Source organism: Mycobacterium sp. D16R24 (assembly GCF_002013385.1).
In the GTDB taxonomy this organism is placed as follows: Bacteria; Actinomycetota; Actinomycetes; order Mycobacteriales; family Mycobacteriaceae; genus Mycobacterium.
In genome coordinates, this window is sequence record NZ_MAEV01000014.1 from 52,627 (window position 1) to 108,351 (window position 55,725).

Sequence of the window (55,725 nt, forward strand, 5' to 3'; positions counted from 1 at the left end):
TCCGTATCGTCTCGTCCAATATCAATGTTGGAAGTCCGGCAACGGCGGAATCCTCATGGACCTGTTCGCTGTAGAACACCCAAGGCGCACAGGGCGTATGGCCTATCGTTATCGTCCATGCCCAATCGCCTTGCGGACGAATCGGTCCGATGAATAGCGAGCCCTCGCACACCTTGGGCGAATCGTCGGTGTCTACGCGGTAGTTCTCAGCCCAGCCGGTGCGGTGTCTCATTTCCAAGATCCGCTCAGTGAGCGCGATTCCGTGAAAGTCCCTGTCGCAGTGTGGGCATTTCGGGAAGTCGGGGTCGTTGTAGTCGTATCCGCCGACCGGTTCGCCGTCTGCCATCTGCTCGTCAACGAGCTGGTCGATTTCGTCGATGATGTCGCTCACTTCGGTCATGCCGTTGCCCCCGTGAGTTCGTAGACCGCCTCGGCGATGATTCGTTGATCTGGTGATCCTGGGAAGTACAACCGTTGCGTGAATTGCCCCGGCAGCTTGCGCATTTCGTCCGACCAATCGATCTTGTCGAGGTCAACGTCGTTGTAGAACATGCTGAACCACGGGGTCGGATCGAATGGGTCGTCTGGCACGTGACCCCAGTCAAGTGCGGGCCAACACTTGAGTACCCCGTCCCAATCGCTCATTGCGGCCATGCTGCTGCCTCCAATCGCTCCAATTTCTCTGTCGTATAGGCGTATAGAGCGGTTATGCACGGCCAGCGGACAACTGGGCGGCACGATGTGCAGACGGTGCGTCCGTCCTTGCCGGTTGCTGGCTGGTGAATCTTCCTCATCGACTCCAAGCGTTCGCGAACCGTCGGCGGCATGGGCGCCCCGAACCGGACCGAGCCCATGAGTCCGAGGACCGTGGCGTCGGCGATGTCGTGGTTGAGCACCTTGACCCCCGGGAGCCACTCGCGGACGTTGGACAGAACCTCGCCCTTTTGCGCTCTGCCGCTGCCCGTAGCCCACTTCGCGCGGGTCTGCGGGGGAACTACCGCAACGGGCACCTTCTTGGCGTCCAGCGCGCCGTACAACCCGTGCCATAGGCCGCTGCGATCGAACGTCGAGGGCAGGAATTGGCCATAGGCGGGCCCCTCGATGACGGCGAGATCCGGTGGGCCGTCGCGTAGCGCCCATTCGATGACGGACCGGCACACGGCGCGCACTCTGCGGCTGCGGGTGGCGTACGAATCGCCGTCGTGCCCGCCGTATCCGATCGAGTGCAGCGCGACGGGCACGCCGTCACGCAGCACGGCTAGTCCGGTGTTGCGCAAGCTCGGATCGATACCAAGGACGACGGTCATTACAGCTCCTCGCTCGTGAAGATCAGGGGTGCGAGCTCGTCCCACGCTTGTCCAAGGTCACGGCGCAAGAGCTCTATAGACCACTTGGCCGACCAATCCCGTATCGGTTCCAAAGCCTCACGGGCGGCCTCTTCCATTGCATCCCGGGTCGTGCTCCAGTAGATCGGTTCGGCGTCGCCATCCAGGTCTGCCCGTTGTGCAGCTTCGATTGCGGGGTCGTTCATCGCGCACCAACTTTCGAGCCGCGGGTGAGGCACGGCGCGATTGCGTCGGTGCCGTGTGGGGTCTTGCACCAGCCGTTTGGCTCGGCCCCGCAGTTCTCGCACGGGTGGTCGATTTTGTCGGCGTAGGCGGTGATGACGGGGCCGCGTGCAGCGCTCGGGCGCGGGCGGCGGGGAACGTACGGGCGGGGGTGCTCGCTCATTCTGTGGCCTGCATTTCCTCGGAGGTGACGTAGCGCCATGGTCCGTAGGTGACCGTGCGCGTGATGATCAGTGCGCCTTCGCGGTAGTTGGACACTTCCTCGATCGCGCTCATGAGCTCGTCGGTGTGGAACCGCGCGCAGTCGCCGGGGCTCGGCTCGATGCCGTACTCGACCTCGGTAGTGGGCATCCCCTGATCGCCGCCGATACACCAGCCCCAATCGGCGGGCCATCGGGCGTACAGGTTCTCGTGGTAGCCCGCGTGTCCGTTCGGCAGGCTGCATTCGCCGTCGGGGTGGGTGCTAGCGCAGTAGACCTCGGCGTCAACGATGTCGCGGTCACTCATCGAATCGCCCCGAACGTGCTGGCGAATTGGGTGATCGCGGCGAGCGCCGGCCGCGCGTCGAGCCGTTCCTCTCGTGCCTCGCGCAGCTCACGGGACTCGCGTTCGCAGCGTTCGCGCCGGATGGCTCGGGCCGCGTCGGTGATGTCCTTGGGCAGCGGCCGGTAGCCCGATCCGTGCTCGCTGTAGACCTTCGTGACGGCCTTGGTCAGGTCGTCGAGATCGAGGCCGTAGAGCTCGAATTGCTCAGCCCAGGCGAGGCATGTTTCCTTGGTCGGGTCGGTCAAATATGGGTCGTAGGCTGCGCATTTCGTGAGCACGAGGGCGGCAATCTGGGGATAGTTCTTGGTGGTCATCAGGCCTCCAATGCGGGTTGTTCGGGTGGGGTTGCGAACTGTTTGGCCAGGTCGAGGCCGATGCCGACCTTGCGTGTTGCGGGCGCTACCCGGGTCGATTCGACGGGCTGCCCAGCCGGGCGATTTCGGCCGTTGATCAGCTCGGATACCAAGCTGGGCAACGTCTTCGGATGCAAGTTCTTGGTGGTCCAGAGCTGCAACGCCTCGGCGACGAGGGCCTCGGGTTGACCGTCCTTGAGCAGCGCGGACGCCTGCAATCGCAGCTCGGTCTTGATGGACGCCGGGTGTCGGGCCGGGATGTGCTCGCTGACTAAGCGATTGGCTGCTGGCATGACCGGGGCGCTGCGCGGCTCGCGCTCGGTCGAGTCTGGAGTAGCACTCTCAACGTAAGTACTGTTCTTCTCTCCTCTACTCTCCTCTGGGGGCGTGACATCACGTGACGAATCACGTGACGCATCACGTGACATGTCACGTGACTGCTTGCGACTCTCACGTAGTCGAGATTGCCGGTCCCGGTCGGCCTTTCGGCGCTCTAGCAGGGATTCCCCACCGGATTGCCATACGCTCCATGAGCGGAAATACCACCGGCCGTCCGGTTGTGGCTCCAAAATTTCCTGTTGCACAAGTTCCTGCACAAGCCGCTGCGGGTTGGGTAAACCCAACAGTTTTATGGCTGATTTCGAGAGAAATCCGCTCGATTCTGCGTTCCCGCAGTACGCAATTGCGCGCAGCATGAACCGCTCGGCGGTGGGGCTCAGGTTCTCCACCGCCTCGTCGAGGTAGTAGGTCGACGAGAGCCAAACGGCCTTCATGAGTCCTCTTTCCGTGGAGCGTTTGCGATTTGGAGCAGAACGTCGGCATGGCACGGTTGGTCGAGGGGGCACCAGCACACGAGGTCATGTCCGCTTAGTGGCGCGACGAATTCGGCTAGATCCGCGGCCGCCATGAACGCCATATCGAGCGACCGGTACAGAGCAACGCACCGACCGATCGCATTCGCCTTGCCCCCGAACCCGTCGTACTGGACGCCGTTGTCATCCTCCACGAGCCATTCGCCAGCCACGAGGATCGGCCGGAACGGGTTGCCCCACAGGCTCGGCCGCCCGACGTAGATGGCCCCGTCGGGCATGCGCCAGCCCGCGGTGCGCTTGCGCTGGATTCGCTCAGGCATGGTCAGTGCTCCGCAGGTAGGGGTAGGTCAGTGAACGCGCCGTCCATGAACCGTTGACTACGTTGAGCGCTGCCCACTCGTGGGCCTCCGTTCGGTCCTTGAACGGACCCACTAGACGTGGGAGATTGGGGCGGTCTTCCCAATCAATTTCAAGAATGAAGCTCTCGGCCATCAGCGCACCTCTTCGGCACGCTTCGCGGCAGCGGCGAATATCTCCGCGAGGGCACGCAAGTCGGCTGCGGCGAAGCTGATTCGGTCGTCAATGATCAGGTCGCCGTTGAATTCTTGCTCGATGTAGTGCGGATGGTGAGACCAGACGGTGTTATCAACGCCGTTGATCCCGCATGGTTCCAGCTGCTCTATCACTGCGTAGCCACGCGATTCGAGCAGCTGTGCCGCCGCGAATAGCGGATCGGTTGCCATCACTCGCCCCTTCTGAATTTCGTATGGCACTTCTCGCACCGTGGCCGACCGGGGCTGTGAGGCTCGGTCAGGCAGTCGACGCACAGTCCGGCGCGGTAGGCCGCTGTGCGCGCGTCGTCACGGATCATCAGCAGGCCCCGTCACACTGGCAGCCGCCGCAGGTCCCGCAGCAGCCGTCGTTGTCAGTGCCGAATCGGCCCGCAGCGCAATCGGTTGTCGACACCCCATCCGGCTCAACGCCGCCGTCGCACTCGTCACAAGTTCGTCGCTCAGCCATCACGACACCCCAATCACGGCGTCCCACTGGGCACGGGTCCAGAGCACATCTCCCATTGCGGTGTGGCGGTCGAACATCTCCGGGTCCACCCCGACGGCTGCCGACATCTGGTCCGACTTCCATGGCGGCGGAAACAACTCACCCCGGCCAGCCAGGTACCCCGCCACCACGTTTTCAACGTCGATCAGGTGGTAGTGCCACGGGTTCTCGATACCGGCGGGACGTAGCAGCTGGTGGCTGATCCGCTCGGTGTCGAAACTCGGCACGGCGCCGATGATGTGCGGGCGGCCGGTAAGAAAGGCGGAGATGAATGTGGCCGCATTCTCGGGCTGTGTGATCCGCGATGCTTCGCGCGCCTTCGTAAATCGCTGGCGGTAGTCAGCCGCGAACTGTTCGGGGAGGTCAGATAACCACGCGCCCGGATCGTGATTGATGAACAGGTGCATCCGGGCGTCATCCTTGCCCGTCTCCCCATTGCGCCGGATGGCGGCGAATTCCCATATCGGGGCGTCGATGTCGAGGCCGAGGGTCTCTGTGTCCATGAATACGATGTCGCTCATTGCCGCTCGTCTCTCGCGTCGTCTCGGTCGCCGCACATGCCGAGGTGTGCGTGCGGATGTCTTGGGGCCCGGCCCATCTCGGTCAAGGCGTTGCGGGCGGCACGTGCTTCGTCGAGCTCGGCGATGTAGGGGTCATTCATGCACTGACTCCAAACAGTTCCAGTTGCCCGACCGGCAATGCGCGATGGCATTCACATGGGCAGCGGTATCGGTGAGATGGCTTGACCACCTGCACAGTTCGCCCGTCTTCGTAGTGGGCGGCGTGCATGTCTCGGTAGTCCTTGCGGGTGCCCGGAAACGTGACGGTGCACTCGTTAAGCACGATGCCGTCCCGCAAGCTCCCGCCGGGCCGGTACGGGCATTCGCCGTGACGGCCATGTAGGCAGTAGCCGGTGACACCCATCTGACACGGCGGACGGCGGTAGTAGTCATCGACCACCGTGGCGGGAGCAGAATCGCCGCGGTGGTCGATGACCGGTTGGGTGGTCACTACTCGGTGTCACCCTCGGTGTCGTCGGAGAACGCCGGACCGCCGGTGAACGACACGACGACGTTGCCGTCGTCCTGGCCGTCTCCCTGCCCGTCCTGGTGGTCGTCATCGGCGCCTTGCGGGTCGCCGTCGTCGTCGAACAAGGGCGATTGGCCATCGTCCTCGGGCACCTCGGCGCCGTTCTTGGACTTGGGCTTGGGCATCTGATCACCGAGCGGCCATGCCACGATGATCTTGGCCTGACGCACAGGCACTTTCGGGCTGTCGGGGGTGTTCTGATCGAAACCGGCGTGCTTGATGTACAGGCGCGCCGAGATGTCGATGTATTCACCCGCCTCGGGCGGATCGCTCAGCGACATGAGCAGTGCCTGGCCGAGCCGGATCTCGGTCGGTCCGGCGGCCATACCATCGTCAATCTTGTCCAGATCATTGGTACTTGCGAGATCGGCGGGCTTCTCGGTTACTTCGGCCATGATTTGTTACTTCCCTTCTGGTGGTGGGTATTTCAAACGGGGGATTACTGCGGCTCGTCGTTTTCCAGCACGTCGATGACCTTGATGGCCTCGTGCTTGGTGAGATCCCTCGATGAAGTGATCTCGCGTTTGGTGGCTGCGGTGAGCCAGTCCAAACCGGCCTGACGTTCGTTCAGGCCGTGCTTGCCGAACAACACGTGCAGCTTCTTGAGTTGGGCATCGGTGATACCCGGGCCGAGGACGCTCGGTTCGACGGTGCTGGATTCGTCGGGCTGTGCAGCTTCGGTTTCGACCTGCGCGACTTCGGGCTCCGGGTCGGGGTCTGACGCAGGGGCCGGAAACTCGTCGAGATCGGCAGTGGGAGCCGGTACCGGTGCAGACTCGGCTATCGCCTCGGCGGCCGGGCTGGCGCGTCGTGCCCGTGTGCGCCGTTGCAGCGCTGGCGCTCCGGTCGTCTCTGGTGCTGGCGAGTCGAGCCGTTCGGAATCCACCGAGATCATCCCGTCGAGCAGGTCCTCGACGATCAGCGAGCCTGATAGCACGTCGGGGAATGCCTGCTTGCACAACCGCGACGTGGCGCGTGCGACCAGCTTCTCGGCGGGGTAGGCCGCAATATCGATCTTGGCGCGCTTGGCCTGCTCGGCGGTAAACGTCGCGCGATGGGTCTCGCCGTTGTCACTGCGGGTGCCCTCGACGACGCACCGGTTGTCGGTGGACTCGGTGACCCGGAAAGTATGGCCCGCCTGAATGATCCGGCGCCGCATGAACTCCGCGTAGAACCCGACTCGGCCGTGCACGACGTAGATGGACGCCAGCGCGTCGAGCGGGTCGAGCCCGAGCTCCCAGCCCTTGAGCATCGATGCGGCGATCTCGGCGGGCTTGCCCATCATGTCCTTCGGGACGAACGATGTCTTGGCCAGCACTTCGGCGGCCTCGCGGCATTCCCTGAACAGTTGCAGCCATTCGCGCATGCGCTCGGCTTGCGTGGGCTGTACGGTGGCCGGGTGCCGCTCAATGGTCCCGTCCCATCGGGGATCCGGCGGCCACGCGTTGGGTCGGGTTGCGAGCTCGGTCATGCTTGGTCCTCCTGGTTGTCGTAGACGACGCGCGCGATCGGCGCATCGGGGTTATGGGGTTGCATCGCCGGGTAGATGAGATCCCTACCAGCGCTGACGAATTCGCCGACTTGCGCGGCGTACCAGAGCCAGCGCAACGACATCTCGTCACTCTGTGTCGGGATGAGCTGCGCGTCATCCGAGGTGATGTGAACGGCGCCGGTCCGGTCCACCGGAATCATCGGAACTTCTTTGCCGGTTGGGTCGATGTAGTACTCGGCGTAGCGGTACCCGGCGAGCTGGAGCGCGGTCTCGCCGTAGATGCCCTTCTCATTGGTCTTGAGGTCGAGAAGCCAGCGCTGACGGTTGCCCTCGTCGTCGGTCAGATCGGCGATCAGATCGAGTGTCCCCGCATAGCCGTATTTGTATGACACGACGGTGATCTCGACGGCGACAGGCTCGACCTCGAAACGGTCGAGGAACCGCACGTACGCCTCGCAGTGTCCGCGCAGCTCGTCGGGTACGTTCTTCACCTTCTCGCCCTTGACCAACCGCTCGCCGTACCCGTGAACCTCGGTGCCGCGCTTCTTGGCCTTGTCGGTGGCCTCGTAGCGTGCACCCTGTAGCGTCTTGAGCCGGGCGGCGACGGCCAGCTCGCCGAGTTCGTCCCAGTTGTCGATTGCATACTCGGCGGTGGAGTTGGCCGCCCAGTTGATCAACGCTGGCTTAGGGATGCCGTTGCCGAGGATCGTTGTAACACCGGGGATTCGGACGCTGTTGCCATCCACGTACCAGTGGTTCTTGCCACGGTCGACTCGCTTGATCGGTGGAATGAATTTGGTGCTCACGCGGCAATCGCCTCCAGTAGTTGGTGTGCATCGGATATGGCCTGGCGCAGGGTGATCCGTGACGGGATGGCGACCTTGAGCGCGATTGCGAACGGATGATTGGACGCGGGGCATTCGTCCACACCCGCACTGTCGGGGTGTGGCCAGATAACGTCATGCGTCCGGTTGCAGACGACGCGCTGCCAGCAGACTGGGCAGAAGTGCTTTCTCACCCTTGCCCCCCAGTGGATTTGATCTGGTTACGCAGACGCGTAGCCACCCCGCGTAGTGCGGCATTGGAGCGGCGTAGCCGTTCATTGCTGCGGCCCTGTCGTTCGTACTCGCGCTCGCGGCGGGCCTTGTCGGGATGTTCAAGGGAGAGAACGACGTACCCGGACCGGACCCCCGGCAGAGAAGCGTCATTGAGTACGTGCGTGATCTTCCATTCACGCCATGGGCGGTCCAGAAAGACGATAGAGTCGCCCGCCTGGTAGTCCGCGTCCGCAAGTCGGGGCAGCTGTGTCAACTTCCCATCCCACAACAACCAGTGCCAGTGGTCGGAGATCTCGAGGTGGTGCGTCGTCATTCCATGCCCCCCTTAGGCTTAAGGACAGCGGATGCGGGCATGGTCAGTGTGTGCGGGCGGCTTTCGATGCCCTGGAGGCGCTCTAAGACATTCCGGCGCACGGTTTCCATTGCGGCCGGATCATCACGCAGCCGCTTGGCGGAGAGGTCTCCCGCAACATCGGCATCCGCTTCATCGCCACCGTTGACGGTGAGGGCCAGACTGCTTACCCCGCTGATGAATCCGTCCATCCAGATATCGATTAGGACGCTGGAATCGAAACGCTCGATAATCACCTTGGGCGCGCTGTCGTCTTTGTGGGTTGTCACCAGCCCGCCTCCGATGCGCGAATTGCAGCGCTGGACTCGTCGCGGCTGTCACGGTCGGTGAAGAAGTCCACCAGCGCTAGTTCGATACCGTCGGCGTCCCGCCCCAGATCAAACCCGGCAGCCTTGGCGGTCGCGGTGAACGCGTCCATGACGGAGTCCGCCCTGTCAATAGTCTTGTTGAGCTGTAACACATTCCGCGACTCTGGGACGCGACGCCGCAACCCGAAGAGCTTCGTAAGATTCACGCGACCACCCACACCTGCGCGAAGACTCCGGCGACGACGATGGACACCGCGGCGATCAGCAGCAGCACCGCCGAGCGGTCGCGATACCGGCCGCGGCGGTGCACCCATAGATCGATGCAGGACGCGGCGAGTACCAGCGCCATGAGCACGGCGAACTGCGCGTACTGATGTGCGAAAAGCATGGTCAGCGCGCAGATCAGGGCGAGAAATGAGACTGTCCACGCTGCGTGTCGCATGACCGCGGTGCGGGCACCCCCGACGCGCCGCGCAGGGACTTGGATATGGTTCGACATGGCATTCCTCTCGTTAGAATGCTGGTAGGAACGGTGGCGAGTGAGTGATCCGGCAAGATGAATCACTCGCCACCGTCTGCTGTATTCAGTTGTCAGACATGAAGATTCAGTCGTTAGGCCGACTGCGTAGATCGCAGTCGAGTAGGTCGGCCAATAGGTCCGTGAATTCCCACAGTTCGTCGCGCTCCAGATGCGCAAGCCCATCGACTCCGTGTGCATCCAGATGGATGCCGCCAGCGCCGTCGCGCGCCAAGGCCACGGTGCGCTGGTCATCACACACAAACCCGGTGATCGTGCCGTCGTTTGGGATGGTGCCCGACGGCCGCGTGTTGGGCGCGGCGCGTCGGGTCACCGCCTTACGCTGCAACCACCGCCGCGCCGTAAGGTGCGCGCCGGCTACATAACGGGTAAGCGCCCGTGCAACGTAAGGAGATTTGTTGTGAGTGGAGATATCCCGAAAAGGGACCTCGTTATACCGCCGCACCTGGCGATCGCCGTCGAGGCCGCAGCACGCATGCGAAGCGGTAAGTGGATCACCAACGATGTCTTGATCGCCGGACTCGCCGACCTCGAATCGTTCGTACGCACCAACCCTGCCGACGCCCTCCTCATCGACGCCGGCCCGCTTGATCCGTTCCCGATCACCAAGCACGTGGTGGGCACCTTCGAGGATCTCGCGCAAGAGACCAACGGAAAGGTGCCCCTCGGCTACGCAGCGATCCAACGTGTCGGCGTCCTCGTCACCGCGGTCCGCGCGCTCGAGGAGAAGACCCAAGAGCTTGAGAGCCGACTCGCCAAACTCGAGGACAGTCACCCGGGCTGATCCAGGAGGCAGCGCGGCGGCCGCCTCGTGTGCTCTGGCCGTGATCAACACATCGCTGATCACCCTGTTGACACCCAGTGATGGGTTCGCGGCGCTCACGAGGCGACCGCCTTGGTGGCCTCGGCAAGCAGGGCTTCGATGGGAACGTCAAGAGCTTCGGCAATCCGTCCCAGCTCATCGACAGAGAGCGGAGCGTGGCCCGCCATACGACGAGAGAGTGCCTGTTGTCGCATGCCGACCTGATGGGCGAGGGCTGCCTGAGTGCGCTTGCCTCGGGCCATCTCGGCGCGGATATTCGCAGAAACTCTGTCAGCGAGTGCCGATCTCTTCATGGGGCATTCATACCTGCCCATGGAGATAATTACAAGTATGGGATTTGCGTGTCGCACCCTGCATAAGTCATTTGAACTCGCTTAGAGATTGCGGACTCCGCACAAGCGAGTAAAGTACGCGTTATGACAACTCTGATGGTCGTAGATGGCGAACGCGGGGAATCGCGTTCAAAGGCGGTGATCCGCCGCTTGCGGGCAGAGCTGGCCTACATGGGCACCACTGCCGCCGACGTAGCCAAGAAGATGGGGCTGGCGCAGCAGTATGTCTCGCGTCGAATGACGGGCGCTACCGACTGGAAAGTCGGGGAGCTGGACGACTTCTGCGCAGCGGCAGGAATCTCGTTCGGGTACGTCACGACCGGTGTCCGACCAATCCCAGGCAAAAACGACGGCCCGGACGGTGGCGGTGGTGTGGTGCGCCCGAAGGGATTCGAACCCCTAACCTTCTGATCCGTAGTCAGATGCTCTATCCGTTGAGCTACGGGCGCGTGCTATTCAATTGTTGCAGGTCAACAGGTTTGGCCTGCAGACCGACGCGGAGGCGAGAGGATTTGAACCTCCGGTCCCCCGTAAAGGGGACAACTCATTAGCAGTGAGTCCCATTCGGCCGCTCTGGCACGCCTCCTGAACTTCCCGAGCGGTACTCCGAACCCATAAATGGATTCGGAACCGCCGAGGGCACAGAGTACAGGCCCGCGCGGCCGGAAGGCAAAGCCGTTGGTCGTCATCGGGCCCAACATGCACCGATAGTCTGATGGCCGTGTCTGATCCTCGTCGCGCAAGCGGCTCATCGGTGCCCGCGCGACTACGCCCCGAGCTGACCGAACTGCCGGCGTACACGCCGGGCCGCACCGTCCCCGGCGCCATCAAGCTGGCCAGCAACGAGACCGTGCAGGGACCGCTGCCCAGCGTCCGCGCAGCCATCGTCGAGGCCACCGCACGGATCAACCGTTACCCCGACAACGGGTACGCCGAGCTGCGCTCGCACCTGGCCAAACACGTGGACATGCCGCCCGAGCACATTGCGGTGGGATGCGGATCGGTAAGCCTGTGCCAGCAGCTTGTGCAGATCACCGCGACGGTCGGCGACGAGGTGCTGTTCGGCTGGCGCTCCTTCGAGACGTACCCCCTGGTGGTGCGCGTCGCCGGCGCCACCCCAGTCCAGGTGCCGCTGACCGACTACACCTACGACCTTGATGCCATGGCCGCCGCCGTGACAGACGCCACGCGGCTGATCTTCGTCTGCAACCCGAACAACCCGACCGGCACCGTGGTGCCGCCCGCCGCTCTGCGACGGTTCATCGAGACGGTACCGGCTCATATCCTCGTCGCGATCGACGAGGCTTACATCGAGTACGTGCGCGAGGACTTCACCGATAGCATCGCGCTGGTTCGCGAACACCCCAATGTGCTTGTTTTGCGCACCTTCTCAAAGGCATACGGCCTGGCGGGCCTGCGAGTGGGCTATGCGGTGGGCGATCCTGATGTGATCACCACACTGGGGAAGGTGTACGTGCCGTTCAGCGCATCCAGCCTCGCCCAGGCGGCCGCCGTGGCCTCGCTCGGCGCCGCGGAAGAGCTCCTCACCCGGACCAATGATGTTGTCGCCGAGCGCATCCGGGTAACCAGCGCACTCCGGGAGGCAGGGTATGACGTGCCACCTTCGCAGGCGAACTTCGTATGGTTACCGCTGGCCGAACGCTCGACGGAATTCGCGCAAGCCTCCGCAGAGGCTCGAATCATCGTGCGCCCTTTCGGAACCGACGGCGTACGGGTAACCATTGGGGCACCTGAGGAGAACGACGCGTTCCTTGAGTTCGCGCGCGCCTGGCGCTAGCTCACCCGCGATAGTTGTGTGGCCTCGGCCCACTCGACAGTGAGTTCGACGACCTCCCGCGCCTCCGGGAGTACCAATGCCAGTGGGGTCAGCGGCCCCGCAGCCACCCCGGTGAGTACGCGGGCGCGCGCTACCGGGTCCACCACCGAGACCGTCACCGCCGCAACGCACTCCGCGGGACGCACATAGAAGCGCGTACCTGAGTCCACCGGTCCCGTGAGCTCGGCCCCGGAGATGTCCATCGCCTTGGCGCCCTCGGAGAGTGAAAGCAGAACTGGACGCTGCGAATCCACCACAAACGGACCCATCAGGCCCGCGGCCATGACCGCCTGCGAGTCATCGATCGCGGGGGAATGGTCCGCCTGGCCGGCGGCGATCAGCGACTGCTCCAATAGGTATTGGTATAGCTGCACGACACGGTCGGCGTTGCGGTGGTTGCGCGCGTCATACAGCCAGAACTCGACATCCTCGACGTCATCGGTGCCACCCTGCACATACAGGCGATAGAAGCGATAACCAAGATCCGGTGCGCCATGCTGAGTTTCGGCGACCGTTGCGCCCACGCCCAATGTCTTGACGTATCGCGCCTCGCCTTCGGCGAAGCTCAACTCCGAGGAGGACACCTCGCGCCATACGGCGCCATTGACAGATGCGTGCAGCCGAACGCTGGCCGGCTTCTGCCCCGCACCGGTACGCACTGTGAGGCCGCCCAGCTGCGGGCGTTCCTTGAATTCAAACTCAATGAAGGACGGTGACTTACGGGTGGCCGTGGGCACGTTGCGCGCCACGGTGTCCAGCTCTACCCCGTTGGTGAGGAACCAGATGGCCGCCTGGGTTCCCGCGATAGCTTCGTGATCCTTGATATTGGCCTCACTCAGGTATCCGGCCGCGCGCAACTGGCGGCTCAGCTGCGCCGTCGACAACGCCGGGAACGAGTTGGCCAAGATCCAGGCGACCTGCGATTCGCGGGTGCGAGCCTGCAGGTTCGCCACCGACAGCCAGTCCGCCACCGCGTAGCCCGACGGCAGGTTGGGTGCGATCCCCGCGATATCCAGCGAGTACGCCGCGATGGTGGGGTTGAGGCGAATTAAATCTGTGCGAGCCGAAGTGCCGTCAGTGAACATGACCTCGTCCACGGTGGACGAATAGGTGCCCCCGCAGTACCTAGTGAGGCGCTGCGGGAGTACCTCGGCGTTGTGGCTGTGACGCCTCCCAGTGATGCGGGCGGATGGCCATTCGACGAGCGATAGCAAAGAATGAGTGGTCATGGGTTAATTGATCCTTGTGCCGGCGGATTGCAGCCCAGAAGCTCGATAACGTCGCAGGACGTTCTGCTGGGATGCCAGGGGCGGGGTTAGGGAATCAACAACAACAGCAACATACGGCGGCGCTGCGCGCCCCGAGGGTGTCGGCGCGCAGCCCGCTGATCGCCCGAAGTCGGTGCGATGGTGCGACGTGCTGCATGCATCCAGTCTACGGACGTCCGACCACCGGCCGGATTTTTGCCGCCTCGTCATCGCACGGCGGGCACGTCCGAAACGAATCCGCCGCGATGCAGCGTGCCAGCGAAACGGCGGTAGCGGAGTTCGGCGCACGGGTATTCGTTACCTGATGCGCCGGCTCTATCACGCTTAGGATTTCAGCCATCAGGTCTTGATCCATTCGCCCAGGAGGAAGCCGCCGTGCCCGCTGCCAAGAACGAATCTCAGGCCCTCGGCGATCTCGCCGCACGGCAGCTAGCCAATGCCACCAAGACCGTCCCTCAGCTGTCGACGATCACTCCACGGTGGCTGCTGCACCTGCTGAACTGGGTACCCGTCGAGGCGGGCATTTACCGGGTGAATCGTGTGATCAACCCCGACAAGGTTGCAATCCACAGCGAGGAGCAGGGCGAGGGCGAGGCCCCGCTGCCGCAGACCTACGTCGATTACGAGACCAACCCGCGCGAGTACACGCTGCGGACCATCTCGACGCTGCTCGACATCAACACCCGGGTCTCTGATCTGTACTCCAGCCCGCACGACCAGATCGCCCAGCAGCTGCGCCTGACCATCGAGTCCATCAAGGAACGTCAGGAAAGCGAGCTCATCAACAACGCCGAGTACGGCCTGCTGGCTCAGGCGACGCCGGAGCAGACCATCAAGACCCTCGGTGGCGCCCCCACCCCGGATGACCTGGACGCCCTGATCACCAAGGTGTGGAAGACCCCCGGCTTCTTCCTGACCCACCCGCTGGGTGTGGCGGCGTTCGGCCGCGAGGCCACCCGCCGCGGCGTGCCGCCGGTTGTGGTGAGCCTGTTCGGTGCGCAGTTCATCACCTGGCGCGGTATCCCAATCATCCCGTCGGACAAGGTTCCTGTGAAGGACGCCAAGACCAAGATCCTGCTGGTGCGCACCGGCGAGGAGCGCCAGGGCGTCGTCGGTTTGTTCCAGCCCGGTCTGGTCGGCGAGCAGGCGCCGGGTCTCTCGGTGCGGTTCACCGGCATCAACCGGTCGGCCATCGCCTCATACCTCGTCACCCTGTATTCGTCGCTGGCTGTGCTGACCGATGACGCGCTTGCCGTTCTTGACGATGTGCAGGTGGACAAGTTCCATGTCTACAAGTGACGCGATCCCTGTAACCGACAGCCCACCTGGCTTCCCATCTGCGGCAGAGCTGTCGGCCTTGGCCACTCAGCTGTTCTGGGAGGCGACACCTTCCGGAGCACCGGGTATCGACACTCCGGGACCGGCGGTACCCGTCGCGCCCCGGGGCACCGTCCCGGACGCGACTGCGGGGTCGTCCGCGGCAGCCACGGCGGGCTCGTTGGCCAGTCCGTATGCACTGGCACCGGTGGCGGACGCCCTGTCGACGGCGACGGTGGCCCCACCGGTTACGGCCTTCGGTTCGGCGACCCCCGACGGTATTCCCGGAGCGGTGCCGGTGGCTCCGCGCGGTAGTGGCGGTGACCTGACGTCGGGCACCTCCGCCGCACACACCGCCGTAACTGGTTATACGACAACAGATCTCGCCGATTTCGCCGTTCCCTCGGGGCTGGTTCCAACGATCCCCGGGGTGCTCGCAACCCCCTCGGTGAACTCCGGGGCACCCGCCGCCGCCTCACCTCGCGTGGCTCCGTACTCGGAGGCACCCAGTGTGCCGAACCTGGGTTGGACGACCCCGGTGGCACCGACCGGCGGCGACGAGGCGACCTACTACTTCTTGGGAGGGCCACCGGCTGCGGCACCAATTCACGAAGACGCGCGCGCCTTCGATGTCGCGTCGATTCGGGCGGATTTCCCGATCCTGTCCGAAACAGTGAACGGTAAGCCACTGATCTGGTTCGACAACGCCGCGACCACACAGAAGCCGCAGTCGGTGATCGATCGGCTGGTGCACTTCTACCAGCACGAGAACTCGAATATCCACCGTGCCGCACACGAATTGGCTGCACGGGCCACCGACGCGTACGAGGATGCCCGTGGCTCCGTCCGCAAATTCCTGGGCGCCGAGGCGGACGAGAACATCATCTTCGTGCGCGGGGCCACCGAGGCGATCAACCTGGTGGCGCACGCGTGGGGCGGCAAGAACCTCGGGCACGGGGACGAGATCGTCATCACCCACTTGGAGCACCACGCCAATATCGTTCCGTGGCAGCAGATCGCGAAGAAGACCGGCGCCGTCATCAAGGTGGCCCCGGTGGACGACGCCGGTAACCTGCTGCTGTCCGAGCTGGAAGACCTGGTCGGTCCGCGCACCAAACTGGTTGCGGCCACCCAGGTTTCCAACGCGCTGGGCACGGTGACGCCCGCCAAGCAGATCGTCGAGATCTCACATCGCTATGGCGCACGCGTGCTCATCGACGGCGCGCAATCGGTACCACACCTCACGGTGAACCTCCAGGAACTCGGCGCCGATTTCTTCGTCTTCTCGGGTCATAAGATCTACGGCCCCACCGGGATCGGCGTGCTGTACGGCAGCGAGGACGCGTTGGCGGAGACACCACCATGGCAGGGCGGCGGCAACATGATCGCCGATGTCACCCTGGAGCGTGCGGTGTTCCAGGGTCCGCCCAACAAGTTCGAGGCGGGCACCGGCAACATCGCCGACGCCGTCGGACTGGGTGAGGCAGTGCGGTATGTGGAGCGCATCGGAATCAAGCGGATCGCTGAATACGAGCATGCGGTGCTGGAGTACGCCACACCGCAGTTGGCCGCGATCCCCGGCGTAACGCTGGTCGGAACGGCGGATCACAAGGCATCGGTGCTGTCATTCGTGCTCGACGGGCACGATCCGGTGGAAGTTGGCAAGGCGCTCAACGCCGACGGCATCGCGGTGCGCGCCGGACACCACTGCGCGCAGCCGATTCTGCGCCGGCTGGGGCTGGAGCAGACGGTGCGGCCGTCGTTCGCGTTCTACAACACCTTCGACGAGATCGACGTCTTCATCGACGCGGTGCGGCGACTGGCGGAAAGCGGCGGGCCCAAGGCGTAGAGCAGCGTTCGTCGAGCGCATACCGCGCGCAGGCATCTCATCGAAATGCCCTGCACCTGGTATGCACTCGGCGAGCTCAGCCCGCCCGGCCCACCACTGTCAGCAGCACCGCCGAGTCTTCGACCGCGGTGAGGTCATGCCGCTCTTGCGGGATTACCACGTAGTCGCCGGTGTCCAGCGCGGCCTTCACGGTCGCCGTCGCGAGCTCCACCCGCCCACTGAGCACTAATAAGGTTGCCTCGCCTGGATTTTCGTGTTCGGCAAGCTTGTGACCGCCTGCGAGAGCCAGCACCACCTGCCTCAACACATGGCCGCTGCTGCCGTGCACGGTGTGCGCCGCCCGGCCGCTGTGCGCGTTCCGCGCTGTTTCGGCCTGCTCATCCCCTAGAGCCGTTATCGAGATGACATCCATGACTATCTCCCTTCACCTGTGGATCCAGAGTCAGACTGACCGTGCAGTCGCCGTGCCCGGCATCGGGTGACACGGTGACCTGAAACTGCCCGCCCACCGCGTCGGCGTTGACGTCAAGAACTTCCTGGATGAGACCCCGTTGGATCCCGCGGACCACTTCCGGGGCCGTCGTGGCGATCTCGGCGAGTGGGCAGGAACAGATCTGCACGGTGATTCGACCAAAGGACATCAGCGTGGAGTGCACTGTAAACCCCAGTTCGCCAAGGGTTTCCACGACTAGATCGGCCGCGGGGATCGCGGCCCGGTGGCGCGCCACGTTCACCCGATGTGCTAGATCGGCCCCAACCAGCGCCGCACGCGATTCACGCTCAACGGGGGTGCCACCGAGATGGACTGCGAACAGCGACACGACATCGGCGTAGTCGAGCCGTGGGGCGATCGCGTAGGCGAGGCTGGGCCTGCCTGCTTTCTGGCCGGCACCGCTACCGCGCCGGACGATCTGCCCCTGCTCTTCCAGGGTCTTGAGGTGGAAGCGCACCGTGGTGATGTGGATTCGCAGCCTATCGGCAATGTGCTGTACGCCGATCGGCTGCGGCGCCTCCCGCAACAGCACGAGCACCCGGTCGCGCTGTTGGCCCGCTTTGCGGTTACCGGTCATTGGGGCCGGACGCCCACTACTGCGACCGCCGTCAACGCGTCGCTGTGTTCACGAAATGTACGGCGCATGGCAAGCACTCGCTTGCGCGCGCCACCATGCAGGAGAACGTTTTTCACCAGCCGCAGGGCTCCGATAATGCCCTCGTCGGCGATGACGCGCCGTGGGCTCAACAGCGCCATCGCCGCCCGGTCGGTGCTCACCACCTCGAATCCCGAGGCACTGAGCAGCTCACTCCACTCGGCCACGGTGAGCGGCCGTGCGTTGACTTTGATCGAGCGGGCCAGAGCCCGGCGAATCTCGTCCTTAGTGGCCGCGTCCACGGAGTCCGGTGTCAGCCCGAGCTCGTGAATCGCGTACCGCCCGCCCGGCCGTAACACCCGGTAGGCCTCGTCCACAATGGCCTGCTTGGCCTTGTCGCTCTGCATCGTCAGCATCGCCTCGCCCACGACGACGTCGGCGCTCGCGTCGGGCAGACCCGTACTGGCGGCGTCCGCGACAATCACGCGCCCACCACACGATGCGACGACATTGCGCACCGATTCAGTGGCCGCCGCGGTGTCATCGACACCGACATAGGACCGCGGGTGCAGCGCCGCGATGTCGCGCGCAGTCCGGCCCAGCCCGGGCCCGAGTTCGACCACATCGGCATCAGTCACCTTCCCGGCGGCCAAGAGCCGGGTGGTCAGTTCACGCCCTCCCGGGCGCAGTACGCGCTTGCCCAGCCGTGCCAGCAGCCAGTGGCCGGGAAGGTCTTCATCCCTGCGCCCAGCCAGCGGAAGCGTTTCCCTGTCAGCCATAACTCCAATTTAGAGGATAACTCTCCTTTTAAATACCCCTACGTTCCCGCAGCATTGGATTCACCACGGACGCAACCCTCCCGGCGCGGCGGTTACCCGACTAATGTCACCACGCGTGACTGCCTCGACAACGTCCCTCAACGCGATCACCGATGCGACCCGAGAGGCCGTCGCCGACAAACCCAGCGCCGCCACGGTGGTGTTCAAGGCGTCCGCCCAACCAGAGGGCACGGTCGGTAGCGAGATCACCCTGGGCAAGTACCGCGTCCACGTCGACGAGCCACCAAGCCTCGGCGGGCAGAACACAGCCCCCAACCCTGTCGAGTATTACCTGGCATCGCTGCTGTCCTGCCAGGTGGTGACCTACCGATTCTGGGCGGAAAGACTAGGGATTCAAGTCGATTCACTCAGCGCCAGCGCCGAGGGCGACCTCGATGTCCGCGGATTCTTCGGCTTGGACGACAGCGTCCGCCCCGGCTTCCAGCAGATCCGCGTCACGGTGACGGTCTCCGGGCCGGACAGCGACGAGCGGTACCGCGAACTTCAGGAAGCCGTGGACGCGCATTGCCCGGTGCTGGACCTGACCACCGGCTCCACTCCTGTGCACACACAACTCATCACGCGGCCGCGGTCGTAAATCTGTTGCCGGGTGCGGAGCCTCCCTGGCAGCATCAGCGGCGCCCGCCCTAGACCGCGCTAACCGGTACGTGCGGTCCGCTGCTCACGCAGCTGGCGAGGGAGGCAGCCCGTTCGAGCCGGGCCGGGACCCAAGCGTAAGAGCGGTGGCGGAGGGATTTGAACCCCCGGACGGTGTTAGCCGTCTCTCGCTTTCAAGGCGAGTGCATTAGGCCGCTCTGCCACGCCACCGTGCGCAAGCCTAGCGGCTCCGCCAGGCGGCCTACTCCCCGCCGCGGCCCTCCCCGTCCCTGAGCGCGTCCTCGGCGCCCTCACCGACGCGCCGGAAGCTCTCCGCGATGGCGGCCTGCTGTGCCCGGGTCAGTCGGGTCAGGTAGTGCTCGCGGACGCATTCGGCGTAGGTGGACATTGCCGCCTCGCCGAGGGTGCGGCCCTGCTCGGTGAGCGCCGCCAGCACCGCCCTGCGGTCCTGCGGCATCGACCCACGCTTCACCAGCCCCTGCCCCTCCAGACGGCGCACTTGATGCGTGATCCGGCTACGCGAGGCCAGCAGGCTGGTAGCGATATCCCCCATCCGGCAGCTTCCGTTAGCTGATCGCAACAATTGTTGCAGCACCTGGAAGTCGGTCAACGAAATACCGTGCGATGCAACCATTTTCCGGTTCAACAAGAAGTGCAACCGATTAGTCGCCACCCAAAAGTTTTGCCACGAACGAAATTCGGCGAGGTCAAGTCCCGGGACTTCACTCTCCGAACGTGTACTCATACACAATCCCCCCTTCCGCCGACCAAGCTGCGGCCCCGACCGCGCCTCCATACGCAGCGTCTGATAACCCGGTGACCACCCATAGCTCGGCATAGTCTGGATGTTATGCACGCTATCACCGTTGACCAGCCAGGTGGGCCAGAAGCGCTGTGCTGGACCGAAGTTGCCGACCCAACTCCAGGACCAGGCGAAATACTGATCGATGTCACCGCCTCCGCAGTCAACCGTGCGGATCTGCTGCAACGACAGGGCTTGTATCCGATGCCGCCCGGTGCGAGCCACATACTCGGCCTCGAATGCTCCGGAACCATTGGCCAGGTTGGCTCGAATGTCACAGAATGGACTGTGGGGCAACATGTCTGTGCGCTACTGTCCGGCGGTGGGTATGCCGAGAAAGTGGTGGTACCCGTCGGCCAGTTGCTGCCGATTCCGTCAAATGTCGATCTTGACGTCGCAGCCGCACTACCCGAAGTCGCGTGCACCGTGTGGTCGAATCTGGTGATGACGGCGAGAATGGCTGCCGGACAATCCATCCTAATCCATGGCGGCTCCAGCGGTATCGGCACGCACGCCATTCAAGTGGCTAAGGCACTCGGTGTGCGGGTTGCCGTGACCGCCGGCACACCTGACAAACTCGACGCCTGCGGCGATCTTGGTGCCGACCTGACGATCAACTACCGGGACACAGATTTTGTACAGGCGGTTCGCAACTTCACCGACGGCGCCGGCGTCGACCTCATCCTCGACATCATGGGAGCGAAATACCTGGATCGTAACGTCGATGCTCTGGGCAACGACGGTCACCTGATCATCATCGGTATGCAAGGCGGCGCAGTGGCAGAGCTGAACATCGGCAAGCTGATCACCAAGCGCGGCTCCGTCACCGCCACCACCCTGCGCGGGCGGCCGCTGGACGGGCCATCCGGCAAGGCCGCCATCGTCGAGTCCGTCACGCAAAACCTGTGGCCACTCGTCGAGGCGGGGAAAGTCCGGCCGATCGTGGGTGCCGAGATCCCGATAAGTCAGGCCGCCGAGGCGCATCGCCTGCTGGAGCGCGGGGAGGTCGTGGGGAAGGTGCTGCTCACGCTCTGAGCCGTCGAGGCAAGGCCACAGCGATCAGCCCAGCGAGGCCACCGCACGCACCAGCTGGTCAACCTCGGCGGCGGTCGAATAGTGGCCCAAGCCAACCGTTATCGCGCCGCCGATCTCGTTCACGCCGATGGCGTCGAGCACCCGCGAACTGGTGTTGGCGATCGCGCACACCCCGTTGTCCGCCAGGCGCTGCACCACCCGGTCAGCCGGAATCCCGATCACCGTGAAGCTGAGCGCGGGAATCCGGTCCTCGGGAGCACCGATGACCATGACGCGCGGCAGGGTGCGCAGCGCGCTCACCAGATACCGGAACAACCAATCCAAATACGCGCCCGCCGAGTTCAGGGACGTCAGCAGCCGCTCACGCCGGGTACCCGAGGCGGATTCGTCCAAACCAGCCAGGTACTCGACGCTGGCGACCAGGCCGGCCAACATCGCGAACTGATGCCCGCCCAGCTCCAGTCGCGCGGGCCCGCTCGCCAACGGGTTGAGCGAAATCGAACTGATCGAATCCAGCAGCGCAGGATCCCGGAAGACCAACGCGCCCACCGGCGGTCCACCCCAGGCCGTCGCGTTGAAGGCGACAACATCAGCGTCCAGATCCTCGATATCGAAGGCGCGATAGGGCACCAGGCTCGAGCAGTCCATCACCACGAGACCACCGACCGCGTGCGCCAGCTTGGTGGCCTGCTGCAGATCAGGCACCGTGCCCAGGGTCGAAGAAGCCGCCGTCACCGCCACCAGCCGGGTCGGATTGGTAATCAACGACTCCCACTGCCAGGACGGCAGATCACCGGACTCGATGTCGACCTCGGCCCATTTGACCTTGGCGCCGTACCGGTTGGCCGAACGCAGCCACGGCTGCACATTGGCCTCTTCGTCGAGCCGGGACACCACCAGCTCATAGCCGAGCCCCGCCTTGGAGGACGATCCCTCCGCCAGGGAGTTGAGCAGAACGGCGCGGTCACTGCCCAACACCACCCCGCGCGCATCGGCACCCACCAGATCGGCGGCCGCGTGCCGAGCAGCCTCGAGGACGGCGGCACTGCGCCGGGCGCTAGGGTGCGGCCCCCGCGTGTCGGAAAAGGATCCGCGGAACGCTGTGGATACAGTCGTAGCAACCGCATCGGGGATGAGCATCCCGGCTTGGGTATCGAAATGTACCCATCCGTCGCCGAGAGACGGGTGCAAACCGCGCACCCGGGCGACGTCATAAGCCATGCCAGACACCTTAGATGCTCACTACAGGTCACGGCGCTGAACCCGTCGTTGCGCCACGTCCCGACGGACGACGGTCCACGGCGCCGTCTCGTGTAGTCATACTAGAGCAATGTCGTTCGCTTTCGGGGTGGCTGCGGCACTGCTGTTGCTGTTAATCCCAGGCTGGCTGATTGGCCGAGCCTTCGGGCTACCAACGCATTCGGCCGCCCTCACCGCACCTGCATTGACCTATGGGCTAGTTGGGCTGTGCATCGTCACCTTCGGCTCAATCGGCATACCGTGGAACTCAGTTTCCGCCGGGTTTGCGCTTCTCGGCGCGATCGCCATCGCGCGGCTGATCTGGCGCCGACTGCGGCCGAAAGAGCACGCCGAACAATTCCCGTCACAAAATCGTGCGGCGCTCATCGCGGTCACGTTCGGCATCGCGATCGGGACCGCGCTCATCTTCTACGCGTTCCTGCGCGGGCTGACCAACTGGCAATCGATCCCGAGCACCTGGGACTCGATGTGGCACGGAAACACCATCCGCTACATCCTCGACACCGGGCAAGCATCGTCGACCCGAATGGGTGACCTCCGCAACGTCGAGACGCATGCCACCCTGTACTACCCGTCGGCCTTCCACGGGCTGGCCGCGGTGCTCTGCCAACTGACCGGCGCGGCTCCCACCACCAGCTACACGCTGTACGCGGTGGCCGGGTCGCTGCTCTTCCCACTCAGCGCGGCGGCGCTGACCTGGCAGATGCTGCGCGGCCGTACCAGCCGCACCTTCCAGGCCGGTTCCGCGGCCACCGCTGCCGCACTCGCGGCGTCGTTCACGGCGCTGCCCTATGTGGAGTTCTACGTCGCGGCCGTCCCGAACCTGGTGTCCTTCGCCCTGGTGGGCCCCGTCGTGATCGCCGTCACGAGTGTGGTCGCCGACCGCAGCCGCATACCGGTGGCCGTCCTGGCGTTCGTGGGGATCGCCTCGGTACACACCTCCGGCGCCATTGTGGCGGTGGTCTTCGTGGGAGCCTGGTGGCTCTTCGCACCACTATCCCGGCGCCGGGGCAAGGAACAAAAAGTAAAGCCCCGCTTGGGAAGTGGTTTTGCCCCGTTGGCCATCGCCGGCCTTGCTTCGCTGGTGCTGCTCTACCCGCAACTGCGCACGCTGCTGCAACTGTCCGAGATCATCGCCGGGCACCAGTTCGCCACACCGTGGGGCAAGAAGCGCGCGCTGCTGGACGCCCTCACACAGCACACCCGACACCTTGCCGACTACCCCGTGCAGTCCGCACTGCTCTGGCTCGCCCTTCTTGGCGCGGTCGTACTGATCGCGAAGCGGGTGTACTGGCCGATCGCTGTCTGGCTGCTGCTCATCGTTGCGATTGTCCACTCCTCCAGACCTTTTGGCGGTTTCATCGGCCATGCGGTGGCCCTGTTCTCCGATGCCTTCTACAGCGACCCGCGCCGGTTAGCGGCCATCGTGTGTCTGCTGCTGGCGCCGGCCGCCGGGATCGGTCTGTTCACGCTGGCCTACGCCGTGCTGACGAGGGTGCAAGGGGAGCGCACGCGAAAGTGGGCGCTGGTCGCCACGGCGATCGTGCTGGCCGGAACCTGCAGCTTCTCCGCACGGCACTACTTCCTACCGCACAAGTACCTCCTCGGCGCCAAATACGACCAGGTGATGGTCGGTCCCACGAAGCTCGACGCCTTCGCGTACCTGGCGACCCTGCCCGGCGCCAGGGACACCACTGTCGGCGACGGAAACGTGGACGGCTCGGGCTGGATGTACGCGGTGGCGGGGCTGCATCCGCTGTGGACGCACTACGACTTCCCGCAGCAGCAGGGCCCGGGATATCACCGGTACATCTTCTGGGCCTACGCCGACGATGCCGATACCGACCGGCGCGTGATCGAGGCTGTGCACGCGCTGAACATTCGCTATGTCATGACCAGCACTCCCGTGGTCCAGGGGTTCAAGGTTCCCGACGGACTAAGGTCGTTGGACAGATCCCGATCATGGAGAAAGCTGTACGACAGCGGCGCTGCCCAGATCTACGAATGGGCGGGCGACCAGAAACCACAGGCGGAAGGTGACAGATGACCCATCCCGGTCAGGACGCTGACGACGACCAGGTGATCATTCTGGGCGCCGACGATTCCGACAAGGGCGCCGACGGTGCGGACGACGACCCGTCCATCACCGATCTCGTCGAGCAGCCCGCCAAGGTGATGCGCATCGGCACGATGATCAAGCAACTCCTCGAGGAAGTGCGTGCGGCTCCCCTCGATGAACCCAGCCGATCCCGGCTGCGCGAAATCCACGCCGCCTCCATCCGCGAGCTGGAAGACGGGCTCGCACCCGAGCTCCGCGAGGAGCTGAAGCGGCTAACCCTGCCGTTCCTCGAGGACACCGTTCCGTCCGATGCCGAGCTGCGTATCGCGCAGGCACAGTTGGTCGGCTGGCTGGAGGGCTTGTTCCACGGCATCCAGACTGCGCTCTTCGCCCAGCAGATGGCGGCACGCGCGCAGCTTCAGCAGATGCGTCAAGGTGTTCTGCCCCCGGGGCTTTCCGTACCCGCGCAGGGCGGCGGCAGCGGCACCGGTCAGTATCTGTAGCCGTGGTCAGTATCCAGACCCACGAAGCGTGGGTGGAATTCCCGATATTCGACGCCAAGTCACGGTCTCTGAAGAAGGCCTTCCTGGGCAAGGCGGGTGGCGCGATTGGCCGCAACGAGTCGAACGTGGTGGTCATCGAGGCCCTGCGGGACATCACGCTGTCTCTCAAGGAGGGCGACCGGATCGGGCTTGTCGGCCACAACGGTGCGGGTAAATCGACTCTGCTGCGCCTCCTTTCGGGAATCTACGAACCCACCCGGGGCAGCTCGTCCATCCAGGGCAGGGTCGCGCCGGTGTTCGACCTGGGTGTGGGCATGGATCCGGAGATCTCCGGGTACGAGAACATCATCATCCGCGGCATGTTCCTGGGGCAGACCCGCAAGCAGATGCAGGCCAAGGTCGACGAGATTGCCGACTTCACCGAGCTGGGCGAGTACCTCTCCATGCCGCTGCGCACGTACTCCACCGGTATGCGTGTTCGCCTGGCCATGGGCGTCGTCACCAGCATCGACCCGGAGATCCTGCTGCTCGACGAGGGCATCGGTGCTGTCGACGCCGAGTTCATGAAGAAGGCGCGAATTCGGTTGCAGCAGTTGGTGGAACGCTCCGGCATGCTCGTCTTCGCCAGCCATTCCAACGAGTTCCTGGCCCGTCTGTGCAACACGGCGATGTGGATCGACCACGGCACGATCAAGATGAGCGGTGGAATCGAGGACGTGGTCCGCGCCTACGAAGGCAATGAGGCCGGCGATCACGTGGCCCAAATCCTCGCCGAAGACCGCCATGAATGACACGGCCAGCGGGGTTGTTGCCGTCGTCGTCACCTATCGGCGGACCGCGGAACTGGCCGAGTCGCTGAAGATCGTCACAGCACAGACCGCCACGCCGGACCATGTTGTGGTGGTGGACAACGACAACGACCCTGCGGTCAAGGCTCTGGTCGATGGTCAACCCATTGCCACCACATACCTGGGCTCTCGCCGAAACCTGGGGGGCGCAGGAGGATTCGCGCTCGGCATACTCCACGCCCTCACGCTCGGCGCCAACTGGGTATGGCTTGCCGACGACGACGGCCGCCCCGGCGGCACCGATGTTCTGGAGACGCTGTTGGCCTGCGCCCGTAAGCATCGCCTCGCCGAGGTGTCGCCGATGGTGTGCGATATCGACGATCCCGGTCGGCTGGCGTTTCCGCTGCGGCGCGGGCTCGTGTGGCGGCGACGGGTCGAGGAGCTTCGCACCGAAGCCGGTCAAGATCTGTTGCCCGGCATCGCCTCGCTGTTCAATGGCGCGCTCTTCCGTGCCGAAACCCTGGAGGCCGTGGGCGTTCCCGACCTACGGCTGTTCGTACGCGGCGACGAGGTGGACGTACATCGGAGGCTCGTGCGTTCGGGCCTACCGTTCGGGACCTGCCTGGATGCCACATATCTGCACCCCAACGGTGCGGCCGAGTTCAAACCGATTCTGGGCGGGCGCATGCACACCCAGTACCCGGACGATGCCACCAAGCGGTACTTCACCTACCGCAACCGTGGCTACCTGATGTCCCAGCCAGGCATGCGCAAGCTGCTCCCTCAGGAATGGGTGCGCTTCGGCTGGTACTTCCTGATCACCCGACGCGACCCTGCTGGCCTACGTGACTGGATTGCCTTGCGGCGCTTGGGCCGACGCGAGCAGTTCGGCAGACCGACCAACCCGACTCCTTCGGTGCAGGAGACTGAGAAATGACGAACGAACTGCTGGAGTTGTCGTCGGACTCCCGGACCTTCAAGCGCGCGTGGCGTGATCTGTCCGACGGCTTCGAACATCGACAGCTGTGGCTACAGCTGGGCTGGCAGGACATCAAGCAGCGCTACCGGCGATCGGTGCTGGGCCCGTTCTGGATCACCATCGCCACCGGGTCGACGGCCCTGGCCATGGGCATCCTGTACTCGCAGCTGTTCAAGCTCCCCCTGGCAGAACATTTGCCTTATGTGACCATCGGTTTGATCGTCTGGAACCTGTTCAACGCCGCGATCCTGGAGGGGGCGGACGTCTTCGTCGCGAACGAGGGACTGATCAAGCAGTTGCCAACACCGCTGAGCGTGCACGTGTACCGGCTGGTGTGGCGGCAGCTATTGCTGTTCGCGCACAACATCATCATCTTCCTGGTGGTCGTCGCCGTGTATACGCCGCACTGGCATGTCACCGACCTGAGTTTCATCCCCGCGCTGGTGTTGATCACGTTGAATTGTGTGTGGGTTTCACTGGTTTTCGGCGTGCTGGCCACCCGCTATCGGGATATCTCACCGCTGCTGGGCAGCCTGGTGCAGCTGCTGTTCTTCATGACGCCGATCATCTGGAACGAGAACATGCTAGGAGAGCGCGTCGGCAAGCTGGCCACGGTGGTGCAGCTCAACCCGTTCGTGCATTTTCTGGCCATCATCCGCGATCCGCTGCTCGGACTCGATCAGCAGGTCCACCACTGGATCATCGCGGGCGCCATCACCGTCGTCGGTTGGACGGTGGCGATCCTGGTGATGCGCCAGTACCGCGCGCGTGTGCCGTACTGGGTGTAGTCATGTCACAGATAAGCGGCCGGGAGCGCCGATGGCTGCTGGTGTCCGCCGGCGCTGCCTTCCTCGTGTTCGCATTGCTCTGGCTGGGCTATGCCCAACAATGGAATTGGCTGACTCGGCTGGATATCTCAGCGCTGGCATCCGCGCATGACTATGGAATCGCTCATCCTGGGTGGGTCACCGCCTGGGATGTGTTCGCCACCGTCTTGGGCCCGGGTGCATTCCGCATCGCAGTGGCTGGCGTCATCTTCGTGCTGCTGGTGCGGCGCCAGCGGCCCGCGGCGGTGTTCTTGCTGATCACCGTGGAGCTGAGCGCGCTGGTGACCGAGCTGGCGAAACTGCTGGCGGGCCGCCCGCGCCCGGCGACCAGGTTGGTCGACGCGTACGGATCCTCGTTCCCATCTGGACATGCCCTGGGCGTCATGGTCGGTGTGCTGGCATTGCTCACGGTGTTCCTGCCGACAGCGGTTGCCGCGCTGCGCCCCTGGCTCGGGGTGCTCGGCGGTGTGCTGATTCTGGTGATCGGTGTCAGCAGAGTTCTGCTCAACGTCCACAACCCCTCGGATGTGCTGGCGGGGTGGGTGTTGGGCTACGCGTACTTCGTCACCTGCCTGCTCGCGTTGCCGCCGTGGCCCCTCAGGGCAGCGGACGCAGCACAGCCAGCGCCCGGTAACGAACCGTGAAGTGGGCCTCCGCAAGCTTGTCGCCGGCTTCGCCGTCGCGCGCGAGCGCAGTCGGGCCGTCCACCGCGGTAAAGGAAAACTCGGGCACCTGCAGCTCGTGATAGAGCGGGCTGCGCTGAAGGCGCCCGAGCGCCAGCGCCGTCACGATCCGCACCGTACTGAACTTACGGCCGGTCTCCAAGATGCGCACATCGATGAGGCCATCGTCCAAGCGGGGTCGCAGCGACGGGGCGAAACCCGATGGCAGATAAGCAGAATTACCCAGGAAAAACAGCGATGTCTGGACGGTCTTGTTGTCGAACCGAATACGCACCGGGTGCTCGCGGCGCAGCATGCGCAGCATCGCGTAGACACTCGCCAGCGGCTTGCCTGTCCGGTGCTCTATCTTCTCGCGTATCTGCACGAACTTCGGGTACGCGCCGATGCTCGCGGTGTTGATAACCACCTGGCTCTCGTTTAGGTAGACCAGGTCGACGCGGCTGGCGCTGCCCCGGCGGATGGCATCGACGGTCTTGGCCACGCTCTCGCAGCCGATGTCCTTGGCGAAGTGGTTGAACGTGCCGCCGGGAAAAACTGCGAGCGGGGTATCGGTCTCGGCGGCAACGCCTGCGGCACACGCGACGGTGCCATCGCCACCGCCCACCGCAAGCACCTCGGCCCGGCGTGCCGCGCTGCGCATCACCTCGATGAGGTCATCGCCCTTGTTCAGTTCGACGATCTCGGTACGGGGCAAGGCCTTGCGCACCTGGTCCAGAATCCGCTGACCGGTGCCGTCACCGGAGGCCGGGTTGACCACCAACACCACACCCTCGCCCTCGGGGCGCGGGGCGGTATCCACCCGCAGCGGGTCCGCCCCGGGCAACGCCGTCTGCGTAATCGGCGGCACCACGCGGGCACCCAAGACCGCTATCCCGGCACCAATCCCGAACCCCGCGAACACATCACCGGGGTAATGGACGCCGGTGGCCACCCGGGACAGGCCGACCAGCCCGGCCAGCAGCGAGAGCCCCAGGCCCAGCGGCGGGCTCTCAAGACCGACGCCCACCGCGAAGGCCGCCGCGCTCGCCGAATGGCCCGAGGGAAGCGACGAGGATGTGGGCAGGCGCCTGCTGCGCCGCACCAGCGGCACCGACATGTGGTCCGGCCGCGCACGTCGCCTCAGTCGTTTGGCCACTTGGTTGGTGAGCACACTCGTCACTGCCAGTGACAACAGCCCACGTGTAGCGCCGCGCTGCACGGCCGGCTTGCCAAACATCGCCAACCCGACACCGATACCGATCCAGAGCTTGGAATGGTCGGCGGCGCGAGTGAGCCGCGGCATGACGGTATCCAGCAGCGGGCTCGGTGACTCCGCGATCGCTTCGAACACTTCTCGGTCGAGCGTGCCGAGACCGTCGCCTATCTGTCGCAGACCACGCAGAGAACGTCGAGACACTAGGAAACCCATGGAATTCAACATATCCACGCCTGGGCCGTGGATAGTCCGCGTGCCGGTATCAGCAGCTGACCGCGGGCGGCTTGGCTCCGGCCCGGAACGACACGTGCACGTGATCCATATGGTTCGCGGTCGGGCTGCCGCGGTTCTCCATCATCGACCAGCCGTTGCCGTCGTTGTACCGCTGCTGCCAGATCACGTACGTCACGCCCAGCCGGTCACGGTTGGCGAGCACAAAGCTCGCAAGCGCGCTACCGGTCGCGGTGGAGCCCGTCATGAAGTCCAGCGCCAGACCGCGACCGTGATCCCCGCCGCCGCCACGCCCGCTGGCACCGCCGATGTCACCGATACCGAACATCGTCTTCAAGAAGTTTCCCGCCTGCGCCACCGCCGGCTGTGCGCCCGCCAACACGGTCGAACACGGCTTGATGGCTCTGGCTCTGGCCTCCAGGGCCAGCGCCTCCGCCGAGACATAGCGTCGGTCCCGCTGGGCACGCGGCAGGTCGGCGATGAGCACGATCGCACGTTGTTCGGGCTTGATCGACAGCTGAACATCCGGCTTCCCGACTTCGCTCACGACCCCCATCACGGCAGCACCGGCAACGAGCGACAGCGCGAGACCCGCGACGCGCGAGAGCGGCATCGCGGGCCTCTTCTCACCGTCTTTCGCACGCCATCTCGCCAAGATCACCTGGTCAGATTACGAAACGATCACGCTTCTGTCACGCCGACTGCAAAGAATGTGGCAAATTTAGCCACGCTTCGGAGGTGCGTTGCGGGTAGTGACAGCGATGCGATTCCAGGCGTTGATCGTCAGGATCATCCCGATGATCTGCCCGAGCTCGCGTTCGGTGAAGATCGCCGCCGCCCGCGCATAGGTGGCATCAGACACATGCTCACCAGCGGAAAGGACGGTCGCCTCCTCGGTCAGCGCCAGCGCGGCCTTCTCACGTTCGGTGTAGATATCGCCGGCCTCGGCCCAGGCGTTCAGCAGGTAGATCCGCTGCTCGGTCTCACCCTGCTTGCGGGCATCGTGGGTGTGCATATCGAGACAGAACGCACAGTGATTGAGCTGGGATGCGCGGATCTTGATCAGCTCGGCGAGGCCGGGTTCGACGTCCTTGGCCGAGGCGATACTCAGCGCCATCATGGCCTCGTAAACCTCGGGCGAGACCTTCTCCATACGAATTCTTGGGGCATTCAGGGTGCTTGTCATGCCTTAACGGTAGAAGCAGAAAGACCCATTATCATGGTTCAATTCACGCATGAGTTCGTGGGCCAATTTGGGAACATCGGAGCCCCGCCCTCTCAGCCATGATCTACATCTCGACTTGCGTCACGCCATCACCCCCGGTGCCCGCGGCGTACGGGATGTATTGATCACCGCGCTACGTGAGGCGGTCCGGTCCGGTCGACTGACGGTGGGGGCTATGTTGCCGCCCTCGCGCACCCTGGCCATCGACCTCGGACTCGCGCGGAACACCGTCGCCGAGGCCTACGCGGAGCTCGTCGCCGAAGGATGGCTCGAATCGCGGCAGGGCTCGGGAACCCGGGTGCTCAATCGTGGCCAGAGCCAGCTGCCGCCGCGATCACGCGGAGCGGGCTCTCCCCCACCGCACAACCTCTTGCCCGGCTCCGGGGACGTCACCGCCTTCCCCCGCACAGACTGGGTCACCTCCGTCCGCCGTGCGCTGAGCAACGCTCCGCACGAGGCCCTGCGTGCGGGGGACCCGCGTGGCCGTCTCGAATTACGCTCTGCTGTGGCCGAATACGTGGGCCGGGTGCGGGGCGTGCGAACTTCACCCGATTCGGTTGTCATCTGCGCGGGCACCCGTCATGCCGTGGAGATCCTCACCCGCATGTATGGGCTGACCCGGCCGATCGCCCTGGAAGCTTACGGGCTCTTCATCTTTCGCGACTGCATCGAAGCGATAGGGGGCTCCAGCATCCCGATCGGATTCGACGAGGAGGGCGCCGTGGTCAGCGACCTTGACACCCTCGACGTGCGCGCCGCCATGATCACCCCCGCCCACCACTTTCCGCACGGGTTGCCGCTGCACCCGGCACGGCGCACCGCGGTGGTGGACTGGGCACGCCGCACCGACTCCTACGTCCTGGAAGACGATTACGACGGCGAGTTCCGATACGACCGTCAGCCCGTCGGCGCGCTACAAAGCCTCGATCCCGACCACGTCGTGTATCTCGGCTCGGCGAGCAAGAGCCTGGCCCCCGTACTACGCCTGGGATGGATGGTGCTGCCGCCGGACCTGGTGGATGCCGTCGTGGCGGCTGCCGGCGGCGGGCAGTGGTACGTCGACGCGATCTCGCAGCTGACCATGGCGGACTTCATCGCCAATGGCCACTACGACCGGCATATCCGGCGGATGCGCGGTCGGTACCGACACCGGCGCGACCTCCTCGTCGAGCGACTCTCGGACTACAACGTCGGAGTCCGGGGACTGTCTGCCGGCTTGCACCTGCTGCTGACGCTGCCCGACGGCGCGGAGCCCGACGTGCTGTACCGAGCCGGTGAGGCGGGCGTGGCCCTGGCCGGGCTATCGCGGCTGCGGCACCCTCAGGCCGGTCCGCACATCCCCGATCCGGACGGGGTTGTGGTCAGCTTCGGCACGCCGGCCGATCATGGTTTCGCGCCGGCCGTAGAAGCGCTGTGCGGCGTGCTGGCGTCCGCGGGCCTCTAGAGCGGCCGGATGGCACCGTCTGGCAGCGCCGTGCCTCGTCATGGCAGCAGGTCAGCGCCATGGTCAAAGCATGCCTACTTTCGAGTCTTCCGCCGGCCCTCTCCACTACCGCGATAACGGGGACGGCCCTCCGATCGTCTTCGTGCATGGTGTCTTTGTCACCGGGACCGTGTGGCGCAAGGTCGTCGAACCGCTGAGTCGGCGGTTCCGCTGCATTGCACCGGATCTTCCCCTCGGTGCGCACCAAACCCCGATGAGTCCGAGCGCGGACCTCAGCCCTCGCGGTGTGGCCGGGCTGATCCGCGAGCTCATCGAGACCCTCGATCTCAACAACGTCACCATTGTCGCCACCGACACCGGCGGGGCCATCACCCAACTGCTGCTCGCCGACGGCTGCGACCGGATTGGACAGGTGGTGTTGACGCCCGTCGACTCGTTCGACAACTTCCTGCCGAAATCGATTCGCGTCCTGCAGTACTGGGCACGGACCCCGGGAACCGATTTCATCCTGCGGCCTTATGCCCTCAAAACAGTGCAACGAATCGTCGGAAAGACGCTCGCCAAGTTCCCGATTCCCGACGAGATACTCGGCGAGTGGGTCCGTCCCTTGCTGCAGCAGAAGGGCGTGCGCCGCGATGTACGCGCATTCCTCAGCCGGATCGACCACCGCGACACGCTGGCCGCCGCAGAGACACTGCGCACCTTCGATAAGCCGGTGCTGCTGCTCTGGCCGCGCACGCTGCCGTTCTTCCCGTTCGCACATGCGCAACGGTGGGTGCAGCTACTGCCTAACGCGAAACTCGTGGAGGTCCCCGACAGCTACACCTTTGTCAGCGAGGACCAGCCCGCGCTCATGGTGAAGGAGATCGAGGCGTTCGTCCCGCAACGAGTGTGAGCGGTTACTCGTCCTCTTTGGCGTGGTCGGCGACTCCAGGGTTGGGATCGCGCGACAGGTCGATCAGCGGATCAATGCCTTCGCCCTCGGCCCGTTCGTGCCTTCCGTGCTCTGGAGTCGTCATGGCTGCCCCTCACGCGTCGATGTTCCAGCAATCCTTCGCGACCCTACCTGCGCGCGGAAAGTCGTGCGCGGGGTCCCGTGATTGGCGCTGTGGGACGACACCTGACATAGGCTCTGGCCCGTGTCAGATGCCCCAGCCGAGCAGGCTCAGCTGTCGCTGACCACTCAAGCGGCCCGATTCGTCCTCACCGGCGGGCTCTCGGCCATTGTCGACTTCGGGCTGTACGTGCTGCTGCTGCACGTCGGCCTCCAGGTCAATGTCGCCAAATCCATTAGCTTTGTGGCGGGAACCACAACCGCGTACCTGATCAACCGGCGCTGGACCTTCCAGGCCGAGCCCAGCCGCGCCCGGTTCATCGCGGTGATGGCTCTCTACGGCCTGACCTATGCCGTCCAGGTCGGCATCAACTATGTGTTTTACATACAGTTCGAGGACAAACCCTGGCGGGTTCCGGTGGCCTTTGTCATCGCCCAGGGGACCGCGACAGTCATCAATTTCATCGTGCAGCGCGCCGTGATTTTCCGGCTGCGCTGAGTCGTCCCCCGGTCGCTTCGCTCCTACCCTCCGATCGGCTCAAGTACGCTTTTTCACTGATATGTCTACAGACCTTCCCCTGACCCCGCGCGCACTGACCGGGTTCGGCCGCACCGCACCCACCGTGGCTCACGTGCTCTCCACACCCGATGTCGATCTGATCGCCGAGGCCGTGCGCCGGGTCGCCGACGCGAGCGCGACCAGCCCCTCGCATTTACGCCGCGGCATCGTCGCCCGCGGCCTGGGCCGCTCCTACGGCGATCACGCGTGCAACGGCGGCGGGATCGTCGTCGACATGACTCCGCTCAACAAGGTGCACTCGATCAGTGCCGAGACCGCCATCGCCGACGTCGACGCCGGTGTGAGCCTGGATCAGCTGATGAAGGCCGCACTCCCCTTCGGCCTGTGGGTGCCGGTGCTGCCCGGCACTCGCCAGGTCACCGTGGGCGGTGCCATTGGCTCGGATATCCACGGCAAGAACCATCACAGCGCCGGCAGCTTCGGAAACCACGTGCTATCCCTGGACCTGCTGATGGCTGACGGCCAGGTGCACACGATCGCCCCCGACGGACCGGACAGCGCGCTGTTCTGGGCCACCGTCGGCGGCAACGGGTTGACGGGCATCGTCGTGCGCGCCCGCATCGCCATGACGCGCACCGAAACGGCGTACTTCATCGCCGACGGTGTCGCCACCCGGGACCTGGATGAGACCATCGCGGTGCACCAGGACGGCAGCGAGGACAAGTACACGTACTCGAGCGCCTGGTTCGACCTGATCAACCCGCCGCCCAAGCTGGGCCGCGCCGCAGTCAGCCGCGGAAGCCTTGCGCGGCTGGACCAGCTGCCCGCGAAGCTGGCCAAGGACCCGCTCAAATTCACTGCGCCGCAACTGCCCGGCTTCCCCGACCTCTTCCCGGTCAACTTCATGATCAAGCCGTCTCTCATGGCGATCGGCGAGGCGTTCTACCGGATGAGCGGTAACTACCAGGGCAAGATCGTCAATCTGACGCAGTTCTATCACATGCTCGACATCACAACCGGATGGCAATACGCCTACGGCCCAGCGGGTTTCGCGCAGCACCAGTTCCTGGTGCCGCCCGATGCGCTCGACGAGTTCAAGGGCATCATCCGGTGGATCCAGACCCAGGGCCAGTACTCGGCGCTCAACGTCTTCAAGCTCTTCGGCCCGGGCAACAAAGCGCCGCTGAGCTTTCCGATGAAGGGCTGGAATGTCGCCATGGACTTCCCCAACAAGCCCGGCGTCAACGAGTTCCTCAACGAACTCGACAACCGCGCCATGGAATTCGGCGGCCGGGTGTACACCGCCAAGGATTCACGCGTGAACGCGGAGAAGTTCCACAAGATGTACCCGCGCGTCGACGAGTGGATCGCCACCCGACGCAAGGCCGACCCCCACGGCGTGTTCGCCTCCGACATGGCTCGCCGCCTCGAGCTGCTCTAGAAAGGCTTCAGCCACACAATGATTGACGCAACGGGTAACCCCCAGACCATCCTGCTGCTCGGCGGTACCTCGGAGATCGGCCTGGCCATCGTCGAGCGCTACCTCAAGAACGCCAAGGCCCGCGTCATCCTGGCCGACCTGCCCAACGCACCCAAGCGCGAGGCGGCCATCGCGCAGATCGAGGCCGCCGGAGCCAAATCCGTCGAATACCTGGACTTCGATGCCGTCGACACCACGAGCCACCCCGCCCTCATCGAATCCGCTTGGGCACAGAGCGATGTGGATGTCGCCATCGTCGCCTTCGGCGTCCTCGGGGACGCCGAAGAGCTCTGGCAGAACCAGGCCAAGGCAGTGCTCAGCGCACAGGTCAACTACACCGCCGCCGTCTCCGTCGGCGTGCTGATCGGCCAGAAGATGAAGGCACAGGGTTTCGGCCAGGTCATCGCGATGTCCTCGGTTGCCGGTGAGCGAGTACGCCGCTCGAATTTTGTCTACGGCTCGACCAAGGCCGGCCTCGACGGGTTCTACCTCGGCCTCGGAGAAGCGCTGCGCGAGTTCGGCGTCCACGTGCTGGTGGTACGCCCGGGCCAAGTACGCACCACCACGACGATCGAACACTGGAAGGCCACCGGCGCCAAGGAGGCTCCGTTCACGGTCGACAAAGAGGAGATCGCCGAGCAGGTGGTGACGTCAGCCGCCGCGGGCAAGGAGCTGATCTGGGCGCCCGGCCAATGGCGCTTCGTGATGTCGGTGCTGCGCCACGTGCCGCGCCCCATTTTCCGCAAGTTGCCCGTGTAATCACGTCGAGATGACAGCCCCGATGACCGTGACGGCACGCCAGCATGTGCTGGACACCGCCAAAGACCTGACGCTCGCAGTGGTCACGGCCGCAGCTGTCAGCGCCGTCGCGCTCATCGCGATCGCGCGGGTGGAGTGGCCGGCCTTCGGATCGTCCAACCAGCTGCACGCCCTGACCACGGTCGGACAGTTCGGCGCCATCGCCGGGTTGGTACTGGCCGGGGTGCTGTGGCGCAGGGGGCGCCGCACCATCGCGGAAATGCTGTCACTGCTCTTCTTGTCGACGTTCACCGTGGTGACTCTGGGGATGCCCCTGGGCGCCACCAAGCTGTATCTATTCGGGGTCTCGGTGGACCAGCAGTTCCGCACCGAGTACGTCACGCGATTCACCGACTCGCCCGCGCTGCACGATATGACCTATCCGGACATGCCACCGTTCTATCCGGCCGGCTGGTTCTGGATCGGCGGGCGCCTCGCGGCGCTCACCGGAACCGCCGGCTGGGAGATGTACAAGCCGTGGGCCATTACCTCCCTGGCGATCGCGGTATGTGCGGCATTTGTCTTGTGGAACAAGATGATCCGCTTCGAATACGCGCTCATCGTGACCACCGCCACCACCGCCGTCACACTGGCATACACGGCCGCCGAGCCGTACGGTGCCATCATCACAGTGCTGCTGGCACCCGCACTTGTGCTCGGCTACAGCGGATTACGGGCCATCGGGCGCACCGGCTGGGCCGCGGTGGTGGGTTTCGGCGTCTTCCTCGGTTTCGCGGCGCTTTTCTACACACTGCTCACCGCGTATGGCGCACTGGCCATCACCGTCGCCGCCAAGGTGGTGGCGATCAGCCGCATCCGGCGTGACGGCTGGTGGCCCGCCGTCAAGGAACCCCTGCTCCGCTGGCTCACCATCACCGCCATCGCCATCGCACTCGCGCTCGTCTTCTGGGGACCGTACTTGGTTGCCACGCTGAGCCGTTCACTGGAGAAGGCGGCGTCGGCGCAGCACTACCTGCCCAACGACGGTGCCCAACTGTCCTTCCCGATGCTGCAGCCCACCATGCTCGGCGGGCTGTGCCTGCTCGGAACGATCTGGCTTGTGGTGCGGGCCCGGAGCTCGGCGCGCGCCGGCGCGCTGGCGATCGGCGTGGTCTCCGTTTATCTGTGGTCGCTGCTGTCCATGCTCGCCACGCTCGCCAAGACCACCCTGCTCTCGTTCCGGCTCGTACCCACCCTCACCGTGTTGCTCGTCGCCGCGGGTGTCTTCGCCTTCATCGAGGTGGCCGTCTGGGCAGCGCAGCGCAGCAAGACCGCGACGATCGTGGCCACCGTGATCGGCCTGGCCGGCGCACTGGCATTCAGCCAGGACATCCCCAACGTGCTCCGCAACGACATCGTCATCGCATACGCCGATACCGACGGCACCGGCCAGCGCGCCGACCGCCGGCCACCCGGCCCGGAGAGTCACTACGGCGCCATCGACAAGGCCATCACCGAGATCACGGGTAAGCCGCGTGATGAGACCGTGGTGCTCACCGCCGACTACAGCTTCCTGGCGTTCTACCCCTACTACGGCTTCCAGGGACTCACCCCGCACTACGCGAACCCCCTGGCGCAGTTCGACAAGCGTGCGGCCGCGATCACGAGCTGGGAAGACTTGCACACCGCCGACGACATGATCCGGGCGCTCGACGCGCTCCCCTGGCGGGCCCCCACCGTGCTTCTCATGCGCCAGTCCGGTGACAACTACTCCCTGCGGCTCGCCAAGGATGTCTACCCCAACCAGCCGAATGTGAAGCGCTACACCGTCACGCTGAACAAGCAGTTGTTCGCTGATCCGCGGTTCACCGTGCGAACCATTGGGCCCTTCGTCTTGGTCGTGCGGGTCCCACCGCGCACTTAGCGCTCTTCGCGCAAGCCGCTCATCGCACGCCAACTAACATCTTCCTCCGTGACGGTTCAGGGCAACGCGACGGAGAAGGTCGCCGGCAACGGCGACGGCGACTACCGCAGGGCCCGGCTGATCGCGATCATCACCGGCTTCCTGGGTGCGCTGCTGGCCATCGCCACTCCACTGCTGCCCGTCCAGCAGGACACCGCGACGCTGAACTGGCCCCAAAACGGCACCCTCGCGAGCGTCGACGCGCCCCTCATCGGATACGTGCCCACCGACCTCACCATCACGGTGCCCTGCGCGGCAGCCAGGGGCCTCGACGGCCACAACAGCGTGCTGCTGTCCACCGTGCCTAAACAGGCGCCCAACGCGGTAGACCGCGGCATGCTGATCCAGCGCATCGGCGGCGACCTCGTGGTGATCGTGCGCAACGTACCGGTCGTCTCCGCCCCCCTCTCCGAGGTCACCGGCCCCAACTGTCAGCGGCTCGAAGTCACGGGGCATGCGGACAAGGTGACCGGGAAGTTCGTCGGCCTCACCCAGGGGCCCAAGGATGCCAAGCCCGGCCAACCGCGCGCCGGGGAACGCGGCGGGTACGACTTCCGGCCGCAGATCGTCGGCGTCTTCACCGACCTGTCCGGACCCGCCCCCGAGGGCCTGAATCTCTCGGCCACCATCGACACCCGCTACAGCAGCTCGCCCACCGTCATCAAGTTCATCGCGATGATCCTCGGTGTCCTGCTGACCGGCCTCTCGCTGATCGCCCTGCACACTCTCGACGCCGCCGACGGACGCAGACATAAGCGCTTCATGCCCGCGGGCTGGTGGAAGCCACGGCCGCTCGACGCTCTGGTCGGCGCGGTGCTGGTGTGGTGGCATTTCGTCGGCGCCAACACCTCTGATGACGGCTACATCCTCACCATGGCTCGCGTCGCGGAGCGCTCGGGCTACATGGCCAACTACTACCGCTGGTTCGGCACGCCCGAATCGCCGTTCGGCTGGTACTACGACCTGCTGACCATCTGGGCCCACGTCAGCACCGCCAGCGTCTGGATGCGGCTGCCCACGCTGGTCATGGGTGTGCTGTGTTGGGCAGTCATCAGCCGCGAGGTGATCCCGCGACTGGGCCACGCCGCGCGCACCAATCCGGTGGTGCCGTGGACGGCGGCCGCGATGTTCCTGGCCTTCTGGTTGCCGTTCAACAACGGCCTGCGTCCCGAACCGATCATCGCGGTGGGCATCCTGTTGACGTGGTGCTCGGTCGAGCGGTCCATCGCCACCAACAGGCTGCTTCCGGCGGCGGCCGCGTGCATCATCGGCGCGCTGACCTTGTTCTCCGGACCGACGGGTATTGCCTCCGTCGGCGCGCTGCTGGTCGCGATCGGGCCACTGCGCACCATCGTGAGCAAGCGTGCCAAGCGATTCGGCTACGCCGCGCTCCTGGCACCGATTCTGGCGGCCGGGCTGGTCACGCTGGTTGTCATCTTCCGAGATCAAACCCTCGTCGGGGAGATCCAGGCCAACGCGCTCAAGTCGGCCGTCGGACCGTCGTTGAACTGGTTCGACGAGCATGTCCGGTACGAACGGTTGTTCCTGCCCACGACCGACGGCGCCATCTCCCGCCGTTTCCCGGTGCTGGCTCTCGTCACCGCGCTCGGCGTGGCCGTGGCAATGACCTTGCGCAAGAACAAGATTCCCGGCACTGCGAGTGGCCCCAGCCGCCGGATCATCGGCATCACCCTGATCTCGTTCGTCGCGATCATGTTCACCCCCACCAAGTGGACCCACCACTTCGGGGTGTTCGCCGGCCTGGCCGGATCACTGGGCGCGCTGGCCGCGGTGGCGGTGACCGCGGCGGCGATGCGCTCCCCGCGCAACCGCACGCTGTACGCCGCGATCGTGCTGTTCGTCCTCTCACTCTCGTTCTCCAGCGTGAATGGATGGTGGTACGTCTCCAACTTCGGCGTGCCGTGGTCAAATTCCTTCCCGCAATGGCATTTCGGCATCAGCACTGTGTTCTTCGGACTGTGCGTGCTCGCGATTTTGATAGCGGCGTGGATGCACTTCACCGGCCGAGACCATCCCGGCCGCACCCCGGTGCATCCGGTGCTGGCACGTGTGGCCGAATCTCCCCTGGCCGTCGGCACCTGGATCGTCGTGATCTGGTCGGTGTTCTCGCTGACCGCCGGAATGGTCAACCAGTACCCCGCGTGGTCGGTCGGACGTTCCAACCTCGACGCACTGCGTGGGCACGGCTGCGGGCTGGCCAACGACGTCCTGGTCGAGGAGAGCCCGAACACCGGGATGCTGCAGCCCATCGATGCCCCGGTCGGGCAGGCGCTGGCCGCCGATACCAATATCTTGTTCAATCCCAACGGGATTCCGTCGGATGTGTCCGCCGATGAGGAGAACAACCCGCAGAGCTCCGACAGCTTCGTGGAGCGCGACAAGAACGGTAGCGCCGCCGGGAGCCAGGAAGGCACCGAAGGGGGCACCACGGTTGCTCCCGGCGTCAACGGATCGCTGGCCCGGCTGCCCTTCGACCTCAAGCCCGAGACCACGCCGGTCATGGGCAGCTACCAGATCGGCAACCAGCGTCCCGCTCGGCTGCAGTCGGCGTGGTACCGCCTGCCACCCAAGGACACCACCAAGCCGCTGATCGTGCTCGCCGCGGCGGGCCGCTTCGATCCGGTCGAGCTGCAGGTGCAGTTCGCCCGGGAAGATGGAAAGGTCATGGGCGCCATCTCGTTCGCCGACCTCGGGCCGGCTCCGGCATGGCGAAACCTGCGGATGTCTCGCGACGCCATCCCGACAGAGGCCACCCGGATCCGGCTCCTTGCCATCGATGACGACTTGGCACCGCAGCACTGGATAGCGGTCACCCCGCCCCGGGTTCCGTCGCTGCGCACGCTGCAGGAAGTGGTGGGCTCCGATCCGGTGTTCCTGGACTGGCTTGTGGGGCTTGCCTTCCCCTGCCAGCGGCCGTTCGACCACAAGAACGGGGTCATCGAGATCCCGAAGTGGCGCATTCTTCCCGACCGCTTTGGCGCGGAAGCCAACTCGCCGGTAATGGACTACCTCGGCGGCGGCCCGCTGGGCATCACCGAACTGCTGTTGAAGGCGACACCGGTGCCCACCTATCTACAGAACGACTGGTTCCGCGACTGGGGTGCGTTGCAACGGTTTGCGCCGTACTACAAGAACGCCACCGTGGCACAGCTGCAGCTCGGAACCGCCGTGCACAGCGGACTCTGGACGCCCGGTCCGCTGCGTAAGAGCCGCTAGCACCCGGTATCCAACGTTTGGCTGATTTTCGATAGAAACTGGCAACTTATCGGAAGCCAGTAGCAGGTCCGCCGACTTCAATGGGGTTGTCTCCACAGAGATCCCAGAGGGGCGGAAGCAGATTGGACCCTGGCCCGCCCCTCTGGACTACCAACCCAGAGGAAGGTTCCTGCGATGTTACGGCAGTTCGTCATGGCCGCATGTTTAACGGCGTCCCTGGTCACGGCCACTCCGGCCGCGGCCAAACCCGATAACGAGCCCTGCCCCTATCACCCGGTCAAGATCGATCCCAAGTGCGAGCGCTCCGGGGCAGTCCGGGAGAAGTCGCCGCACAACGACTAGGACGGCGTCAGTCCTCTTGGGCGCGAACAAATTCCGCGAGTCCGGGAATGGCGAACTCCAGAATCCCATGGCCCGCGACGCCGATGAGACCTTTATCGATGAGGCCGGCGCGGGCGGCGCTGATCGCCCGCGAATCCCGGCCCATGACGGCGGCGATATCGGACCGGCTCGCCCACCGATCATCGGTCAGCGAGCGCGCCATCGCTGACATGAACTGCCGCTGTACCGGGGTGGCGTTGTTCCAGCGCGCGCGAAAGAGCGAGTCCATCTCCTCGGCGACCTGACGGGCGGCGTGCTCGACATCGGACATCCTGATCCGACCCCCGGGATCCGGATACCCGGCACGCACCCACGCGGCGTCGGCGTAGAGCTGCAGGGTGTGCGGATACCCGCTCGTCTGCGCGATCACGGCATCCAGCGCGTCCTGGGCCCACTCGACCCCGACCGCGCCTGCCGGCTTGACGAGTGCCACCCGGGACGCGTCGCGACCGAGACGACGCAGCGTGCGATAGGCGAATCGCTCACTGAATGTGGCGGCGGCACTAATGATCTCCGGTGTTTGCGGCAGACCGGCCGCGAACACTCCGGCGGGCAGGGTATCGGCCTCGGCCTGCAGGTCCTGCCACGTCACGGCCAAGGTACGCAGCCCCGCCCGGTCCGCGTCCTGGACCTCGTCGATCAGCAGCACCAGGCCGCGGTGCCCCTCGTCGCGCGCCGCCGTGGCGGTCTCGATGATCAATTCCTTGAATGATGCCTCTGACACGGCGGCTTGGGTGCCCTGCGACGGCTTGACGGTCGCTCCCACCTGAGCCACGCCCGGCACGCCCGCGGTGATACTCACCTGATCGACGGCGCGCAGCAGACGGCCGCGTGACTTCTTCTTCCACGCCGTAACACGGACGCGGATCGCGGTCCCTATCGCCGCCGCGAGCGGCTCGTCTCCCCCCGCGGTGACCCACACCGTCACCACGCCACGGGCCTCCGCATCGCGCTGCACCTCACGCAATAGTGAGGTCTTTCCGACCCCGCGTGGGCCGGTGTCGACACGGATACGCCCGATCAGCCGGCCAAGCTCGGCCATGTACATCAGCCGCTCACCGATCTCGGCAAGCTGTTCTGTGCGGCCGACCACCTCGCGTGCCACCCGACCAGGCGTGTAGGGGCTCGGCTGCATGGATGTCCTACCTGATACGTATTGATACTGCGGGGCGTTGTATCAACAAGTATCAGACAGGGCCGACATCATTGATACTTATTGATACTTCTAACAAGGTATCTACTGGTATCCAGGTTAGAGGTCTCAATCCGGCCAACCGAGCGCGCTGCATTGAGGTGCCCGAAGCTTCGTCACATACCATCGCCCTCGTGCCTTCGCCGCTTCTAAAGTCCGCGACAGCAGGTACAGCCCAGCGGGCACGTCTGATTTCATTGGCTGCGGCCACCATCGGTGTGCTGTTGTGCGTGCTTGTTCCCCTGCTGCCGGTCCGCCAGTCCACCGTCGACATCAGCTGGCCCCAGGGAGTCACAGCCGACGGGAACATCACCAGCATCACGGCACCGTTGGTATCGGGCGCACCGCTGTCCTTCGACGCCCACATCCCGTGCACTGCTATCGCGAGCTTGCCCGCCAGCGGCGGCGTTGTACTGTCCACCAGTCCCGACGGCGGATTCGAGGCAAGCCGGCACGCGTTGTTCGTCCGCGCCACCTCCGATCTGGTGGTCGTCGCCTTCCGCGATAACGTCGCGACGGTCGCCCCGCGCAAGTCGGTGGAATCCGGCGGCTGCACCACGTTGGACATCTGGGCCAATGCCGGCGGCGTCGGCGCCAACTTCGCCGGGCTTCCCAACGCACACGGGACCCTGGCCATCGAGAACAAGCCCCAGGTGACCGGACTATTCACCGACCTCAAGGTGCCCGCCGCCGGTGGGCCGACTGCCCATGTGGTGGTCGATACCCGGTTCATCACCAGCCCAACCACATTGAAGCTGGCGGCCATGGTGCTGGGCCTCGCCGCAGTGGCGATCGCCATCGGCGCACTGGCGGTACTGGACCGCGGCGGACGTAAGCGCGGACGGCCCTCCTTCCGCCTGCCAACTCGCGCGACGCTGCTGACCAATGGTGTCGCCGACATCGGAGTCGTTGGCACACTTCTTCTTTGGCATGTCATCGGTGCCATCACCTCCGACGACGGCAATGTCCTGGTCGAGGCACGGGTAGCCCATCAGGCTGGATACGTCACCGAGTACTACCGCTACTTTGGTGCCACCGCCTCACCATTCGATTGGTACGCAACCCTTTTAAGCTGGATCACGCAGGTGAGCACGGTCGGCGTCTGGATGCGGGTGCCGGCCACCCTGGCGGGCGTCGGCACCTGGTACATCCTGCGCAAGAGGATGCTGCCCCGACTCGGCGAGCAGCTCGCCACGAGCCGCACCGCGGTGTGGACGGCCGCACTGGTCTTTCTGGCCGCCTGGCTGCCCTTCAACAACGGCCTGCGACCCGAGCCGATCATCGTGTTCGGCACCGTGGTCACCTGGATCCTGGTGGAGCGCTCCATTGCGACCCGGCGCCTGTCCCCCGCCGCGCTGGCGATCGTCGCCGCGCTGCTCACCGCCACCGTCGCCCCCCAAGGGCTGATCGCGCTGGGACCACTACTCGCCGGTGGGCGCGCCATCGCCCGCGTCGTCTCCGTGCGGCGTCTGCGGTACGGGCGGTTCACCCCTGCCGCGGTCTTAGCGGCCTCAGTCGCCGGAGTGTTCGCTTTCACCTTCCGGGACCAGACCCTGGCCACCGTCGCCGAATCCGCCCGCATCAAGTACGTGGTGGGCCCGACGATCGCCTGGTACCAGGAGTTTCTGCGCTACTACTTCCTGACGGTCGAATCCAATGTCGACGGCTCGCTGACGCGCCGCATCGCGGTGTTCATCCTGCTGCTCTGTCTCTTCGGCACCCTCGCGGTGCTGCTGCGCCGCGGAGTACTGCCGGGCCTGGCCAGCGGGCCGGTATGGCGGCTTATCGGCAGCACCGCGATCGGACTGCTGCTGCTCACCTTCACCCCCACCAAGTGGGCCATCCAGTTCGGCGTCTTCGCCGGACTTGCCGGTGCACTCGGTGCGGTCGCCGCATTCACATTCGCACGCGTTGGGCTGCATTCGCGACGCAACCTGGCGCTGTACGTGACCGCGCTGCTGTTCATCCTGGCGTGGGCGACCTCGGGCATCAACGGCTGGTTCTACGTGGGCAACTACGGCGTGCCGTGGTTCGACAAGCAACCGGTCATCGCGGGACAACCGGTCACCACCATGTTCCTGGCGCTCTCGATCATCACCGCGCTGCTGGCCGGTTGGCTGCACTTCCGTTTGGACTACGCCGGGCACACCGAGGTCGAGAACACCCGCCGTAACCGGCTCCTCGCCTCCACCCCGCTGCTGATCGTGGCGGCCATCATGGTGATTCTCGAGGTCTCCTCGATGGCCAAGGGGGTCTACGCACGTAGCGACACCTACACCACCGGTAAGGCCAATCTGTTGGCCCTGAGCGGCAACTCTTGCGCGATGGCCAACGATGTCCTCGTCGAGCCTGACGCCAATGAGGGCCTGCTGCAACCTGCTCCGGGGCAGCCGGCAGGTAAGTACGGGCCTCTTGGTGGTACCGATCCTGTCGGCTTCATCCCCGATGGCGTGGAGACCGGCATGACCTCATTGCCCGTCATCGGCAAGCCAGGCCTGGTCAACTCCGATGCCTCACCCAACGCGCCGATCATGGAGGTAAGCGATGCGGCCGGAACCACCGGTGGTATTGGCCCCACCGGAATCAATGGCTCCGGCGCGCTGCTGCCGTTCGGACTGGACCCGGCCCGCACGCCGGTGATGGGCAGCTACGGAGAGAATTCGATTGCGGCACACCTCAAGTCGTCGTGGTACGAGCTTCCCCCGCCCAGCCCGGATCGACCACTGGTAGTGATGTCGGCAGCAGGAGCGATCTGGTCGCACCAGCAGGATGGCACCTTCAATCCCGAGATCAACTATGGCCAACAGCTGAAGTTGGAATGGGGCACTCGCGGCAGCGACGGGGCAGTGAAGGCACTTCGTCAGGACGAGCCGATTGACATTGGCCCACAACGAGTCTGGCGCAACCTGAGGTTCCCCACCAAGACCGCTCCGCCGGGAGCCAACGTGGTGCGGATCGTCGCCGATGACCCAAACCTGTCCAGTGACCAGTGGCTGGCGTTCACCCCGCCCCGGGTCCCCCCACTCAAGACCGCACAGGATCTGTTGGGCTCCAACACCCCGGTGCTGCTGGACATGGCTGTGGCGCAAAACTTCCCGTGCCAGCGGCCGTTCAGTGAACGCCTAGGAGTGGCCGAGCTGCCCAAGTTCCGGGTCATGCCCGAGCACAAGCAGGTCGCCACCTCGTCGAACATGTGGATGTCTGCCGAGGACGGCGGCCCCTTCATGTTCACCACCGCCCTGCTGCGGACCTCCTCGGTTCCCACCTATCTGCGTAACGACTGGTTCCGCGACTGGGGCTCAATCGAGAAGTACGAGCCCGTCATCGCTCCGAATCTGGCACCCAACGCACAACTCACCGAGGGCACCGTCGTGGTGAACGGCTGGACCCGCAAAGGACCGATTCGAGCCCTGCCATGACACAGAATTCCGTGACAGACACCTCCCCTGAGGCCCGCAAGCTGAACATCGCACGATGGACGGCAACCGTTTTCGGTCTACTCGGGTTCGTGTTGAGCGTCTCTATCCCGCTCCTGCCGGTCAAGGTATCCACCGCGACCCTCGACTGGCCGCAGCAGGGTCAACTCACCAACGTCACCGCGCCGCTGATCACCCAGACACCGATGGACATGACGGTGATCGTGCCGTGCACGGTGATCAACGCGGTACCCGCAGCGGGTGCGGTGATCCTGGGCACCGCACCGCCCGAGGGCAAAGAGGCGGCGCTTCAGGGCCTGTTCGTCAGGGCCACCAAGGAGCGCGTCGACATCACCGACCGGAACGTGGTCATCGCCAGCGTTCCGCGCGCCAAGGTGGCCTCTTCCGACTGCCGACAGATCGTCATCACCTCGTCGGACAAGGGCACCTTCGCGACGTTCGAAGGTCTTCGCGGTGATGGGGCCGAGAAATCCGGCAAAGACCTCACCAGCGGCTTCCCCGATCCCAACCTGCGGCCCCAGATTGTCGGGGTCTTCACCCAGCTCAGCGGTCCGGCACCGGCAGGACTGAGCCTGACCGCCCATATTGATACCCGGTTCTCGTCCAGCCCAACACTTCTCAAACTCGCCGCAATGGTGGGTGCGGTGATATCCACCATCATCGCGCTGCTGGCACTGTGGCGGATCGACCAGACAGACGGCCATCGCATGCAACGGGTCATCCCCACTCGTTGGCGCCGTTTCGATTTCACCGACACCGTCATCATGAGCAGCCTGGTGCTCTGGTACGTGATCGGCGCGGGATCCTCGGACGACGGCTATCAGATGGGCATGGCGCGCACCGCCGAGCACGCCGGGTACATGGCCAACTACTTCCGCTGGTTCGGCAGCCCCGAGGACCCCTTCGGCTGGTACTACAACCTGCTGGCCATCATGACCAAGGTCAGCGATATCAGCCTGTGGATCCGGCTGCCCGACCTGGTTGCCTCGCTGGTCTGCTGGCTGCTGATCAGCCGGGAAGTGTTGCCCCGCTTGGGGCCCGCCGTCGCCCGCAGCAAGCCTGCCGCATGGGCGGCCGGCTTCGTGCTGCTGGCATCGTGGTTCCCGTTCAACAACGGCCTGCGCCCCGAGGGCCAGATCGCCGTCGGATCGCTGATCACCTGGGTGCTCATTGAGCGCGCCATCACCTCCCGCCGGTTGACCCCGGCCGCGCTGGCGATCATCACCGCCGCCTTCACCCTCGGAATCCAGCCGACGGGTCTAATCGCCGTCGCCGCACTACTTGCCGGCGGTCGGCCCATTCTGCGGATCATCGTGACCAAGCACCGTCAGGTGGGCACCTGGCCGTTGGTGGCCCCCATGCTGGCTGCCGGAACGGTCATCTTGCCTGTGGTGTTCTCCGATCAAACCCTGGCAACGGTCATCGAGGCCACTCGGATTCGCACGGCTATCGGACCGTCACAGGCGTGGTACACCGACAATCTGCGGTACTACTACATGTTCCTGCCGACAGTCGACGGCTCGGTATCGCGGCGCTTCGGATTCCTACTGATCGCCGCATGCCTCTTCATTGCCATGTTTATCCTGTTGCGCCGCAATCGAGTTCCCGGTGTGGCGCGCGGGCCGGCCTGGCGCGTGCTGGGCGTCGTTTTCGGCACCATCTTCTTCCTGATGTTCGCACCGACGAAGTGGGTGCACCACTTCGGACTCTTCGCCGCCCTGGGTGCTGCCGTGGCCGCGCTGGCCACGGTGCTGGTATCACCACAGGTGCTGCGCTGGAGCCGCAACCGGATGGCGGTCGTGGCGACGGTGCTCTTCGTGCTGGCGCTGAGCTGGGCCAGTGCTGCCGGATGGTGGTACGTCTCAAGTTTCGGCGTTCCGTTCAACAGCAGCATGCCCAAGATCGCCGGAATCAGTGTCAGCACAATATTCTTCGCGCTCTTCGCACTTGCGGTGGCCTACGCCGCATGGTTGCACTTCTCGCCAAGACACGAAGACAACCGCGTGACGAGGTCCATCACGTCTGCCCCGGTGGCCTGGGCCGCCGGGTTCATGGTGCTGACGTCCATCTGCCAGCTGGCGATCGGCGTCGTGCGGCAGTATCCGACGTATTCCAACGGCTGGGCCAACATCCGCGAGCTTGCGGGCGGATGCGGGTTGGCCGATGACATTCTCGTCGAGTCCGACGCGAACGCCGGTTTCTTATCGGCCATCGGTACATCTACCGGTCCGCTCGGCCCGCTCGGTGGCGCCGACCCCTCCGGCTTCAGCGCCGATGGGGTGCCCGACAAGATCGTCGCCGAATCCATCCGGATGAGCGACTCGCGGCCGGGAACCGACTACGACTGGGACTCCAAGGACCGCACCAAGACTCCGGGCATCAACGGCTCCGCCGTGCGTCTGCCCTACGAGTTGGATCCGGCTCGGGTGCCGATCGTGGGCTCCTACCGCGTTGGCCCGCAGCAGCAGGCCAAGGTGACATCCGACTGGTATCAGCTGCCGGCCCGCGATACCAGTCATCCGCTGGTCGTGGTCACCGCTGCCGGAACCATCGCCGCCAAGAACGTCAAGGGCGAAATGTCCGGTCAGACACTGCAGTTGGAGTACGGCACGGCCGCCCCGAACGGCACGTTCACACCGGCCGGACGCCTGACACCCTACGATCTGGGGCCCGCACCCTCGTGGCGCAATCTGCGCTTCGCCCGCTCGGATATTCCCGACACCGCGACCGCCGTCCGCATCGTGGCGATCGACGGATCACTGACTCCGGGCGATTGGCTGGCCTTCGCCCCGCCGCGGGCGCCGGAGCTGAAGTCGTTGCAGGAGTATGTGGGCCGCGACAAGCCGGTGCTGCTGGACTGGACCGTGGGTCTCGTCTTCCCTTGCCAGCAGCCGATGCTGCACCAGTACGGAATCACCGAGGTCCCCGAGTTCCGCATCACTCCGGACTACGACCAGAAACGAAAGGACACCGACACCTGGCAGGACGGCGAGAATGGCGGCCTACTCGGTATCACCGATCTGCTCCTGCGGGCGCACGTGATGCCGACCTACCTCTCGAGAGACTGGGGCAGGGACTGGGGTTCACTGCGCAAGTTCGACACCATCGTCGACGCCCAGCCCGCACAGATCGAGTACGGCTCCGCGGCGCACAGCGGACTATGGAAGCCGAACAAGATACGTATCAAGCCGTAGCGCTACGTATCAATGGTGGCCGCGGCGGCGATAGCCGTGCCCACCACCGCCGCCGAACAGCCCGCCCATGATGCCGCGGTAATCCTGTGGGGGGCAGATACGGCTGCGATGCGGGCGCCTGGTCGATATGCGCCGACGGGCCGAAGCGCGCGGCGCCGTCCACGAACTGCTGCAGGCTGTCCTGCTCCAGCAGCACGGCCGCACATCCCGTGCATTGAAATGTGCGCACACCAAACCACTTCGTCGACAGCATCTGCGACTCACACTTAGGACACGTCAGGGGCTGAACGCTTGTCATGATGCATGCTAGCATGCATATGTTTGCATGCATTATGACAAAGGAGTGGGCATGGCTACGGACGCACACGAGCACGGATCCGGACACTCGCACAGCCACGGCGTGAGTGCGAACGCCGACCGCAAATGGCTGACCATCGCGCTGGTGCTGATCGGCGGGTTCATGGCCGTCGAAGTGGTCATCGGCTTCATCGCCCAGTCCCTGGCCCTGATCTCCGACGCCGGACACATGCTGACCGATGCGGCCTCGATCGTGCTGGCGCTCATCGCTATTCGCCTCGCCTTGCGCCCTGCCCGCGGCAGCTACACGTACGGGCTCAAGCGTGCCGAGATCCTGTCGGCACAGGCCAATGGCGTCACACTTTTCCTGCTCGCGGCCTTCTTCATCTACGAGGGCATCCGCCGCCTGATCACTCCCCCGGAGGTGTCGGGGCTCCTCGTGTTTGTCACCGCGCTCGCGGGAATCGCCGTCAACGTGGCCGCCACCTGGTGCATCAGTAAGGCCAACCGATCCAGCCTGAACGTCGAGGGGGCCTTCCAGCACATCCTCAACGACCTGTACGCCTTCATCGCCACCGCCGTCGCCGGTGCCGTGGTCTGGCTGACCGGCTTCACTCGAGCCGATGCCATCGCCGCGCTCGTCGTCGCCGCGTTGATGCTCAAAGCCGGCTGGGGCCTGGTACGCGAATCGGGCCGCATCTTCCTGGAAGCCGCGCCGGCCAATCTGGATCCCGATGCCATCGGAGCCCAGCTCGCATCGTTGCCCTCCGTCGCCGAGGTGCACGACCTTCACATCTGGCAGATCACCTCCGGTCAGCCCGCGTTGTCGGCGCACATTTTGGTGGCCCCGGATGCGGACTGTCACGGAATACGGCGCAAGATCGAGGGGTTACTCCATACGCAGTACGACCTCGACCACACGACGTTGCAGGTCGACCACGAGGACACCGGGGCATCAAGTCATTGCCTCGACCCTCACGGACAGCCGTACCGCGCCGAGGAAAGCACCTTGCCGAGTACGGGCTAGGTATCTACTATCGCTTGTAGTAGACCGAGGGAGGTTGCGATGACAGAGCTCACCACTCGCGCCGACAGGTTCCTGCGCGCGGCCACCATCGCCTTCGTCGTGGGCTGGGGACTGGACGTCATCGATCACCTACGGCGCGGAGTGACCGCGGCACCGGTAACGCTGACCTATCTCTCCGCCACCCACGCCGTTCTCATCGCGATTGCCGTGACGATGATCCTGCGCCACCGCAAGCACGCGCCGGAAGCCACCGTGATTGTCGGCACGGCCAGCGTTTTGGGGCTCGGATACGTGCACCTCATGCCGACCTACTGGCCGGCAGTGCAGGACAGCTTCATTTCCGGCCCACGCGTCGACGTCACCTGGTTCTCCTGGGTAACGGTGCTGATCTCGATCGGTGCCGCCATGGTCTGGGCCCACGCGGGCAGCCGCGCCCTCGTTCTGCGCGACTGACTCTTTCCGCACGAAGGCCCCCGACACGCGGTGCGTGCGGGGGCCTTCGTGCGCTGAATCGTTAGATCGGGGTGAGGCCGTGCTTACGCTGGACTCGGCTGATCTGCTTGTCCTGCAATAGCTTCAGCGACTGGCGTAAGAGCAGCCGGGTCTGATGCGGCTCGATCACGCCATCGATGTAGCCGCGTTCGGCGGCGATCCACGGAGTGGCTAAGTTGGCGTTGTAGCCCTCGATGAAGTCGGCGCGAATCTTCTGCACCTCGGGCGCGGTCGGGTCGGGGAATCGCTTGACCAGCAGCTGCGCCGCACCCTCGGCACCGATCACCGCGATCCGTGCGGTCGGCCAGGCGAAGTTCAGGTCGGCCGAGAGCTGCTTGGAGCCCATGACCGCATACCCACCGCCGTATGCCTTGCGGGTAATGATCGTCACCTTGGGTACATCGGCCTCCACCACGGCGTTGAAGAACCTACCGCCGCGCTTGATGACGCCGTTGGTCTCCTCTTCCACACCCGGCATGGCTCCCGGGGTGTCGACGACGAATACCAGGGGAAGATTGAACGAGTCACAGAACCGGATGAAACCGGCCGCCTTGTCGGAGGCCTCATTGCCCACCGCGCCAGACATGTGCATCGGCTGGTTGGCGATGACGCCGACCGGGCTTCCGTCGACGCGGGCGAACGCGGTGATCATGGATGGGCTGCGCTGGTCAGCGATCTCGAAGACGTCACCGTCGTCGAAGATCCGCAACAGGACCTCGTGCATGTCGTAGCCCTGGTTATCGGCATCCGGGATGATCGTGTCGAGGTACAGATCGTCCTCGGTGATCTCGGGCTCCAGGCCCGGGTTGATGACCGGCGGATAGTCAAAGGTGTTGGAGGGCAAGAAACTCAAGTAATCGCGAACGTACTGGTACGCGGCCGCCTCGTCCTCGACCACCTTGTGGATGTTGCCACGCTGGGCCTGTACATCCGCGCCGCCGAGTTCGTCGAACGTGACATCCTCGCCGGTGACGTCCTTGATGACGTCGGGTCCGGTGATGAACATGTAGCCCTGATCGCGCACCGCGACCACCAGGTCGGTCTGGATCGGTGAGTACACCGCACCGCCGGCACACTTTCCGAAGATCAACGAGATCTCCGGGACCATGCCGCGCAGCATCTCGTGGCGACGCCCCAGCTCGGCGTACCAGGCCAACGACGTGGCGGTGTCTTGAATGCGGGCACCCGCGGAGTCGTTGATGCCGATCACCGGGCAGCCGTTGGTGGCCGCCCACTCCATGAGCTTGGCGACCTTGCGGCCGAACATCTCGCCGACGCTCCCCTGGTACACCGTCTGGTCGTGGGAGAACACCGCCACCGGACGATCGTCGATGCGGCCCAGCCCCGTCACCACACCATCGGTGTAGGGCGCATTCGGATCACCAGGAGTACGCCCAAACGCGCCGAGCTCCAGGAAGCTGCCCTTGTCGAGCAGGGCGTGGATGCGGGCGCGCGCACTCGGGATGCCCTTGGCATCACGCTTGGCGATGGCCTTGGCGTCACCCGGCTCTTGCGTGCGGGCAATCCGCTCACGCAGGTCGGCGACCTTCTCCGCGGTTGTATGTGGTGGCACGTCTAGCCTTCCTGGTTCTTCGCATTGATGGAACGCAATGCCTGACTCATATGAGCACCGACCTTAGCGATGAACGGTTCGTCGATGATCTGAATGTGCTCCCCACCGACCGGAACCACCTCGAGATCAGAGACGAACTCGCCCCAGCCACCGTCGGGCTGGCGAGTCGCGTACGCGGGCTCGAACGTAATGGCGTCGTCGTGGTACCGGTCCGCCATGTACAGCGTCATATGGCCGTCGAACGGCACCGGCGTCGACGTGTCGATGGCCCGCTGGTCCAGGTAGGACGTGCGCTGGTGCTCGATGATCCCACCGGGGATCTCCACGCCGGCCGCCTTGACAGCCTCCAGCACGAACCTGACCTGGCCCTCGTCGTCGAGCTCCTCCAGCTGCTCATACGGGATGGCCGGGATCTGCACGTTGAAGGTCTTCTGCGCAAAGGCCGCATACCGGTCCCAGCGCTTGCGGGTCTCCTCCGTGGTCGTCAGGATCGGCGTCCCGGGGCGCACCCCGTCGATATTGCCGACCCAGGCCACCTCGGCGCCGGCCTCCTTGAGGCCCACCGCGCAGGCGTACGCCAACACCGCACCGAGTGACCACCCGGCGAGAATGAACGGACCCTTGTGCAGCTCGAGAAGCTTCGGCACGTATTGGGTTGCCCGCTCCTCGATGGTGCCCTCGACGCGCTCGAAACCGAACATCGGCGTGTCCTCGGGCAGGCGCTTCAACAGCGGCTCGTAGACGACCGTCGACCCGCCCGCCGGATGAAACACGAAGACCGGGACCGTCGTCGAACCCTCCTGCCTGGGCCGCAGGGTCCGCACGAAGCCGTCGATCTTGCCGGCTTCCAATCGGCTGCGGACAACCTCACCGAGTGCCTCGATGGTCGGCGCGAGCTTGACCTCCTCGGCGCCGATCTCACCATCGGCACGCTGCGAAAGGCGTTCTGCGAGTTTCTCGGCCGTCGCGTCGTCGATCTTGGGCAGCGCGTTGAAGATGCTGCCCGGCGACTCGCCGGTGACGATGGCCCACGTCGCGAAGGCGACACGTTCGGCCGCATCACGCGGTGGCACATCGGCATTCAGCGCCTCGGCGATGGCCTCCTGGTTCATCACGGCGGCAGCCTTGGCCAGCTCAGAGGTCTCCGCAGAGAGGGCCGGTTCCGCCGCGGGTGCACTCTCGGCGACGGGCTCCGGCTCCGCGGCCTGCGGGGCGGCTTCCAGCGCCTTCTCGAGATCGGCCTTGGACAGCATGCCGCCGGTCGGCGCGGCCTCCTTGAATTCATCGGTCTGCTGGTAGTCGTGCAGCTCGTGCACGGCGTCGGGGTTCTCCAGCGCGTAGACAACCAGCCGCTCGACATCGAGCAGGTTGGCATCGCGCACGGCCTGCAGCTGGATGGGCGGCAGGTCGAAGTCGAACTCGACGCGGTTCTTGATGCGCACAGCCATCAATGAATCCAGACCCAGCTCGATCAACGGCACCTCGCGCGGCACGTCCTCGGGCTCGTAGCCCATGGCCAACGACACGATCGCGGCCAGCCGCTCGATAACCGGCTCGCCGGACTCCTTGCTCCACTTCTTGAAGTCGGCACCCGCACCCGCCCCGGAGAGCAGGTTGTCGTGAATCTCTTCGGGCACCTCGTCCTCCGCGACCGCGACCGCCTGGGCCGGGGCCAAGGCCGTCGCCGAACCGTTGGTGACGACACCCGCAGCGGTCGCGAACGGCAGTGCGCCGCCCTGACCCGCACGGGACACCACCGCGTCGTAGACGAGGGTGAATGATTCACCGATGCGGGCGTGCACCTGCACGGTGGCCCCACCGGGATGGCGAGACAGCGTGGTCACCAGCGTAGAACCCTCGCCCGGGATTGCCCGCTGCTCAGATGCGGTGAGTTGAGCATCCGGAAGCACCGTTACCGCAGCGGCTTTCACCAGCTCGGGGAGAAGAGCGGAAATACCGCTCACGTCAGATGTCGCCGGCGTTGCGGCTCCCAGGCTCCATTCCCACACATGCTTGCCATCGGGCAGCGATACGTGTGTACCGGGGATCCGGGTCGCGCCATCAACACTGAAATGCGCGGGGAGCCAATGTTTCTTGCGCTTGAACTCGGTCGGAGGAATCGGCGCGTAATCCGCCGACCTGGTTGCCGCACCGAACAGCGTCCGCGGATCCAGGCTATGGCCATACACATAGAGCTGCGCCATCGTCTTGACCATGGACTCGACCTCGTCCTCTTTACGGGCGAGCGTCGCGATCAGCTGTGCGTCAGGCAGTCCCGATGACATGGTGGTGAGCCCAACCTGCATGAGCGCCACAGGATTCGGTGCCAGCTCCAGGAAGGTGGTGTATCCGGCATCCACGGCGTTACGGGTGCCATGGGTGAAGTAGACCGAATGCCGCATTCCCTTCTTCCAGTAGTCGACATCGTGCACGGGGTCACCGCCGGGGCGAATGAATGTGCCCTCGTTCACCGTCGAGAAGATCCCGATCTTCGGGGTCATCGGCTCGATCCCCTGCAGTTCGGCGGCGAACTCGCCGAGCAGCGGGTCCATCTGCGACGTATGGCCGGCACCCTTGGTCTGGAGCTTGCGGGCGAACTTGCCCTCGGCCTCGCAGCGCGCCACGATCGCGTCGACCTGCGCCGGTGGACCACCGATGACGGTCTGTGAGGGGGCGGCGTACACGCACACCTCGAGGTCGGGGAAGTCGGCGAACACCGTCCGGAGCTCGTCGGCCGAGTACTCCACCAACGCCATCAGCCGGATGTAGTCACCGAACAGCATCGCCTCGCCCTCACCCATCAGGTGGGCACGCGAGCAGATGACGCGGGTGGCGTCAGCCAGCGACAGCCCCCCCGCGAAATAGGCCGACGCGGGCTCGCCCAGCGACTGCCCGATCACCGCGGTGGGCTTGGCGCCATGGGCCTTGAGCACCTCGCCCAGACCGATTTGGATCGCAAAGATGGCAATGTTGCTGGTCTCGAT

59 protein-coding genes, 3 tRNA genes and 1 pseudogene (2 of these 63 cut by a window edge) are annotated in these 55,725 nt (G+C 64.9%); 24 read left to right on the plus strand and 39 right to left on the minus strand.

Annotation, left to right across the window (positions count from 1 at the left end):
• From B4383_RS12760 to B4383_RS12860, 22 genes are all read right to left on the minus strand, one after another.
• On the minus strand, window positions 1-400 hold the 5' portion of the coding sequence (locus B4383_RS12760) for a hypothetical protein (protein WP_078290680.1). 233 nt of this gene lie to the left of the window's left edge; 400 of the gene's 633 nt are visible here — the first part of the coding sequence; the start codon lies at window positions 398-400; its stop codon lies off the left edge, out of view.
• The gene (locus B4383_RS12765) at window positions 397-645 is read right to left on the minus strand and encodes a hypothetical protein (RefSeq protein WP_078290681.1); all 249 of its coding nucleotides are present in this window, start codon (window positions 643-645) and stop codon (window positions 397-399) included. The genes B4383_RS12760 and B4383_RS12765 overlap by 4 nt, the downstream gene beginning before the upstream one ends.
• Entirely contained in the window at window positions 642-1,307 is a 666-nt protein-coding gene (locus tag B4383_RS12770) for a crossover junction endodeoxyribonuclease RuvC (RefSeq protein WP_139360737.1), read from the minus strand. The genes B4383_RS12765 and B4383_RS12770 overlap by 4 nt, the downstream gene beginning before the upstream one ends.
• Window positions 1,307-1,531 (minus strand): hypothetical protein, encoded by a 225-nt coding sequence (locus B4383_RS12775; protein WP_078290682.1) that lies wholly within the window; start codon window positions 1,529-1,531, stop codon window positions 1,307-1,309. Before B4383_RS12775 ends, B4383_RS12770 begins: the two co-directional genes overlap by 1 nt.
• A gap of 196 nt (window positions 1,532-1,727) precedes the next feature.
• Complete coding sequence (locus B4383_RS12785) at window positions 1,728-2,075, minus strand: hypothetical protein (protein ID WP_078290684.1); 348 nt, start codon at window positions 2,073-2,075, stop codon at window positions 1,728-1,730.
• Window positions 2,072-2,428, minus strand: coding sequence for a hypothetical protein (locus B4383_RS12790; RefSeq protein WP_078290685.1), 357 nt, complete (start codon window positions 2,426-2,428; stop codon window positions 2,072-2,074). The genes B4383_RS12785 and B4383_RS12790 overlap by 4 nt, the downstream gene beginning before the upstream one ends.
• A complete protein-coding gene (locus tag B4383_RS27150; RefSeq protein WP_286150610.1) occupies window positions 2,428-3,240 on the minus strand; it encodes a hypothetical protein in 813 nt (270 codons plus the stop codon). The genes B4383_RS12790 and B4383_RS27150 overlap by 1 nt, the downstream gene beginning before the upstream one ends.
• Window positions 3,237-3,599: a DUF4326 domain-containing protein gene (locus B4383_RS12800; protein ID WP_078290686.1), complete on the minus strand. Its 363-nt coding sequence runs from the start codon at window positions 3,597-3,599 to the stop codon at window positions 3,237-3,239. The genes B4383_RS27150 and B4383_RS12800 overlap by 4 nt, the downstream gene beginning before the upstream one ends.
• Window positions 3,592-3,771 (minus strand): hypothetical protein, encoded by a 180-nt coding sequence (locus B4383_RS26905; RefSeq protein ID WP_139363107.1) that lies wholly within the window; start codon window positions 3,769-3,771, stop codon window positions 3,592-3,594. Before B4383_RS26905 ends, B4383_RS12800 begins: the two co-directional genes overlap by 8 nt.
• Window positions 3,771-4,022: a hypothetical protein gene (locus tag B4383_RS12805; RefSeq protein WP_078290687.1), complete on the minus strand. Its 252-nt coding sequence runs from the start codon at window positions 4,020-4,022 to the stop codon at window positions 3,771-3,773. Before B4383_RS12805 ends, B4383_RS26905 begins: the two co-directional genes overlap by 1 nt.
• 276 nt (window positions 4,023-4,298) lie before the next feature.
• The gene (locus B4383_RS12810) at window positions 4,299-4,859 is read right to left on the minus strand and encodes a hypothetical protein (protein ID WP_078290688.1); all 561 of its coding nucleotides are present in this window, start codon (window positions 4,857-4,859) and stop codon (window positions 4,299-4,301) included.
• Complete coding sequence (locus B4383_RS26670; RefSeq protein WP_176138398.1) at window positions 4,856-4,999, minus strand: hypothetical protein; 144 nt, start codon at window positions 4,997-4,999, stop codon at window positions 4,856-4,858. The genes B4383_RS12810 and B4383_RS26670 overlap by 4 nt, the downstream gene beginning before the upstream one ends.
• A complete protein-coding gene (locus B4383_RS12815) occupies window positions 4,996-5,349 on the minus strand; it encodes a hypothetical protein (protein ID WP_078290689.1) in 354 nt (117 codons plus the stop codon). The genes B4383_RS26670 and B4383_RS12815 overlap by 4 nt, the downstream gene beginning before the upstream one ends.
• Window positions 5,349-5,822: a hypothetical protein gene (locus tag B4383_RS12820; protein ID WP_078290690.1), complete on the minus strand. Its 474-nt coding sequence runs from the start codon at window positions 5,820-5,822 to the stop codon at window positions 5,349-5,351. The genes B4383_RS12815 and B4383_RS12820 overlap by 1 nt, the downstream gene beginning before the upstream one ends.
• Window positions 5,823-5,866: 44 nt before the next feature.
• Entirely contained in the window at window positions 5,867-6,898 is a 1,032-nt protein-coding gene (locus tag B4383_RS12825; protein ID WP_078290691.1) for a hypothetical protein, read from the minus strand.
• Window positions 6,895-7,725: a hypothetical protein gene (locus tag B4383_RS12830; protein ID WP_078290692.1), complete on the minus strand. Its 831-nt coding sequence runs from the start codon at window positions 7,723-7,725 to the stop codon at window positions 6,895-6,897. The genes B4383_RS12825 and B4383_RS12830 overlap by 4 nt, the downstream gene beginning before the upstream one ends.
• Window positions 7,722-7,847, minus strand: coding sequence for a hypothetical protein (locus B4383_RS27155; RefSeq protein WP_286150612.1), 126 nt, complete (start codon window positions 7,845-7,847; stop codon window positions 7,722-7,724). Before B4383_RS27155 ends, B4383_RS12830 begins: the two co-directional genes overlap by 4 nt.
• Window positions 7,848-7,933: 86 nt before the next feature.
• Complete coding sequence (locus B4383_RS12840; RefSeq protein ID WP_078290694.1) at window positions 7,934-8,290, minus strand: hypothetical protein; 357 nt, start codon at window positions 8,288-8,290, stop codon at window positions 7,934-7,936.
• Window positions 8,287-8,598, minus strand: a complete 312-nt coding sequence (locus B4383_RS12845; RefSeq protein WP_078290695.1) for a hypothetical protein — start codon at window positions 8,596-8,598, stop codon at window positions 8,287-8,289. The genes B4383_RS12840 and B4383_RS12845 overlap by 4 nt, the downstream gene beginning before the upstream one ends.
• Window positions 8,595-8,843 carry a hypothetical protein gene (locus B4383_RS12850; protein ID WP_286150614.1) on the minus strand — a complete coding sequence of 83 codons (249 nt, stop codon included), beginning with the start codon at window positions 8,841-8,843 and terminating at the stop codon, window positions 8,595-8,597. The genes B4383_RS12845 and B4383_RS12850 overlap by 4 nt, the downstream gene beginning before the upstream one ends.
• Window positions 8,840-9,136, minus strand: a complete 297-nt coding sequence (locus tag B4383_RS12855) for a hypothetical protein (protein ID WP_078290696.1) — start codon at window positions 9,134-9,136, stop codon at window positions 8,840-8,842. The genes B4383_RS12850 and B4383_RS12855 overlap by 4 nt, the downstream gene beginning before the upstream one ends.
• Before the next feature lie 106 nt (window positions 9,137-9,242).
• Entirely contained in the window at window positions 9,243-9,488 is a 246-nt protein-coding gene (locus tag B4383_RS12860; protein ID WP_078290697.1) for a hypothetical protein, read from the minus strand.
• Between the two features lie 87 nt (window positions 9,489-9,575).
• On the opposite strand from B4383_RS12860, the gene B4383_RS12865 reads away from it, so the two are divergent.
• Entirely contained in the window at window positions 9,576-9,959 is a 384-nt protein-coding gene (locus B4383_RS12865) for a hypothetical protein (protein ID WP_078290698.1), read from the plus strand.
• 95 nt (window positions 9,960-10,054) lie between these two features.
• Here the strand turns inward: B4383_RS12865 and B4383_RS12870 are convergent, their stop codons facing one another.
• From B4383_RS12870 to B4383_RS12885, 3 genes are all read right to left on the minus strand, one after another.
• Window positions 10,055-10,291 (minus strand): helix-turn-helix transcriptional regulator, encoded by a 237-nt coding sequence (locus B4383_RS12870; RefSeq protein WP_286150615.1) that lies wholly within the window; start codon window positions 10,289-10,291, stop codon window positions 10,055-10,057.
• Window positions 10,292-10,703: 412 nt separating this feature from the next.
• Window positions 10,704-10,779, minus strand: a tRNA-Arg gene (locus B4383_RS12880).
• 48 nt (window positions 10,780-10,827) lie between these two features.
• Window positions 10,828-10,916: transfer RNA gene (locus B4383_RS12885), tRNA-Ser, on the minus strand.
• Between the two features lie 168 nt (window positions 10,917-11,084).
• On the opposite strand from B4383_RS12885, the gene hisC reads away from it, so the two are divergent.
• Window positions 11,085-12,128 carry a histidinol-phosphate transaminase gene (hisC, locus tag B4383_RS12890; RefSeq protein WP_078290815.1) on the plus strand — a complete coding sequence of 348 codons (1,044 nt, stop codon included), beginning with the start codon at window positions 11,085-11,087 and terminating at the stop codon, window positions 12,126-12,128.
• Here hisC and B4383_RS12895 read toward each other — a convergent pair.
• Window positions 12,125-13,396, minus strand: coding sequence for a thioester domain-containing protein (locus B4383_RS12895; protein ID WP_078290700.1), 1,272 nt, complete (start codon window positions 13,394-13,396; stop codon window positions 12,125-12,127). The genes hisC and B4383_RS12895 overlap by 4 nt on opposite strands.
• Before the next feature lie 414 nt (window positions 13,397-13,810).
• On the opposite strand from B4383_RS12895, the gene B4383_RS12900 reads away from it, so the two are divergent.
• Window positions 13,811-14,734 (plus strand): family 2A encapsulin nanocompartment shell protein, encoded by a 924-nt coding sequence (locus B4383_RS12900; protein WP_078290701.1) that lies wholly within the window; start codon window positions 13,811-13,813, stop codon window positions 14,732-14,734.
• A complete protein-coding gene (locus B4383_RS12905) occupies window positions 14,721-16,601 on the plus strand; it encodes a family 2A encapsulin nanocompartment cargo protein cysteine desulfurase (RefSeq protein WP_078290702.1) in 1,881 nt (626 codons plus the stop codon). The genes B4383_RS12900 and B4383_RS12905 overlap by 14 nt, the downstream gene beginning before the upstream one ends.
• 76 nt (window positions 16,602-16,677) lie before the next feature.
• Here the strand turns inward: B4383_RS12905 and B4383_RS12910 are convergent, their stop codons facing one another.
• Genes B4383_RS12910 through B4383_RS12920 form a run of 3 tightly spaced genes read right to left on the minus strand, consistent with a single transcriptional unit; the run spans window position 16,678 to window position 18,468 of the window.
• Window positions 16,678-17,013 (minus strand): cupin domain-containing protein, encoded by a 336-nt coding sequence (locus B4383_RS12910; RefSeq protein WP_078290703.1) that lies wholly within the window; start codon window positions 17,011-17,013, stop codon window positions 16,678-16,680.
• Window positions 16,979-17,671 carry a helix-turn-helix domain-containing protein gene (locus B4383_RS12915; protein WP_078290704.1) on the minus strand — a complete coding sequence of 231 codons (693 nt, stop codon included), beginning with the start codon at window positions 17,669-17,671 and terminating at the stop codon, window positions 16,979-16,981. The genes B4383_RS12910 and B4383_RS12915 overlap by 35 nt, the downstream gene beginning before the upstream one ends.
• Window positions 17,668-18,468 (minus strand): class I SAM-dependent methyltransferase, encoded by an 801-nt coding sequence (locus tag B4383_RS12920; protein ID WP_078290705.1) that lies wholly within the window; start codon window positions 18,466-18,468, stop codon window positions 17,668-17,670. Before B4383_RS12920 ends, B4383_RS12915 begins: the two co-directional genes overlap by 4 nt.
• A gap of 115 nt (window positions 18,469-18,583) precedes the next feature.
• Here B4383_RS12920 and B4383_RS12925 point away from each other — a divergent pair, with 115 nt between their 5' ends.
• Window positions 18,584-19,105 (plus strand): OsmC family protein, encoded by a 522-nt coding sequence (locus B4383_RS12925; RefSeq protein ID WP_078290817.1) that lies wholly within the window; start codon window positions 18,584-18,586, stop codon window positions 19,103-19,105.
• 143 nt (window positions 19,106-19,248) lie between these two features.
• Here the strand turns inward: B4383_RS12925 and B4383_RS12930 are convergent.
• Window positions 19,249-19,335: transfer RNA gene (locus tag B4383_RS12930), tRNA-Ser, on the minus strand.
• 31 nt (window positions 19,336-19,366) lie between these two features.
• Entirely contained in the window at window positions 19,367-19,870 is a 504-nt protein-coding gene (locus B4383_RS12935) for a MarR family winged helix-turn-helix transcriptional regulator (protein WP_139360738.1), read from the minus strand.
• A 105-nt stretch (window positions 19,871-19,975) separates the two neighbouring features.
• Here B4383_RS12935 and B4383_RS12940 point away from each other — a divergent pair, with 105 nt between their 5' ends.
• A complete protein-coding gene (locus tag B4383_RS12940) occupies window positions 19,976-20,962 on the plus strand; it encodes an NAD(P)H-quinone oxidoreductase (RefSeq protein ID WP_078290706.1) in 987 nt (328 codons plus the stop codon).
• A 24-nt stretch (window positions 20,963-20,986) separates the two neighbouring features.
• Here the strand turns inward: B4383_RS12940 and B4383_RS12945 are convergent, their stop codons facing one another.
• Window positions 20,987-22,183, minus strand: a complete 1,197-nt coding sequence (locus B4383_RS12945) for a cysteine desulfurase-like protein (RefSeq protein WP_078290707.1) — start codon at window positions 22,181-22,183, stop codon at window positions 20,987-20,989.
• 109 nt (window positions 22,184-22,292) lie between these two features.
• Here B4383_RS12945 and B4383_RS12950 point away from each other — a divergent pair, with 109 nt between their 5' ends.
• The 6 genes from B4383_RS12950 to B4383_RS12975 are packed head-to-tail and all read left to right on the plus strand — an operon-like array spanning window position 22,293 to window position 28,022.
• Window positions 22,293-24,269, plus strand: a complete 1,977-nt coding sequence (locus tag B4383_RS12950) for a DUF6541 family protein (RefSeq protein ID WP_078290708.1) — start codon at window positions 22,293-22,295, stop codon at window positions 24,267-24,269.
• Window positions 24,266-24,784 carry a bacterial proteasome activator family protein gene (locus B4383_RS12955; RefSeq protein WP_078290709.1) on the plus strand — a complete coding sequence of 173 codons (519 nt, stop codon included), beginning with the start codon at window positions 24,266-24,268 and terminating at the stop codon, window positions 24,782-24,784. The genes B4383_RS12950 and B4383_RS12955 overlap by 4 nt, the downstream gene beginning before the upstream one ends.
• Before the next feature lie 2 nt (window positions 24,785-24,786).
• On the plus strand, window positions 24,787-25,575 hold the full coding sequence (locus B4383_RS12960; protein WP_139360739.1) for an ABC transporter ATP-binding protein: 789 nt from the start codon (window positions 24,787-24,789) through the stop codon (window positions 25,573-25,575).
• A complete protein-coding gene (locus B4383_RS12965; RefSeq protein ID WP_078290710.1) occupies window positions 25,568-26,509 on the plus strand; it encodes a glycosyltransferase family 2 protein in 942 nt (313 codons plus the stop codon). Before B4383_RS12960 ends, B4383_RS12965 begins: the two co-directional genes overlap by 8 nt.
• The gene (locus B4383_RS12970) at window positions 26,506-27,339 is read left to right on the plus strand and encodes an ABC transporter permease (protein WP_078290711.1); all 834 of its coding nucleotides are present in this window, start codon (window positions 26,506-26,508) and stop codon (window positions 27,337-27,339) included. The genes B4383_RS12965 and B4383_RS12970 overlap by 4 nt, the downstream gene beginning before the upstream one ends.
• A 2-nt stretch (window positions 27,340-27,341) precedes the next feature.
• Complete coding sequence (locus B4383_RS12975; RefSeq protein WP_078290712.1) at window positions 27,342-28,022, plus strand: phosphatase PAP2 family protein; 681 nt, start codon at window positions 27,342-27,344, stop codon at window positions 28,020-28,022.
• Here the strand turns inward: B4383_RS12975 and B4383_RS12980 are convergent.
• The 3 genes from B4383_RS12980 to B4383_RS12990 form a co-directional block, all read right to left on the minus strand.
• A complete protein-coding gene (locus B4383_RS12980; protein ID WP_078290823.1) occupies window positions 27,976-29,469 on the minus strand; it encodes a bifunctional phosphatase PAP2/diacylglycerol kinase family protein in 1,494 nt (497 codons plus the stop codon). The two genes, B4383_RS12975 and B4383_RS12980, sit on opposite strands and share 47 nt — an antisense overlap.
• Window positions 29,470-29,518: 49 nt before the next feature.
• Window positions 29,519-30,100, minus strand: a complete 582-nt coding sequence (locus B4383_RS12985) for a hypothetical protein (protein WP_078290825.1) — start codon at window positions 30,098-30,100, stop codon at window positions 29,519-29,521.
• 108 nt (window positions 30,101-30,208) lie between these two features.
• Window positions 30,209-30,673 (minus strand): carboxymuconolactone decarboxylase family protein, encoded by a 465-nt coding sequence (locus B4383_RS12990; protein WP_078290713.1) that lies wholly within the window; start codon window positions 30,671-30,673, stop codon window positions 30,209-30,211.
• A gap of 49 nt (window positions 30,674-30,722) precedes the next feature.
• On the opposite strand from B4383_RS12990, the gene B4383_RS12995 reads away from it, so the two are divergent.
• From B4383_RS12995 to B4383_RS26675, 8 genes are all read left to right on the plus strand, one after another.
• The gene (locus tag B4383_RS12995; protein WP_078290714.1) at window positions 30,723-32,156 is read left to right on the plus strand and encodes a PLP-dependent aminotransferase family protein; all 1,434 of its coding nucleotides are present in this window, start codon (window positions 30,723-30,725) and stop codon (window positions 32,154-32,156) included.
• A gap of 40 nt (window positions 32,157-32,196) precedes the next feature.
• Window positions 32,197-33,051, plus strand: a complete 855-nt coding sequence (locus B4383_RS13000) for an alpha/beta hydrolase (RefSeq protein WP_078290715.1) — start codon at window positions 32,197-32,199, stop codon at window positions 33,049-33,051.
• A 244-nt stretch (window positions 33,052-33,295) separates the two neighbouring features.
• Window positions 33,296-33,709, plus strand: a complete 414-nt coding sequence (locus B4383_RS13005) for a GtrA family protein (RefSeq protein WP_078290716.1) — start codon at window positions 33,296-33,298, stop codon at window positions 33,707-33,709.
• Window positions 33,710-33,770: 61 nt separating this feature from the next.
• Window positions 33,771-35,171: an FAD-binding oxidoreductase gene (locus B4383_RS13010; RefSeq protein WP_078290717.1), complete on the plus strand. Its 1,401-nt coding sequence runs from the start codon at window positions 33,771-33,773 to the stop codon at window positions 35,169-35,171.
• Between the two features lie 18 nt (window positions 35,172-35,189).
• A complete protein-coding gene (locus B4383_RS13015) occupies window positions 35,190-35,969 on the plus strand; it encodes a decaprenylphospho-beta-D-erythro-pentofuranosid-2-ulose 2-reductase (RefSeq protein ID WP_078290718.1) in 780 nt (259 codons plus the stop codon).
• A 22-nt stretch (window positions 35,970-35,991) separates the two neighbouring features.
• Window positions 35,992-37,872, plus strand: a complete 1,881-nt coding sequence (locus B4383_RS13020) for a galactan 5-O-arabinofuranosyltransferase (protein ID WP_286143811.1) — start codon at window positions 35,992-35,994, stop codon at window positions 37,870-37,872.
• Between the two features lie 48 nt (window positions 37,873-37,920).
• A complete protein-coding gene (locus B4383_RS13025; RefSeq protein WP_078290720.1) occupies window positions 37,921-41,148 on the plus strand; it encodes an arabinosyltransferase domain-containing protein in 3,228 nt (1,075 codons plus the stop codon).
• A gap of 174 nt (window positions 41,149-41,322) precedes the next feature.
• Window positions 41,323-41,490, plus strand: a complete 168-nt coding sequence (locus B4383_RS26675; RefSeq protein ID WP_176126409.1) for a hypothetical protein — start codon at window positions 41,323-41,325, stop codon at window positions 41,488-41,490.
• Between the two features lie 7 nt (window positions 41,491-41,497).
• Here the strand turns inward: B4383_RS26675 and B4383_RS13030 are convergent, their stop codons facing one another.
• Window positions 41,498-42,664, minus strand: coding sequence for an ATP-binding protein (locus B4383_RS13030; RefSeq protein WP_078290721.1), 1,167 nt, complete (start codon window positions 42,662-42,664; stop codon window positions 41,498-41,500).
• A 191-nt stretch (window positions 42,665-42,855) separates the two neighbouring features.
• Here B4383_RS13030 and B4383_RS13035 point away from each other — a divergent pair, with 191 nt between their 5' ends.
• Window positions 42,856-46,140, plus strand: coding sequence for an arabinosyltransferase domain-containing protein (locus B4383_RS13035; protein WP_078290828.1), 3,285 nt, complete (start codon window positions 42,856-42,858; stop codon window positions 46,138-46,140).
• Window positions 46,137-49,352: an arabinosyltransferase domain-containing protein gene (locus B4383_RS13040; protein ID WP_078290722.1), complete on the plus strand. Its 3,216-nt coding sequence runs from the start codon at window positions 46,137-46,139 to the stop codon at window positions 49,350-49,352. The genes B4383_RS13035 and B4383_RS13040 overlap by 4 nt, the downstream gene beginning before the upstream one ends.
• A gap of 9 nt (window positions 49,353-49,361) precedes the next feature.
• Here B4383_RS13040 and B4383_RS13045 read toward each other — a convergent pair.
• Window positions 49,362-49,605: pseudogene (locus tag B4383_RS13045) on the minus strand (hypothetical protein).
• Window positions 49,606-49,701: 96 nt separating this feature from the next.
• Here B4383_RS13045 and B4383_RS13050 point away from each other — a divergent pair.
• Window positions 49,702-50,676 (plus strand): cation diffusion facilitator family transporter, encoded by a 975-nt coding sequence (locus B4383_RS13050; RefSeq protein WP_078290723.1) that lies wholly within the window; start codon window positions 49,702-49,704, stop codon window positions 50,674-50,676.
• A gap of 39 nt (window positions 50,677-50,715) precedes the next feature.
• Window positions 50,716-51,129 (plus strand): hypothetical protein, encoded by a 414-nt coding sequence (locus B4383_RS13055; protein ID WP_078290724.1) that lies wholly within the window; start codon window positions 50,716-50,718, stop codon window positions 51,127-51,129.
• Window positions 51,130-51,190: 61 nt separating this feature from the next.
• On the opposite strand, the gene B4383_RS13060 is transcribed toward B4383_RS13055, so the two are convergent.
• Complete coding sequence (locus tag B4383_RS13060) at window positions 51,191-52,741, minus strand: acyl-CoA carboxylase subunit beta (RefSeq protein ID WP_078290725.1); 1,551 nt, start codon at window positions 52,739-52,741, stop codon at window positions 51,191-51,193.
• A gap of 2 nt (window positions 52,742-52,743) precedes the next feature.
• Window positions 52,744-55,725, minus strand: partial view of a polyketide synthase Pks13 gene (gene pks13 / locus B4383_RS13065; protein WP_078290726.1) — the 3' portion only. 2,361 nt of this gene lie beyond the right edge of the window; 2,982 of the gene's 5,343 nt are visible here — the last part of the coding sequence; the start codon falls outside the window, past its right edge; it ends in the stop codon at window positions 52,744-52,746.

What these genes read in the sequence shown, in the direction of transcription:
- B4383_RS12765 (WP_078290681.1), bottom strand. Translation starts at nt 645, where the DNA reads ATGAGCGATTGGGACGGGGTACTCAAGTGTTGGCCCGCACTTGACTGG.
- B4383_RS12770 (WP_139360737.1), bottom strand. Translation starts at nt 1,307, where the DNA reads ATGACCGTCGTCCTTGGTATCGATCCGAGCTTGCGCAACACCGGACTA.
- B4383_RS12775 (WP_078290682.1), bottom strand. Translation starts at nt 1,531, where the DNA reads ATGAACGACCCCGCAATCGAAGCTGCACAACGGGCAGACCTGGATGGC.
- B4383_RS12785 (WP_078290684.1), bottom strand. Translation starts at nt 2,075, where the DNA reads ATGAGTGACCGCGACATCGTTGACGCCGAGGTCTACTGCGCTAGCACC.
- B4383_RS12790 (WP_078290685.1), bottom strand. Translation starts at nt 2,428, where the DNA reads ATGACCACCAAGAACTATCCCCAGATTGCCGCCCTCGTGCTCACGAAA.
- B4383_RS27150 (WP_286150610.1), bottom strand. Translation starts at nt 3,240, where the DNA reads ATGAAGGCCGTTTGGCTCTCGTCGACCTACTACCTCGACGAGGCGGTG.
- B4383_RS12800 (WP_078290686.1), bottom strand. Translation starts at nt 3,599, where the DNA reads ATGCCTGAGCGAATCCAGCGCAAGCGCACCGCGGGCTGGCGCATGCCC.
- B4383_RS26905 (WP_139363107.1), bottom strand. Translation starts at nt 3,771, where the DNA reads ATGGCCGAGAGCTTCATTCTTGAAATTGATTGGGAAGACCGCCCCAAT.
- B4383_RS12805 (WP_078290687.1), bottom strand. Translation starts at nt 4,022, where the DNA reads ATGGCAACCGATCCGCTATTCGCGGCGGCACAGCTGCTCGAATCGCGT.
- B4383_RS12810 (WP_078290688.1), bottom strand. Translation starts at nt 4,859, where the DNA reads ATGAGCGACATCGTATTCATGGACACAGAGACCCTCGGCCTCGACATC.
- B4383_RS26670 (WP_176138398.1), bottom strand. Translation starts at nt 4,999, where the DNA reads ATGAATGACCCCTACATCGCCGAGCTCGACGAAGCACGTGCCGCCCGC.
- B4383_RS12820 (WP_078290690.1), bottom strand. Translation starts at nt 5,822, where the DNA reads ATGGCCGAAGTAACCGAGAAGCCCGCCGATCTCGCAAGTACCAATGAT.
- B4383_RS12825 (WP_078290691.1), bottom strand. Translation starts at nt 6,898, where the DNA reads ATGACCGAGCTCGCAACCCGACCCAACGCGTGGCCGCCGGATCCCCGA.
- B4383_RS12840 (WP_078290694.1), bottom strand. Translation starts at nt 8,290, where the DNA reads ATGACGACGCACCACCTCGAGATCTCCGACCACTGGCACTGGTTGTTG.
- B4383_RS12855 (WP_078290696.1), bottom strand. Translation starts at nt 9,136, where the DNA reads ATGTCGAACCATATCCAAGTCCCTGCGCGGCGCGTCGGGGGTGCCCGC.
- B4383_RS12870 (WP_286150615.1), bottom strand. Translation starts at nt 10,291, where the DNA reads ATGAAGAGATCGGCACTCGCTGACAGAGTTTCTGCGAATATCCGCGCC.
- B4383_RS12895 (WP_078290700.1), bottom strand. Translation starts at nt 13,396, where the DNA reads ATGACCACTCATTCTTTGCTATCGCTCGTCGAATGGCCATCCGCCCGC.
- B4383_RS12905 (WP_078290702.1), top strand. Translation starts at nt 14,721, where the DNA reads ATGTCTACAAGTGACGCGATCCCTGTAACCGACAGCCCACCTGGCTTC.
- B4383_RS12910 (WP_078290703.1), bottom strand. Translation starts at nt 17,013, where the DNA reads ATGGATGTCATCTCGATAACGGCTCTAGGGGATGAGCAGGCCGAAACA.
- B4383_RS12915 (WP_078290704.1), bottom strand. Translation starts at nt 17,671, where the DNA reads ATGACCGGTAACCGCAAAGCGGGCCAACAGCGCGACCGGGTGCTCGTG.
- B4383_RS12920 (WP_078290705.1), bottom strand. Translation starts at nt 18,468, where the DNA reads ATGGCTGACAGGGAAACGCTTCCGCTGGCTGGGCGCAGGGATGAAGAC.
- B4383_RS12935 (WP_139360738.1), bottom strand. Translation starts at nt 19,870, where the DNA reads ATGAGTACACGTTCGGAGAGTGAAGTCCCGGGACTTGACCTCGCCGAA.
- B4383_RS12940 (WP_078290706.1), top strand. Translation starts at nt 19,976, where the DNA reads ATGCACGCTATCACCGTTGACCAGCCAGGTGGGCCAGAAGCGCTGTGC.
- B4383_RS12945 (WP_078290707.1), bottom strand. Translation starts at nt 22,183, where the DNA reads ATGGCTTATGACGTCGCCCGGGTGCGCGGTTTGCACCCGTCTCTCGGC.
- B4383_RS12950 (WP_078290708.1), top strand. Translation starts at nt 22,293, where the DNA reads ATGTCGTTCGCTTTCGGGGTGGCTGCGGCACTGCTGTTGCTGTTAATC.
- B4383_RS12955 (WP_078290709.1), top strand. Translation starts at nt 24,266, where the DNA reads ATGACCCATCCCGGTCAGGACGCTGACGACGACCAGGTGATCATTCTG.
- B4383_RS12965 (WP_078290710.1), top strand. Translation starts at nt 25,568, where the DNA reads ATGAATGACACGGCCAGCGGGGTTGTTGCCGTCGTCGTCACCTATCGG.
- B4383_RS12970 (WP_078290711.1), top strand. Translation starts at nt 26,506, where the DNA reads ATGACGAACGAACTGCTGGAGTTGTCGTCGGACTCCCGGACCTTCAAG.
- B4383_RS12975 (WP_078290712.1), top strand. Translation starts at nt 27,342, where the DNA reads ATGTCACAGATAAGCGGCCGGGAGCGCCGATGGCTGCTGGTGTCCGCC.
- B4383_RS12980 (WP_078290823.1), bottom strand. Translation starts at nt 29,469, where the DNA reads ATGGGTTTCCTAGTGTCTCGACGTTCTCTGCGTGGTCTGCGACAGATA.
- B4383_RS12985 (WP_078290825.1), bottom strand. Translation starts at nt 30,100, where the DNA reads ATGCCGCTCTCGCGCGTCGCGGGTCTCGCGCTGTCGCTCGTTGCCGGT.
- B4383_RS12990 (WP_078290713.1), bottom strand. Translation starts at nt 30,673, where the DNA reads ATGACAAGCACCCTGAATGCCCCAAGAATTCGTATGGAGAAGGTCTCG.
- B4383_RS12995 (WP_078290714.1), top strand. Translation starts at nt 30,723, where the DNA reads ATGAGTTCGTGGGCCAATTTGGGAACATCGGAGCCCCGCCCTCTCAGC.
- B4383_RS13000 (WP_078290715.1), top strand. Translation starts at nt 32,197, where the DNA reads ATGGCAGCAGGTCAGCGCCATGGTCAAAGCATGCCTACTTTCGAGTCT.
- B4383_RS13010 (WP_078290717.1), top strand. Translation starts at nt 33,771, where the DNA reads ATGTCTACAGACCTTCCCCTGACCCCGCGCGCACTGACCGGGTTCGGC.
- B4383_RS13015 (WP_078290718.1), top strand. Translation starts at nt 35,190, where the DNA reads ATGATTGACGCAACGGGTAACCCCCAGACCATCCTGCTGCTCGGCGGT.
- B4383_RS13020 (WP_286143811.1), top strand. Translation starts at nt 35,992, where the DNA reads ATGACCGTGACGGCACGCCAGCATGTGCTGGACACCGCCAAAGACCTG.
- B4383_RS26675 (WP_176126409.1), top strand. Translation starts at nt 41,323, where the DNA reads ATGTTACGGCAGTTCGTCATGGCCGCATGTTTAACGGCGTCCCTGGTC.
- B4383_RS13030 (WP_078290721.1), bottom strand. Translation starts at nt 42,664, where the DNA reads ATGCAGCCGAGCCCCTACACGCCTGGTCGGGTGGCACGCGAGGTGGTC.
- B4383_RS13040 (WP_078290722.1), top strand. Translation starts at nt 46,137, where the DNA reads ATGACACAGAATTCCGTGACAGACACCTCCCCTGAGGCCCGCAAGCTG.
- B4383_RS13050 (WP_078290723.1), top strand. Translation starts at nt 49,702, where the DNA reads ATGGCTACGGACGCACACGAGCACGGATCCGGACACTCGCACAGCCAC.
- B4383_RS13055 (WP_078290724.1), top strand. Translation starts at nt 50,716, where the DNA reads ATGACAGAGCTCACCACTCGCGCCGACAGGTTCCTGCGCGCGGCCACC.